The sequence below is a fragment of the Exiguobacterium sp. SH3S3 genome (genome assembly GCF_004337115.1).
Classification (GTDB): domain Bacteria; phylum Bacillota; class Bacilli; order Exiguobacteriales; family Exiguobacteriaceae; genus Exiguobacterium; species Exiguobacterium aurantiacum_A.
This window is the reverse complement of sequence record NZ_SJUU01000004.1, coordinates 1-55752: the sequence shown is the minus strand read 5'-3', so window position 1 is coordinate 55752 and position 55752 is coordinate 1. Positions and strand designations below refer to the sequence as shown.

Annotated in this window: 59 protein-coding genes and 2 tRNA genes (1 of these 61 only partly in view); 10 read left to right on the top strand and 51 right to left on the bottom strand. The window is 51.6% G+C overall.

The window, feature by feature from the left end:
* A protein-coding gene (locus EVJ28_RS05130) for a rhodanese-like domain-containing protein (protein WP_016510373.1) crosses the window boundary here: on the top strand, positions 1-351 show its 3' portion. The gene continues 30 nt to the left of window position 1, outside the view; the window shows 351 of its 381 coding nt (coding positions 31-381); its start codon lies beyond the left edge, outside the window; its stop codon occupies positions 349-351.
* 59 nt (positions 352-410) lie between these two features.
* On the opposite strand, the gene EVJ28_RS05125 is transcribed toward EVJ28_RS05130, so the two are convergent.
* The 16 genes from EVJ28_RS05125 to EVJ28_RS05050 all read right to left on the bottom strand — a co-directional run bounded on the left by EVJ28_RS05125 (position 411) and on the right by EVJ28_RS05050 (position 10826).
* Positions 411-638 carry a thioredoxin family protein gene (locus EVJ28_RS05125; RefSeq protein ID WP_131458867.1) on the bottom strand — a complete coding sequence of 76 codons (228 nt, stop codon included), beginning with the start codon at positions 636-638 and terminating at the stop codon, positions 411-413.
* 13 nt (positions 639-651) lie between these two features.
* On the bottom strand, positions 652-1596 hold the full coding sequence (locus tag EVJ28_RS05120; protein WP_131458868.1) for a permease: 945 nt from the start codon (positions 1594-1596) through the stop codon (positions 652-654).
* Complete coding sequence (locus tag EVJ28_RS05115) at positions 1589-1900, bottom strand: ArsR/SmtB family transcription factor (protein WP_236634048.1); 312 nt, start codon at positions 1898-1900, stop codon at positions 1589-1591. The genes EVJ28_RS05120 and EVJ28_RS05115 overlap by 8 nt, the downstream gene beginning before the upstream one ends.
* A 166-nt stretch (positions 1901-2066) precedes the next feature.
* The gene (gcvPB, locus tag EVJ28_RS05110; protein WP_131458761.1) at positions 2067-3542 is read right to left on the bottom strand and encodes an aminomethyl-transferring glycine dehydrogenase subunit GcvPB; all 1476 of its coding nucleotides are present in this window, start codon (positions 3540-3542) and stop codon (positions 2067-2069) included.
* Positions 3542-4879 (bottom strand): aminomethyl-transferring glycine dehydrogenase subunit GcvPA, encoded by a 1338-nt coding sequence (gene gcvPA, locus EVJ28_RS05105; RefSeq protein WP_070327904.1) that lies wholly within the window; start codon positions 4877-4879, stop codon positions 3542-3544. Before gcvPA ends, gcvPB begins: the two co-directional genes overlap by 1 nt.
* A gap of 25 nt (positions 4880-4904) precedes the next feature.
* A complete protein-coding gene (gene gcvT, locus EVJ28_RS05100) occupies positions 4905-5978 on the bottom strand; it encodes a glycine cleavage system aminomethyltransferase GcvT (protein ID WP_131458760.1) in 1074 nt (357 codons plus the stop codon).
* A gap of 147 nt (positions 5979-6125) precedes the next feature.
* Positions 6126-6464 carry a hypothetical protein gene (locus tag EVJ28_RS05095; protein WP_070327043.1) on the bottom strand — a complete coding sequence of 113 codons (339 nt, stop codon included), beginning with the start codon at positions 6462-6464 and terminating at the stop codon, positions 6126-6128.
* Positions 6461-6946, bottom strand: a complete 486-nt coding sequence (locus EVJ28_RS05090) for a shikimate kinase (RefSeq protein ID WP_236633366.1) — start codon at positions 6944-6946, stop codon at positions 6461-6463. Before EVJ28_RS05090 ends, EVJ28_RS05095 begins: the two co-directional genes overlap by 4 nt.
* Entirely contained in the window at positions 6939-7199 is a 261-nt protein-coding gene (locus EVJ28_RS05085; protein WP_145963149.1) for a hypothetical protein, read from the bottom strand. The genes EVJ28_RS05090 and EVJ28_RS05085 overlap by 8 nt, the downstream gene beginning before the upstream one ends.
* Before the next feature lie 5 nt (positions 7200-7204).
* Positions 7205-7699 (bottom strand): hypothetical protein, encoded by a 495-nt coding sequence (locus EVJ28_RS05080; RefSeq protein WP_131488199.1) that lies wholly within the window; start codon positions 7697-7699, stop codon positions 7205-7207.
* A complete protein-coding gene (locus EVJ28_RS05075; protein WP_070327040.1) occupies positions 7635-7871 on the bottom strand; it encodes a hypothetical protein in 237 nt (78 codons plus the stop codon). Before EVJ28_RS05075 ends, EVJ28_RS05080 begins: the two co-directional genes overlap by 65 nt.
* Entirely contained in the window at positions 7858-8295 is a 438-nt protein-coding gene (locus tag EVJ28_RS05070) for a prepilin-type N-terminal cleavage/methylation domain-containing protein (protein ID WP_131488197.1), read from the bottom strand. The genes EVJ28_RS05075 and EVJ28_RS05070 overlap by 14 nt, the downstream gene beginning before the upstream one ends.
* A complete protein-coding gene (locus EVJ28_RS05065; protein ID WP_131458756.1) occupies positions 8292-8615 on the bottom strand; it encodes a prepilin-type N-terminal cleavage/methylation domain-containing protein in 324 nt (107 codons plus the stop codon). Before EVJ28_RS05065 ends, EVJ28_RS05070 begins: the two co-directional genes overlap by 4 nt.
* A gap of 14 nt (positions 8616-8629) precedes the next feature.
* Positions 8630-9607, bottom strand: a complete 978-nt coding sequence (locus EVJ28_RS05060; protein WP_131458755.1) for a type II secretion system F family protein — start codon at positions 9605-9607, stop codon at positions 8630-8632.
* Positions 9577-10395, bottom strand: coding sequence for an ATPase, T2SS/T4P/T4SS family (locus tag EVJ28_RS05055; RefSeq protein WP_236634047.1), 819 nt, complete (start codon positions 10393-10395; stop codon positions 9577-9579). The genes EVJ28_RS05060 and EVJ28_RS05055 overlap by 31 nt, the downstream gene beginning before the upstream one ends.
* A gap of 59 nt (positions 10396-10454) precedes the next feature.
* Positions 10455-10826, bottom strand: a complete 372-nt coding sequence (locus tag EVJ28_RS05050) for a Spx/MgsR family RNA polymerase-binding regulatory protein (RefSeq protein ID WP_016510368.1) — start codon at positions 10824-10826, stop codon at positions 10455-10457.
* Between the two features lie 265 nt (positions 10827-11091).
* Between EVJ28_RS05050 and EVJ28_RS05045 the strand changes: the two genes are divergently transcribed.
* A complete protein-coding gene (locus EVJ28_RS05045; RefSeq protein WP_070327035.1) occupies positions 11092-11355 on the top strand; it encodes a DUF2626 domain-containing protein in 264 nt (87 codons plus the stop codon).
* Between the two features lie 38 nt (positions 11356-11393).
* On the opposite strand, the gene EVJ28_RS05040 is transcribed toward EVJ28_RS05045, so the two are convergent.
* Positions 11394-12014: an MBL fold metallo-hydrolase gene (locus tag EVJ28_RS05040; RefSeq protein WP_131458753.1), complete on the bottom strand. Its 621-nt coding sequence runs from the start codon at positions 12012-12014 to the stop codon at positions 11394-11396.
* Between the two features lie 157 nt (positions 12015-12171).
* Between EVJ28_RS05040 and EVJ28_RS05035 the strand changes: the two genes are divergently transcribed.
* On the top strand, positions 12172-12351 hold the full coding sequence (locus EVJ28_RS05035) for a DUF2759 domain-containing protein (protein WP_070327033.1): 180 nt from the start codon (positions 12172-12174) through the stop codon (positions 12349-12351).
* A 91-nt stretch (positions 12352-12442) separates the two neighbouring features.
* On the opposite strand, the gene EVJ28_RS05030 is transcribed toward EVJ28_RS05035, so the two are convergent.
* The 22 genes from EVJ28_RS05030 to EVJ28_RS04925 form a co-directional block, all read right to left on the bottom strand.
* Entirely contained in the window at positions 12443-14323 is a 1881-nt protein-coding gene (locus tag EVJ28_RS05030; protein WP_236634046.1) for an LTA synthase family protein, read from the bottom strand.
* 256 nt (positions 14324-14579) lie between these two features.
* A complete protein-coding gene (locus tag EVJ28_RS05025) occupies positions 14580-15542 on the bottom strand; it encodes an ROK family glucokinase (RefSeq protein ID WP_304984927.1) in 963 nt (320 codons plus the stop codon).
* Between the two features lie 93 nt (positions 15543-15635).
* On the bottom strand, positions 15636-15830 hold the full coding sequence (locus EVJ28_RS05020; RefSeq protein ID WP_070327032.1) for a YqgQ family protein: 195 nt from the start codon (positions 15828-15830) through the stop codon (positions 15636-15638).
* Positions 15831-15832: 2 nt separating this feature from the next.
* Positions 15833-16849 carry a M42 family metallopeptidase gene (locus tag EVJ28_RS05015; RefSeq protein WP_131458750.1) on the bottom strand — a complete coding sequence of 339 codons (1017 nt, stop codon included), beginning with the start codon at positions 16847-16849 and terminating at the stop codon, positions 15833-15835.
* Between the two features lie 15 nt (positions 16850-16864).
* Entirely contained in the window at positions 16865-17923 is a 1059-nt protein-coding gene (locus tag EVJ28_RS05010; RefSeq protein ID WP_131488193.1) for a rhomboid family intramembrane serine protease, read from the bottom strand.
* Positions 17924-18071: 148 nt separating this feature from the next.
* Positions 18072-19028, bottom strand: coding sequence for an L-lactate dehydrogenase (locus tag EVJ28_RS05005; RefSeq protein ID WP_131458748.1), 957 nt, complete (start codon positions 19026-19028; stop codon positions 18072-18074).
* A 169-nt stretch (positions 19029-19197) separates the two neighbouring features.
* Positions 19198-19968: a DUF92 domain-containing protein gene (locus EVJ28_RS05000; RefSeq protein ID WP_131488190.1), complete on the bottom strand. Its 771-nt coding sequence runs from the start codon at positions 19966-19968 to the stop codon at positions 19198-19200.
* On the bottom strand, positions 19947-20501 hold the full coding sequence (locus EVJ28_RS04995) for a 5-formyltetrahydrofolate cyclo-ligase (protein WP_131488188.1): 555 nt from the start codon (positions 20499-20501) through the stop codon (positions 19947-19949). Before EVJ28_RS04995 ends, EVJ28_RS05000 begins: the two co-directional genes overlap by 22 nt.
* A 56-nt stretch (positions 20502-20557) precedes the next feature.
* Entirely contained in the window at positions 20558-20722 is a 165-nt protein-coding gene (gene rpmG / locus EVJ28_RS04990) for a 50S ribosomal protein L33 (RefSeq protein WP_016510885.1), read from the bottom strand.
* 84 nt (positions 20723-20806) lie between these two features.
* Complete coding sequence (locus tag EVJ28_RS04985) at positions 20807-23008, bottom strand: 1,4-alpha-glucan branching protein domain-containing protein (protein ID WP_131488186.1); 2202 nt, start codon at positions 23006-23008, stop codon at positions 20807-20809.
* A 12-nt stretch (positions 23009-23020) separates the two neighbouring features.
* Complete coding sequence (locus EVJ28_RS04980) at positions 23021-23785, bottom strand: DUF4912 domain-containing protein (protein WP_131440104.1); 765 nt, start codon at positions 23783-23785, stop codon at positions 23021-23023.
* A 119-nt stretch (positions 23786-23904) separates the two neighbouring features.
* Complete coding sequence (gene phoU, locus EVJ28_RS04975) at positions 23905-24567, bottom strand: phosphate signaling complex protein PhoU (protein ID WP_131463758.1); 663 nt, start codon at positions 24565-24567, stop codon at positions 23905-23907.
* Between the two features lie 15 nt (positions 24568-24582).
* Positions 24583-25344, bottom strand: coding sequence for a phosphate ABC transporter ATP-binding protein PstB (gene pstB, locus EVJ28_RS04970; RefSeq protein ID WP_233589588.1), 762 nt, complete (start codon positions 25342-25344; stop codon positions 24583-24585).
* 103 nt (positions 25345-25447) lie between these two features.
* Positions 25448-26359, bottom strand: a complete 912-nt coding sequence (gene pstA / locus EVJ28_RS04965; RefSeq protein WP_131488184.1) for a phosphate ABC transporter permease PstA — start codon at positions 26357-26359, stop codon at positions 25448-25450.
* A 1-nt stretch (position 26360) separates the two neighbouring features.
* The gene (gene pstC / locus EVJ28_RS04960) at positions 26361-27305 is read right to left on the bottom strand and encodes a phosphate ABC transporter permease subunit PstC (protein WP_131463763.1); all 945 of its coding nucleotides are present in this window, start codon (positions 27303-27305) and stop codon (positions 26361-26363) included.
* 84 nt (positions 27306-27389) lie between these two features.
* The gene (locus tag EVJ28_RS04955; protein ID WP_131488182.1) at positions 27390-28328 is read right to left on the bottom strand and encodes a PstS family phosphate ABC transporter substrate-binding protein; all 939 of its coding nucleotides are present in this window, start codon (positions 28326-28328) and stop codon (positions 27390-27392) included.
* A gap of 152 nt (positions 28329-28480) precedes the next feature.
* Positions 28481-30538, bottom strand: a complete 2058-nt coding sequence (locus tag EVJ28_RS04950) for a peptidoglycan D,D-transpeptidase FtsI family protein (RefSeq protein ID WP_201738401.1) — start codon at positions 30536-30538, stop codon at positions 28481-28483.
* Between the two features lie 153 nt (positions 30539-30691).
* A complete protein-coding gene (locus tag EVJ28_RS04945; RefSeq protein ID WP_071397750.1) occupies positions 30692-31300 on the bottom strand; it encodes a superoxide dismutase in 609 nt (202 codons plus the stop codon).
* Positions 31301-31384: 84 nt separating this feature from the next.
* Positions 31385-32854 (bottom strand): alpha-amylase, encoded by a 1470-nt coding sequence (locus EVJ28_RS04940; protein WP_131458740.1) that lies wholly within the window; start codon positions 32852-32854, stop codon positions 31385-31387.
* A gap of 122 nt (positions 32855-32976) precedes the next feature.
* Positions 32977-33050, bottom strand: a tRNA-Ile gene (locus tag EVJ28_RS04935).
* Positions 33051-33054: 4 nt separating this feature from the next.
* Positions 33055-33131: transfer RNA gene (locus tag EVJ28_RS04930), tRNA-Met, on the bottom strand.
* 115 nt (positions 33132-33246) lie between these two features.
* The gene (locus tag EVJ28_RS04925) at positions 33247-34893 is read right to left on the bottom strand and encodes a Na/Pi cotransporter family protein (RefSeq protein WP_131459029.1); all 1647 of its coding nucleotides are present in this window, start codon (positions 34891-34893) and stop codon (positions 33247-33249) included.
* Positions 34894-35075: 182 nt separating this feature from the next.
* On the opposite strand from EVJ28_RS04925, the gene EVJ28_RS04920 reads away from it, so the two are divergent.
* Entirely contained in the window at positions 35076-35534 is a 459-nt protein-coding gene (locus EVJ28_RS04920; protein WP_236634045.1) for a hypothetical protein, read from the top strand.
* Positions 35535-35555: 21 nt separating this feature from the next.
* Here the strand turns inward: EVJ28_RS04920 and EVJ28_RS04915 are convergent, their stop codons facing one another.
* Positions 35556-37241, bottom strand: coding sequence for a methyl-accepting chemotaxis protein (locus tag EVJ28_RS04915; RefSeq protein ID WP_131488178.1), 1686 nt, complete (start codon positions 37239-37241; stop codon positions 35556-35558).
* A 218-nt stretch (positions 37242-37459) separates the two neighbouring features.
* Here EVJ28_RS04915 and ispG point away from each other — a divergent pair, with 218 nt between their 5' ends.
* Positions 37460-38581 (top strand): flavodoxin-dependent (E)-4-hydroxy-3-methylbut-2-enyl-diphosphate synthase, encoded by a 1122-nt coding sequence (ispG, locus tag EVJ28_RS04910; RefSeq protein ID WP_016508052.1) that lies wholly within the window; start codon positions 37460-37462, stop codon positions 38579-38581.
* A gap of 70 nt (positions 38582-38651) precedes the next feature.
* Entirely contained in the window at positions 38652-39236 is a 585-nt protein-coding gene (locus EVJ28_RS04905; protein WP_236634044.1) for a hypothetical protein, read from the top strand.
* A 32-nt stretch (positions 39237-39268) separates the two neighbouring features.
* Here the strand turns inward: EVJ28_RS04905 and EVJ28_RS04900 are convergent, their stop codons facing one another.
* The 4 genes from EVJ28_RS04900 to EVJ28_RS04885 are packed head-to-tail and all read right to left on the bottom strand — an operon-like array spanning position 39269 to position 42738.
* Positions 39269-40666, bottom strand: coding sequence for an NAD(P)H-hydrate dehydratase (locus tag EVJ28_RS04900; RefSeq protein ID WP_131488176.1), 1398 nt, complete (start codon positions 40664-40666; stop codon positions 39269-39271).
* 56 nt (positions 40667-40722) lie between these two features.
* Positions 40723-41133 carry a Fur family transcriptional regulator gene (locus EVJ28_RS04895; protein WP_131488174.1) on the bottom strand — a complete coding sequence of 137 codons (411 nt, stop codon included), beginning with the start codon at positions 41131-41133 and terminating at the stop codon, positions 40723-40725.
* Positions 41120-41983: a metal ABC transporter permease gene (locus EVJ28_RS04890; RefSeq protein ID WP_131488172.1), complete on the bottom strand. Its 864-nt coding sequence runs from the start codon at positions 41981-41983 to the stop codon at positions 41120-41122. Before EVJ28_RS04890 ends, EVJ28_RS04895 begins: the two co-directional genes overlap by 14 nt.
* Positions 41980-42738: a metal ABC transporter ATP-binding protein gene (locus tag EVJ28_RS04885; RefSeq protein ID WP_070327013.1), complete on the bottom strand. Its 759-nt coding sequence runs from the start codon at positions 42736-42738 to the stop codon at positions 41980-41982. The genes EVJ28_RS04890 and EVJ28_RS04885 overlap by 4 nt, the downstream gene beginning before the upstream one ends.
* Before the next feature lie 190 nt (positions 42739-42928).
* On the opposite strand from EVJ28_RS04885, the gene EVJ28_RS04880 reads away from it, so the two are divergent.
* The 3 genes from EVJ28_RS04880 (at position 42929) to EVJ28_RS04870 (ending at position 46888) form a co-directional block, all read left to right on the top strand.
* Positions 42929-44464: a Ppx/GppA family phosphatase gene (locus EVJ28_RS04880; protein ID WP_131488170.1), complete on the top strand. Its 1536-nt coding sequence runs from the start codon at positions 42929-42931 to the stop codon at positions 44462-44464.
* Positions 44461-46626, top strand: a complete 2166-nt coding sequence (locus tag EVJ28_RS04875) for an RNA degradosome polyphosphate kinase (protein WP_131488167.1) — start codon at positions 44461-44463, stop codon at positions 46624-46626. Before EVJ28_RS04880 ends, EVJ28_RS04875 begins: the two co-directional genes overlap by 4 nt.
* 91 nt (positions 46627-46717) lie before the next feature.
* Complete coding sequence (locus EVJ28_RS04870) at positions 46718-46888, top strand: DUF1427 family protein (protein WP_021065708.1); 171 nt, start codon at positions 46718-46720, stop codon at positions 46886-46888.
* A gap of 37 nt (positions 46889-46925) precedes the next feature.
* On the opposite strand, the gene EVJ28_RS04865 is transcribed toward EVJ28_RS04870, so the two are convergent.
* The 5 genes from EVJ28_RS04865 to EVJ28_RS04845 form a co-directional block, all read right to left on the bottom strand.
* A complete protein-coding gene (locus tag EVJ28_RS04865; protein ID WP_131488165.1) occupies positions 46926-47495 on the bottom strand; it encodes a hypothetical protein in 570 nt (189 codons plus the stop codon).
* A gap of 3 nt (positions 47496-47498) precedes the next feature.
* On the bottom strand, positions 47499-48401 hold the full coding sequence (locus EVJ28_RS04860) for a deoxyribonuclease IV (protein ID WP_131442975.1): 903 nt from the start codon (positions 48399-48401) through the stop codon (positions 47499-47501).
* Positions 48402-48486: 85 nt separating this feature from the next.
* Positions 48487-49830, bottom strand: a complete 1344-nt coding sequence (locus EVJ28_RS04855) for a DEAD/DEAH box helicase (RefSeq protein WP_071397764.1) — start codon at positions 49828-49830, stop codon at positions 48487-48489.
* A gap of 61 nt (positions 49831-49891) precedes the next feature.
* On the bottom strand, positions 49892-50827 hold the full coding sequence (locus EVJ28_RS04850) for a sugar ABC transporter substrate-binding protein (protein WP_131488163.1): 936 nt from the start codon (positions 50825-50827) through the stop codon (positions 49892-49894).
* Positions 50824-52587: a sensor histidine kinase gene (locus tag EVJ28_RS04845; protein ID WP_131488161.1), complete on the bottom strand. Its 1764-nt coding sequence runs from the start codon at positions 52585-52587 to the stop codon at positions 50824-50826. The genes EVJ28_RS04850 and EVJ28_RS04845 overlap by 4 nt, the downstream gene beginning before the upstream one ends.
* 120 nt (positions 52588-52707) lie before the next feature.
* Here EVJ28_RS04845 and EVJ28_RS04840 point away from each other — a divergent pair, with 120 nt between their 5' ends.
* A complete protein-coding gene (locus EVJ28_RS04840; protein WP_131488159.1) occupies positions 52708-53661 on the top strand; it encodes a 4-hydroxy-3-methylbut-2-enyl diphosphate reductase in 954 nt (317 codons plus the stop codon).
* A 47-nt stretch (positions 53662-53708) separates the two neighbouring features.
* On the opposite strand, the gene EVJ28_RS04835 is transcribed toward EVJ28_RS04840, so the two are convergent.
* Positions 53709-54821 (bottom strand): Nif3-like dinuclear metal center hexameric protein, encoded by a 1113-nt coding sequence (locus EVJ28_RS04835; RefSeq protein WP_131467827.1) that lies wholly within the window; start codon positions 54819-54821, stop codon positions 53709-53711.
* Positions 54821-55537, bottom strand: coding sequence for a tRNA (adenine(22)-N(1))-methyltransferase (locus EVJ28_RS04830; protein ID WP_131488157.1), 717 nt, complete (start codon positions 55535-55537; stop codon positions 54821-54823). The genes EVJ28_RS04835 and EVJ28_RS04830 overlap by 1 nt, the downstream gene beginning before the upstream one ends.
* Positions 55538-55752 lie beyond the last annotated feature (215 nt).

Sequence of the window (55752 nt, the reverse complement as noted above, 5' to 3'; positions counted from 1 at the left end):
CTCTGGGCTGCGCTCATCGCATATATCGTCTGGCGCTTCATGCCGGCTCGTGGTTTGAAAAAAATGAAACAAGAAGAATTTCGTGCTTCGCTCCGCAAAGGACAACTGATTGACGTCCGTGAACCGAATGAGTACAAGGGAGGCCATATCATCGGGGCCCGTAATATCCCGGTCGGCCAGATGAAACTTCGGATGAAAGAGCTACGGAAAGATCAACCGATCCTCATGTACTGCCAAGGCAAGTCACGTACGAACCAGGCAGCCAAACTGCTCATGAAAAATGGCTACACCGACATCTATATGCTTGAAGGCGGATTTAAAAACTGGAAAGGGAAAGTCAAAAAAGACTGACCCTCACAAACAAGCGTTGCTCCAACATTCGTTGGGGCAACGCTTGTTTGATTGAACGTTCAAAAGAATTTAGCGATTGACTTTGGTGTTAAAACTGTCCCTACCGATTTAATTTCCTCATTGACGACAAGGCCAGGCGTGCTCATAATTCCATATGACATGATTTGTTCGATATCCGTCACTTTTTCAACCGTCGCTGTCTTTCCAGTTAGCCGTAACGCTTCTACGACGTTTTGCTCCAGCGTCTTACAATTGCGACACCCGGTTCCTAAAATCTTTATGTTCATGTTCGACTCCTCCTCATAGTATAAAATTGAATAAGTAACCAATTATCATGATCCCTAACGTCACAATGACGAAGAAAATGATGACGAGCTCTTTCTTCAACACCCGGCTCAACAATAGACCTTCAGGTACAGACAAAGCGACGGTCGACATCATGAACGCAAGAGCCGTTCCGATCGCCATTCCTTTCCCAACGAGCACTTCGATGACCGGCAACGTCCCGATCGCATTGGAATAGAGCGGAACCCCGATCAACGTTCCAATGATTGGGCCATACCAGTTATCTCCCCCTGCGACACGCATAATGAACTCAGCCGGTATGAACCCGTGAAACCCTGCCGCAATCGCAATCCCTATCAGTAAATAAGGCCCCACTTTTTTTACGGTCTCATAGACGCCATTGAGCGCTGTCACTAAACGATCTGCTTGTGATAATTCAACCGTGACCGCGACTTGTTGACTTTTGATGCGATATACGTAGTCTTGCACATACTTTTCAAGATGTAACTTTTCAATTAGCAGGCCAGCGAACAATGCGACCATCACCCCTGCAAATACATATAAGAACGCGATCTTCCAACCGAACATCGAGATGAGAAGGACGATGGAAATTTCATTCACAATCGGTGACGTGATGAGAAACGTGAACGTCATCCCGAGCGGAATACCCGCTTCCACGAACCCGATGAAAAAGGGGATCGTCGAGCAGGAACAGTATGGTGACAAGACGCCTAGACCAGCGGCACCAATATATCCGCCAATTTTCCGCTTGCCACTCAAATAGTCGCGAACTTTTTCTACAGGGAAATAACTGCGAATATATCCGATCACAAAAATCATAATGCTCATCAGCACGGTTATTTTCACGACGTCCATCACGAAAAATTGTACAGCTTCACCGAAACGGCCACTTAGATCAAGGACGTCGTATGCGATAAAGTCTCCAATCCGATCAAACATGTTCACCCACTTCTTTCTCTATCAATTGAAAAACGGTGTTCCGTCCCAAACGTGTCGAGCGAATGACTTCACCACGCTCTAGCAAACGGAGGTGATGTGTCAACGTAGAGTTCGGCATCTCGAGCGCGCTCGACAGTTCACATAAGCACATCGGGACTATGCCTAACAGGCGGACGATCTTTAACCGAGTTGGATCTGCCAGCCCTTTATGGAAGGCGGCTTGTCGCTCGAGCTCTTCCTCATCAAATTGACAGATACGTAAGGATTCACGAAGTTCTTCGTCTGTTTTCAAAGCCCATTCCATCTTCATCACCTCCTTTATATAACTAGTTTGCTAGTTATATAGTTTCAAGTCCACACACTTATTCAACTATTCACATTTAAGACATTTTTTAGTTCATACAATCGTCACAACCACTCATCTTGGCACAAATCAAAAACCCGCTCGCGAATTGCGAGCGGGTTGTGGCTTAGTTGATTGACGATGGTTGACGTCGCTCATACTTCAATACCGGCTTACGGGCAGCGAGCGTCTCGTCGAGTCGTTTGATGACCGTCGTGTGCGGCGCCGTCTGAACGATCTCCGGATTCTCTTCTGCCTCTTTGACGATTTGGAGCATCGCGTCACAGAACGCGTCGAGCGTCTCTTTCGATTCCGTCTCGGTCGGCTCGATCATGATGCACTCCTCGACGTTGAGCGGGAAGTAGATCGTCGGCGGATGGTATCCGAAGTCGAGCAATCGTTTGGCGATGTCGAGCGTACGGACACCGAGTGCTTTTTGACGTTTACCTGACAAGACGAATTCGTGCTTGCAGTACGTGTCGTACGGCACATCGAACGCGTCCTTCAAACGGGCGAACATGTAGTTGGCGTTCAACACTGCTTCGCGTGAGACGCGCGTCAGCCCTTCGGCGCCCATCGTCTTAATGTAGCTGTAGGCGCGTACGTTGATGCCGAAGTTTCCATAGAACGGTTTGATGCGTCCGATCGACTGCGGGCGATCGTAATCGAGCGTAAAGCCTGAATCCGCTCTGTTTACGATCGGTGTCGGCAAGTACGGGATCAAGTCGCGCTTGACGCCGACCGGTCCCGAGCCCGGGCCGCCGCCGCCGTGCGGTCCTGTGAACGTCTTGTGCAAGTTCAAGTGGACGACGTCAAAGCCCATATCACCAGGACGGGCGATCCCTAGAATCGCGTTCGAGTTGGCCCCGTCGTAGTACAGTTTACCGCCTGCCTCATGGACGACTTTGGAAATTTCAAGAATGTCCGCCTCGAACAACCCGAGCGTGTTCGGATTCGTGAGCATGAGCGCTGCCGTGTCGGCTCCGACTTTCGCTTTTAAGTCAGCGAGGTCGACAAGTCCCCGCTCATCCGATTTGACCGTGACCGTCTCGAATCCGGCGACGACGGCCGAAGCTGGGTTTGTCCCGTGCGCCGAGTCTGGGACGAGTACTTTCGTCCGATTCATATCGCCGTTATGCTGGTGGAACGCTTTGATCAACATGAGTCCGGTCCATTCCCCGTGGGCACCGGCTGCCGGTTGGAGCGTCACTTCGTCCATCCCCGTGATTTCAGCGAGCTGGTCTTGAAGGTCGACCATCATCTCGAGCGCCCCTTGCACCGATTCGATCGGTTGGAGCGGGTGGATGTGGGCGAACCCAGGCAGACGTGCCATATCTTCGTTCACTTTCGGGTTGTATTTCATCGTACATGATCCGAGCGGATAGAAGCCGGAATCGACACCGTGGTTCCGCGTCGACAGCGACGTATAGTGACGAACGACATCTAGTTCCGACACTTCCGGCAGTTCGGCCACCTCATGACGAATCATCGACGCCGGTAACAGCGCCTCGATATCAACTTCTGGTACGGTCGGTGTCGGCAAGTTGTAACCGGTACGTCCGGCACGTGACACTTCAAAAATGAGCGTTTGTTCGTGTTGCATCAGTTCGTCCCCCCAACCACTTCAATAAATCCGTCAATCTCTTCTTTCGTGCGCAGTTCGGTCGCACATAGCAACATCTGTGTTTGACGATCAGCATCATACGTTCCGAGCGGCAATCCACCGATGATCCCATTGTCAAGCAAGCGGCGTGACACGGTTTCGGCATCGATACCGAAATCGACGACAAACTCGTTGAACATCGGTCCTTCGTCGATGATTGGGTAACCGGCCGACTTCAGTGCCTCTTTCATATAGTGGGCCGTTTGAATGTTGCGGACGGCCATGTCACGAATCCCATATTTCCCGAGCGCGGACATCGTGATCGAGGCGGCGAGCGCGTTGAGCGCCTGGTTCGAGCAGATGTTTGATGTCGCTTTATCGCGGCGGATATGCTGTTCCCGTGCCTGTAGCGTCAAGACGAAGCCGCGTTTCCCGTCCTCGTCGACCGTCTGACCGACGAGACGACCCGGCAGTTTACGCATGAGCGCCTTTTTGACGGCGAAGTAGCCACACGATGGACCACCGAAACTTTGTGGGATCCCGAACGGTTGGGCATCGCCGACCGTGATGTCGGCACCGAGCGCACCAGGAGACTCTAAAATACCGAGTGCGAGCGGGTTACTCGATACGACAAAGAGCGCACCGGCATCATGGGCCGCTTTCGCGAGCGTCGCCAAGTCCTCGACGCGACCGTAGAAGTTCGGGTACTGAACGACGAGACACGAGGCGTCCGTCAAATCGACGTCCGTCAAATCCGTCACGCCGGCCGCAACATGCGTATATTCAACTGAAAGTCCCGGTCCATCCGCGTATGTGCGGATGACGTCTTTCGCTTCCGGGTGAACAGCACCGGAGACGATGACACGTTTCTTCTTCGTATGAGCGCTCGCGAGGTACGTCGCTTCCGCGAGTGCGGTAATGCCGTCATACATCGACGAGTTGGCGACGTCCATCCCCGTCAGTTCACAAATCATCGTCTGGAACTCGAACATCGCTTGCAGTTCACCTTGTGAAATTTCAGGTTGATACGGCGTATACGCCGTGTAAAACTCAGAACGGAGCAACATATGGTTCATGACGCTTGGCGACAAGTGGTCGTACATGCCGGCTCCTAGAAAACTCGGATGTGATTTCGTGTGAAGGTTCTTCTCGGCAAGCTTCGTCATGTGGCGGACGAGATCGACTTCTGGGAGCGGAGCGCCGATGGCAGATAACGATGCCGTCTCCCGGAGCGTGGCCGGGATATCTTCAAGCAAATCTTCGATCGATTCGACACCGATCGTCTGGAGCATATCGCGTTCGTCTTGCTCGGTCATCGGTAAATAACGAAATTCCATTCTGTTCATTCTGAATCCCCCTGTATCATTTACGTTTATAGAACGGTGTCGGCACACGTTCGGCTTCTATTTGTTTGCCCCGAACTTCGACGATGAAGTTTGATTGTTCGACAAACCGGCGATCGATCCGGGCCCAAGCGATCGATTCGTTAACGGTTGGCGGCATCGTTCCCGTCGTGACGACGCCGATCGTCTCGCCGTCAAACAAGACGGGCGCACCTTGTCGGGCAATCCCGCGGCCGAGTAGCTTCAAGCCGATCAGACGGCGCGGAATATCTTCTTTTTGTTTGACGAGGGCATCTTTCCCGACGAAGTCGGTATCGAGCTTGACCGCAAAGTTCAAGTTGGCCTCGAACGGCGTCACCGTCTCGTCTAACTCATGCCCGTACAGCGGCAGACAAGCTTCAAAACGGAGCGTGTCACGTGAACCGAGCCCGCACGGCGTCACTTGTTCTGCTTCGAGCGCAGTCCAAATCTTCGCGACGTCTTCGGCCCGGGCGTATACTTCGAACCCATCCTCACCTGTATAGCCGCTCCGCGAGATGATTGCTGGCACACCGGCAACGTCGCCGCTCAAAAACCGGAAGAACTTGATCTCATGTAGTGGTAAGTCCGTGATTCGTCCGAGTACTGTTTCTGCAATCGGACCTTGGATCGCGATTTGACCGTACGCATCCGATTCATCGGTCACAGTGACGTCCCCTGATACGTATCGACGGACGTGGGCCGCGTCTTTTTCAATATTCGAGGCGTTGACGACGAGCCAATACGCGTCTTCATCGAGCCGATAGACGAGCAGGTCGTCGACGACCCCGCCGTCAGGTAAACAGAACAAGTTGTATTGCGCTTGCCCGATATTCAGCTTCGAGACGTCATTCGTCACAAGACGTTGGACGTTTTCGAACGCGTCCGGACCTTCAATCCGAATTTCCCCCATGTGCGATACATCGAACATACCAACCCGCTCCCGAACCGCTTGATGCTCTTCTTTGATTGACGAGAACATGATGGGCATCTCAAACCCCGCAAAATCCACCATCTTCGCCTTCGTAGAAATCAGGTCGTACAAAGGCGTACGTTTCAACGTTAACTTCTCCATAATATCCCCCAATCCCGAACGTAAGTAATGCATTTGATGAAATATTTCGTTTTCTATTCCACTCTATCAATTTTTTGACGCGCTGCCTAGCAAAAATGGGCAAAAATAAAGAGGATTGAAAACGAAAACGTTTTCATCCTCATTATTTCATATTTCAGTCTCAGTGGAAACGCCTGAACGATCGATTCCAGCGGTCCGCTTAATTTCCTTCGTAAGGCCGACCGTTGCCTGTTTCAGTTCGAGCGACTCGTCTTTCACTTTAACCGAATAAGCCTTCATTTGCTTCACCGATGCGTTGACCGTGTCGATGTGCTGTTTGATCTCACCGACCAAGCCTTGAATCACGTTCATTCGAATCGTAAACCGTTCCGTCAACCGTTTCACACGGCGCAGATCGGTCTTCATTTTGTTCCGATACAATAAAAATCCGTATCCACCTAGCCCGACGAGTGCGAGCACGATAATACCAAGATTAATCCAAATCATCTGTCTTCCTCCTTCAACCGATCTAGTTCACAAGCAATCGCTTCCGAGCTCAATGAGGCGTCGATTGTCACATCGGCGTAAGCGTAAAGCGGACGCCTGCGCTCGTATAGCGCCTCGACGCTCCTTTTACCAAGTTGCACGAGCGGACGGTCCGAGTCTTTAATGCGCCCCCAACACAGTTCGAACGGCAACTCAAGGGCAACGATGCGCCCATGCCGCCGCATCCATTCGATATTTTCTGAGCGCTCGACGATTCCGCCACCTGTCACGATATAGTCCGCATGAACGTTTCGAAGCATCGCCGTCTCTTCGGCTCGAAACGCGCTCTCACCGTGTCGGGCGAAATAAGCAGGTAAACCCATTCCAAGATGCCGTTCGAGCGCTTCATCCAAATCGATGACATGATTCGATTTTTCAAGATATCGTTTTAAGCTTGATTTACCTGTACCCATAAACCCGATGATGTAAAACGGTCTAGTCATCGAAATAAATCACCTCTTTATGCTTCTCTCCCGTCTTCAACCGGATCTCGACCTCCGTCGTACCTGGCCCGAGCGGTCGGCAGAAAATCGTACCCGTCGGTTTGACGATGATCTCTGCTTCTGTCTGGCACGAATGTTTGGCGACCATGAGATGGGATTCGAAGCGAATCGCCAAAATTTCGAGCGTCAGACGTTCCGTGCTTCGTTCGATATCAGTATACCAAAACAAAGCTGCAGCTAATAGCCACGTCAAGAGGACTAGCGTAGAGATGACGAAGAACCCGAGCGCATGCACATCACGGACTTCTCCCGCGGACCGATCGAGTCGGTCCACTGAATCCGGTAGCCGTTTCCTAACGGTTCGACGCGATAACCATCGATTCCTCTTATAAATAACAAGTTCCCTCCCTCTTCGCCTACCATGACTAAGTTCCGATTGATCTGCTTGAGCGTCCACATCCACGTCGTCTCATCGGGTCGAACGTACGTACCGACGAGTCTACCTTCTCGCACCTGACAGTCACGACTGTCGAACAGTTTGCGAACGATGAGTTGTGGTGTCGTGTTCACTTGACCGCGCGGTTGTTCGTAAAACGCCTCCCCGAGCGCTAAAAAGTGGACGAGTAGCCCGATGAACAAGGGGAGCAACAATAATGTGAACGTCATCTCGAGCAACGTGAAGCCACCCTCAGAGCGTCGGCAGACATATGTCTTGTTCACAAATTTCAACTTCACCGCTTGGATCGGCCGCATCGAGCAACACCTCCCCTTGAAGCCGTTCATAAGTCCGAACCGTCGCCTCGAGACGCTCCACCCGCTCCGTACCCGCCGTAACGAACGGCGCAATCACACCGACCCATCCGAGCAGGAGGGCTAGACTTAAACAAACTTCCCAAAACGTGACGCCTTGCTCATCCTCCCCCACTATGGATCACCTCCGGCTCATACGTGCCCATCCTGAACTTCAACGTGACCGCGACTTGGCCCGTGTAAAATTTCCACTGTCCGGCATACGTCGCCGCCGACTTTGAAAAGACGATTTCGTTCGTTGTCGGCAGACTCATCTCGACACCGTCGGGAACGATGCCTGAAGTGATCGACGTCGTCCCGCACGTGATGTGATACCGCCGTTCTTTCATATACCATCTCAAGCGCGGGACACATTTTTCATCGGCGGCCACGTACGGATACTGACCGACCTCGGCGATGTCTTGGACGAGCGCCTCCGTGAAGTCGATGAGCGCGAGTCGGTCCATCGAACGGACGGTAGGTGTCGCCACTAAAAGGAGTAACGACAGGACGACGAGTACCCAAGCCATCTCGACGAGCGTATAGCCGCCTTGTCTCATTTCAGCGCCAACGCACCTGTGCTCGGCGTGTACGTGTACGTCATCGACTGACAGCTATATTCGAGCGGGTTCTCGGTCGAAGCACGTTTGATGACGGCGAGCGATTCCGGATACGCCTTATGTTCCGCATAATATAAATTGATTTCAGATTCGACAATCCGTACGCTCCCTTCACAACTGACGCTATCCGCCCGTGACTTCCCGTCCGACATAGACGGGACGAGTAGCAGCAACAAGACCGAGATGATTAGTAAGACTGCCGCCATTTCAACGAGTGTGAATCCTTGCTCTGCCTGACAGTCTGATTTGAATTTTGCCACGATAATTCTCCTCCTCATAGTTGGGCCATAATTAGTTTGACCGGCAAATAAATCGTATAGAACATCATCGTCACCATGACGGTCAAGAAGCCGTACAAAAGCGGCTCCGTCTTGGCGATCAGTTGCTTCCAATACAGTTCCATCTCTTCAAAGATCAAGTCTCGATGTAACGCCATAATCAATCCGAGATCTCCACTCACCGTCCCGACCCCGAACAAGCTGACGACTTCATGGTCGAGCAGACGTTCCTCTCGGGCCGCCGCCTCCAACTCGATTCCACCAGACATCCGGTCATGGATGCGCCGGGCGATTTGCGCCACTTCCCCTTCTCCATAAGAGAGACGCTCGATGACGTGACGCACCGAAATTTGCCCTTCACTCAGTAAGGACAGTTCGCTGACAAACAAATACGTGACATACAGTCGTCTTCCCCGCTCGACGAATTGGATCGGGACGGACCGGCCTCGCTTCACGACCCAATAGCTCCCGCCGCCCGTCAAGATGAGCGCGACGAACAAGCCCGGGAAAAAACCTCGTGACAAGAGGATGCCGCTGATTCCGTCTAAATCGTCGACCTGCACCATCGAGAGCAATTTCGGAAAGATGTACAGCGCATAAATGGCACCAAGCCCTAAAAGCATCGTCAAGATGACGAGCGGATACCTCGCCAGTTGTTTTAACTCTTGCTGCAGGCCTCGACGCATCATCGATAAGGCAAGCACTTGTTCTAGACCTTCAATGAAATGATGTCCCCGTTCCGCCGTGACAAGCATGTCTCGCATGCGGGCATCCGTGACGAGTTCAGAGAACACGTCGGCGAGTGCCAGACCACTCTCGAGCTTTTGCCGCATCACACGAATCAGTTGTTTTTGCTTCCCCCGCTCATGCAACTCGAGCGTCTCGAACGTCTTTTTCAACCCGACCCCTCGTGCTTGCAGTCGCAGGAAGCGCCGGATCGTGTTCAGCTCCCTACTGGAACGGACATCGACCATGAGCAAGTCACCTCCTCTCTCCGCTGCAACACACACCAATGGCGCGGCACCTCTACTTTGCCGATCAACTGTTCGAGACGGCGTTCACCGTCTTCGATACTCGCCGTATGAAACGTCGCGATCGTCAAATGTCCGCTCAGTGCCGCATCATGCGCGACACGCAGTTCTTCACTCGTCCGCACCTCCCCGACAACGATGATATCCGGGTCGGCTCGCAACGTTTCTTTCAACAAACGTTTATGATCCAGTCCTGCCAATACATTCACCTCGAGCTGGATCACACCTGTCAATTGCTGTTCGGGAGGGTTTTCGATCGTCACGATCCGGTGGTTCTTCAAACTTTCAAGAAAAGCATAGAGGACTGTCGTTTTTCCGGCCCCGGTCGCGCCACCGATTAAAAACAAGCCGTGCCGCAGCTCAGCCATGCCTTGAAAACGCAACACATCCACTTCAGATAACAACTCTTGAAGTTGGAACGAGACGTTCGGCAGACGCCATGACATGAGCACATCAGTAAATGACGGCAAAAACGTGACCCGGATCATTTCTTCGTTCCGATCATATATCCCGGATTGCGGAACCCGATGATCCGTTTCAGCCAATGAACACCAATATTTCATATGTAATGTGAGCCGTTCGTAGTCTGGACGTGGTATCGTCTCAAGCTTTGTGATCGACGTCCCGTGACGCGCCTGTACGATAACGGCGTCTTTGCCTGGCATGAAATGGACATCGCTCGCCTCGAGCCGTCGCGCCGCTTTAATCAATCGATCAATCACCAGTTTCATTGTCCCCACCTCATAAATGAGCATAAAAAAAAGCCCACTCTTAGGAAAGTGGACTTGTCTTATGAAACGTTTACCGAAGTCAAATCATGGCGGCGGGCATACGTCTCGATTGACGCCTTGTCGTAGCCGACAATAACTTCTTTACCGTCTGTCAAAATCGGGCGTTTCAACAGCTTCGGATTTTCGCTCATCAACTTCAGCAATTCGCTCAGTTTCAATTCATCGACGTCAACGTTGAGCTGTTTGAACGCTTGACTTCTCGTTGCTAGGAGTGAATCGACTCCGTCTTCGCTAAGTGCAAGTAGCGTCAAGAGTTCGTCTACCGTCGGAGCGTCTCGGAAAATATGGCGTTCGTTCACATCAAGTTGTTGCTCTTGTAAAAACGCTTTCGTTTTTCGACACGACGTACAGCTTGGATACGTATAAAACATAAGTTCACTTGCCACTTTCAGCGCCTCCTTTTATTTGACAACCTGTTCCGTTCAATGCTTGTAAGTTGATTATACAACCTATCCTGTACTTTGTACATAGTTTGTACAACTTTTTTTGGTTTTTTGTACAACTTTGTACAACATCTTGATTTCACATATTTTTCACGATTATTTTGCTCAATTCACACGTTTTCATAGCATTTTTCTGAATGTGTTGGTAAAATAGTGAATGAGAATGGAATAATGTACGTATGGGGGGATTAACATGGCGAGAATGTTCCGTGTCCTAGGCTTTTGGACTGGGTTGATCGCGGCGCTGGCTTTCGTGGGCGCACTCGGTGGAGATCAAAGCAGTAGCGAACATACTGGTGACTTCGTCGTAATGGGTCTTGTCTTTTTAGCTCAAACAATTTTCTTTGTCGCACTAGGCTACTTGAAACTGACTGAAAAAACGTATGTATACGTGTTCGGCGCTTATTTGACTGTTTTCTTCGTCGTCTTCACGTATTGGAGTAACTTCCAAATGTAAAAAAGATTGTCTCTCGTCGAGACAATCTTTTTTTATGTTCACCGCTCAAAAAATGGATTTGAACGAATTTCAGCTTCGAGTGTCGTCTTCGGTCCGTGACCTGAATAGAGCACCGTCTCGGCCGGCAATAATTGACGCATCCGATCGATCGACCCGAGGAGCGTCGATTGGTCGCCGCCGAAAAGATCGGTCCGGCCGACCGATTGTTTGAAGATCAAGTCCCCGCAAAAGGCGACACGTTCGCTCGGGATGTGCAAGGTGACACTCCCTGGTGAGTGGCCCGGCGTGTGGTGCAACTCGATTGTAAACGCACCAATCTCCAGCTTCTTACCTTGATAAATCCGTTCGGCCGGTCGCATCGACGAGTGCGGAAGATGGAATTTCGCCGCCCCGTTCTTTTCGCCGTCGGCGAGCCATGACCGCTCGGCTTCATGAACATAGACCGGCACCGGATAGCGATCGCGCAGCGCGTCGATTCCGCCGATATGGTCAAAGTGGGCATGCGTCAACAAAATGGCGTTCAATCCGCCGAAACGTTCCACCACCTCAAAGAATTTCGGGTCGTCCGTGCCCGGGTCGACGATAACGACCGTTCCGTCTTGTTCGAGCACGTATCCGTTCTCTTGGGCAAGGCCCGATGTGATTTTTACAATATTCATCTAAAACACCTCCACAACCATTCTAAACGATATTGTGGCAAAATTGTAGCGGTGGCAACCTTTGCTCGACAGCGTGTGTTATTTCGGATAAAATAATAGTGATATTTCAGTGAAATTTTTATGAATTTCATGACGTATAATAAAGGGGGAACTCGTCATGCATTTGTATGAGCCATTTGGATGGATTTCACTCATCGTAGCACTTGTTGCACTTTGGGGGATGGCCCGTTCATTCAAAAAACGCCAATTCTTTCCACTTGCGTTTGCCGGAATCACCGCGCTCGTCTTTGGATTCTTCGGCGTCGCAACATTGATTTTCGGTGGAATCCCAGGTTAATGTTGACTTACTACGAAGACGACTGCGGTCGTCTTTTTTTATTCCGCAAAAAAAGCGCTGACGTTTAACGGTCAGCGCTAGCTCTTGATTATTAATCGGTTTGTTCTTTGAAGCGAAGCAAATCCGAATAGATCAAGTCATCGTTCATTTGCAGGATTTTTTCGGCTTCTTCCGTGACCGGTCCGCAAAGTGTCGTATCTTCAACCGCTTCTCCAGTCGTCGCATCGTAACACATCGATTGCGTCCACACGTAATCTTCCGTGACGACCGTGCCGTCTCGGAAGATGGCACGACTGTTGCGGTCTTCAGCGAACAAGTCGTTCCCGAACCCGACCAAGTCCGACGTATCGATGCCGAGCAAGTGCAGGAGCGTTGACTTCATGTCGATATGACTTCCGATCGTCTCATGGACTTCGCCTGTTTCTTGGCCCGGCAAATGGATGGCGAACGGCACTTGTTGAAGTTTCGCCACATCATACGGCGTCAACTCTTCTTTACCGAGCAAGTCGGCCAACGCGTCGTTATGGTTTGTCGAAATGCCGTAGTGGTCACCGTACACGACGAAAATCGTATCTTCCCACATCCCGTTCTGTTTCAGTTGGTCGATGAACAGGCCAAGCGCATAGTCTTGGTAAGCGAGTGCCTGCGGGAAGTTGTTAAGCGTCGTCGAGTTCGTCTCGAATTTCGGCACGAGTTCGTAATCCTCGCTCGGCATCGTATACGGGAAATGGTTCGTGAGCGTGATGAACTTCGCATAGAACGGTTGCGGGAGTTCCTCGAGCATCGGAATCGATTGTTCAAAGAAACTATCGTCCAACAAGCCCCACTCCGTCATGTCCTCAGGATTCCCAAGGTCGTAACTCTTCTCATCATAGAACATGTCGACACCGGTATTCTTGTACATCAAATCGCGGTTCCAAAATGATTTGTTGTTCGCATGGAACACGGCCGAATAATAGTTCTCTTCTTTGATCAGTTCAGGAAGAGCTTGGTACTCATTATCAGCGTTCGTGAAGTAAACGGCTCCACGTGGCAGGCCATACAGCGAATTATCGAGGGCGAACTCGGCGTCTGACGTTTTCCCTTGCCCGACCGTATGGTAATAGTTTGGCCAGTAATGGGACTCTTCGATCAGCTTGTTCAAGTTCGGCGTGATATACTCGCCGTTCGCGGCTTTCATATTGTGCGTGAAGTTTTGTGTCGACTCGAGCGAGACGACGACCACGTTTTTGCCTTTATATTTTCCGAACAAATCCGGATTCGGCGCCGCATAGTTTTGGCGGGTATACTTTTCAATCTTGGCTAACTCCGACCCATCGGCCATCGCTTTCTGCGCGGACGTCTTCGTTTGAAGCATCGCGTCATAGACGTGGAAGTTGAACGTCCCGATGTTTTTGACGAGCAGCTCACGGTCGAACGAACGCGTCAACAGTTCAGGGCGTTCCGTCTCAGCAAGCGACAAGTTGAACAAGAACACGGCGACAGCTGCCACGAACGTGATGAGCGCCCGGCGGTGAGACGCGGCGGTTTGCAACGTATTGATCTTCCGTAGTACGAACGGCAAAACGAGCACGTCCAAAAGAATGATCAAGTCTTTCCATTCAAGCAGTGACATGAATGAAGTCGACAGCGTCTCCATGTTCGACGGTTGCAAAATGACAGGCATCGTCAAATAGTCCGTAAACTCGCGGTAGTAGACAGCGTCCGCGAACAACAGGAACGAGGCGACCGCATAAAGGGTATACAGCACCCACTTTTGCTTATTTCCTTTAAAGAAGAAACTAAAAGCGAACAAGAACAAGGTCGAGCTGATCGGACTGATCAACAAGATGAACGCTTGAGCTGTGTTTTCAATCGGGATGTCAAAGAAAAATTGGTAAACTACGTACGTCTTCGTCCAAAGTAATAAACTAAATATCCAAAATAACCGATATTCTTGAAACGAAGCGCGGACCGTTTCATTCAGTCGCATAGTCAGCTTCGATAAGCTTTGAGATGACTTCATCTGACGGCCTCCTCCTCTTTTCAGTTTTAAGACGTCCTCAAGCAGGATGCGCCATGAATAAGTTCAATAACATGTAGTTGGCTTGTTATCTATTTCACTAACGGTAACAGTCCAGTATCAAGTCCAAATCTTACCCCTTTTTTAACAAAAAATCAACCATACCTTTACAATTCCCTTTGTACGTCAAAAGCACACATGCGAAATCGCATGTGTGCTTTACAGGTTAGACTCTAGTCGGCAAAAAATGTTTTCGTGCCAGCCAAGCGCAGCCGATGACCCCGGCGTCATTCTCGAGTTCGGCAATTTTGAACGTCGTCGACGTATATACCCGTTCAAGGGCAAACCGCTTAAATTGTTCATCAAGCGGCTCGAGCAAAGCTTGTCTCGCTTTTGAAACGCCGCCGCCGATCACGATCATTTTAGGGTTCAACGTGTTGGCGATGTTTGAAATCGTCAACCCGAGATATTCCGTCATCTCTTCGACGACTTCTGTCGCGACCTCGTCTTTCGCTTTATAGGCTTCAAACACATCGCGAGCCGTCACTTCACCTAACTCGTTCAATGACGTCGTTCTCCCTTTACGCTTTTGTAAAGCGAGACGGGCGATGCCGGTTGCTGAGGCGATCGTCTCGATGCAGCCTTTGCGCCCACATCCACACATGACCGCTTTCGCCTCGTCGCGCTCGACCGTGATATGTCCGATCTCACCAGCCATGCCGGCCGCCCCATGGACGATGTTCCCGTTCGTGATGACACCGCCTCCGACACCCGTACCGAGTGTGATTGCGAGCAGTTCAGACGCTCCTTCACCGGCGCCTTTCCACATCTCCCCTAGCGCGGCCGCGTTCGCGTCATTCTCGAGCACGGCCGGCAATCCGACCGCTTTCTCGAATTCGCTAACGAGCTCAAAGTTCTTCCATCCGATGTTCGGCGAGTATTCGACGACACCTTCTGAGAAGTTGATGAATCCCGGAGCTCCGATTCCCGCACCCGCAAAATCATGCTTCACTTTTCCCGATTGCTGAAGGTACGCTTCAAACGAGGCGGCGATATCTGTCGGGATATGTACCCCATTATCACGGATGTCCGTCTTGATCTCCCACTTGTCTGAAATGATCCCGTTCATGTCTAGGACGGCCATTTTCACCGTCGTCCCGCCGATGTCGATTCCTAATAACCACTTCATGCATTCCACTCCTCGTCTCAAATAAATCGCTTTCATTCAATAGTCTACACTATTAAACCCCTTGTGCAAACATTTGCACAAGAGGTTTTTCTGTCAATCTATTGAATTTTTTAGTTCATGCGTCAAAATAATCTTTGCCGTGTCATACTCGCGCTGTTCGATCATCCCACCGGCGTTCAATTCGTCTAACTCCATCATCATGAGACCGATCTCGGCGTCACGCTCTCCGATGTAAATAATTGTGCCAAACGATTTTAAAAACTGTTGCACGTCATAAAAGTTTCTCATCATTATTCCCCCATCGCGGTCAATGCGTAGCGATACAGCAACGCTCGTGTCGCCTCGAGCGATGTTTGGTGCGTCCGTTCATAGCTGTGGCTCGACTCGATCCCAGGACCGACGAGCGCATGTCGTACGTCATAGCCGGCCCGGATCGCAGCTGATGCGTCCGAACCGTAGAACGGATAAATGTCGACTTTGAACGGAATGTCGTGGTCGCGGCAAAGCTTCGTGAACTGACGACGCAACTCGAGGTCGTACGGACCTGAGGAATCTTTGGCACAGATCGATACCGTGTACTCGTCCGAGTGTTGCCCGTCCCCGAGCGCGCCCATATCGACTGCGATATACTCATCGACTTCGTCCGGGATCCCGGCGTTCCCGCCAAAACCGACCTCTTCATAGTTGGAAATCAAATAGTAGACCGTATGTGGCAAGTCCGCTTTGACCAAGTCACGCGCCAAATCGAGCAGGATGGCGACCGACGCCTTATCATCGAGATGGCGTGACTTAACATAACCCGTCTCCGTCTGCTTGAAACGGGGATCGAACGAGATGAAGTCCCCGACTTCGATGCCTAATGCCCGGACGTCGTCCGCCGTATGAACGTCGGCATCGAGACGCACTTCAATGTTAGTCGCCGTCCGCTCGGCACTGTTCGTGTCTTTATAGACGTGCACACTCGATTGATGAACGAGGATCGTCCCGTCCACCGCCTCGCCCGCCTCGCGATGGACGAGACAGTTCTCTCCCTCGATCGCGGTCCAGGCGTAACCGCCGACTTGCGTCAGCCGCAAGCGTCCGCTCGGCAACACTTCCTTCACCATCGCACCGAGCGTATCGACGTGGGCGGTCAAGAGACGGGCCGGGCCACTTTGTCCAGGAAACGTGGCTAAAAGTGCCCCTTTCGTCAATCGGCTCGTCTCGACCCCGAGGTCCGTGAGCTCTCGTTCGACGTAACTGACTGCTTCGTGCGTCATTCCAGAAGGACTTGGAATCTCTACTAATCGTTTTAACGTATCAATCATGTTGTTACTCCTTTGTCATCGATTATATCCGAGCCAGTATAATGTCCCGGTCAATCCAATAGCGAGCACCGTGAACAACAGGCGCCATTTTTTTGTCGTTTCATCAGGTAATCCGACCACGCCCGCCATCAAAAATCCACCGATGAGGCCCCCGGCATGGGCCGAGTGGTCCAAGCTGGCACCGAGGACGAAGGCGAGCCCTACGTTTAATCCTAACATAATAAACAGCGGTGGGCCGAGCGTCTTCATGAACAGCGAACGGTCACGCAGTCCGAAATAGAGCAGTGCGCCGACGAGACCGAACAATGCACCGGACGCGCCTGCCGAAATCGCCTCACTGAACGCGTAGGAGGCAGTCGACGCGATGACGCCCGCCAACAGATAGATCGTCAAGAACCTCGGTGACCCATACATGCGTTCGACGAGCGGGCCGAGCGACCAGAGCGCGAACATGTTGATCGCAAAATGAAACCAGCCGATATGAAGGAACATCGGTGTGACAAGGCGCCACCATTCGCCATCGTCGATGAGCGGATTGACTTTGGCGCCGAATCGGATGAGCGTGTTCGGATCGAGCGTCGAGCCGAGCGATTCGGCGAGCCACATGACGACAAATGTCAACATCATGAGCGCATAGACGAGTTGCGGTTCACCGAATGAGAATCGCTTCTTCAGTTCGGCTTTTCGCTGTTTATCGAGTACGAGCGCGAGCGACCGAAACCGGGTCTCATCTTGTTCATCGCCACACGTGTGCCTGTCGAGTCTCACCTTGGCCGCGACTTGGAACGACAACGTCTCAAGTCGCTCCTCATCGACGAGCGCGTCGCCGTATATATGGACATGAAGCTTCGCACGCCCGAGTCGTGCGAGTCGGAACGAGCTCATGACCGCCTCGATCTCGATCGCGACATGGTTTGCCCACGCCTTATCCGTCTTTATGTACAGGTGATAGAGGTCTCCAGCTTTCGTGTCGAACAATAGCAGCGCGCGCGAAGGCTCGAGTATCCCTTCGACCCGACCGCCTGCCTCGACCGCATGGTAAATGTCTTCCCAAAAACATCCCGGTTGCGTCAACTGAATCCCCTCCTTTCCTTCTGTCTTAATTGTAATCCAATTCGATCATGACGACAAAAGTTGGCGCTTTCTGAATCTGTCCGCCGTCCGTGCCAACACATAAAAAACGTAGCCGGCATACGCCGACTACGTCTATATCGCGAATATATTATAAAACAGGTTTCATCGTTTTCAACAACACGTCTGCCGAATGGAGCATTTTCTGCTTCTCTTCTTCTGATAACTCGATTTCGACGACTTGACGCACGCCTTGGCGGTTGATGATTGCCGGCACACCGATATGAATATCGTTCAAGCCGTACTCTCCATCCAAGTAGGCACCGACCGTGAGCAACGTGTTCTCGTTACGGAGCACCGCTTTGACGAGACGAAGCAAGCCGAGACCGATCGCATAGTACGTCGCGCCTTTACGTTCGATGATGTGATACGCAGCGTCACGAACGTTGACGTAGATGTCTTCAAGGTCTTCCCACGTATACTCGTCGTTCTCTTCAAGCAACTGTTCGACCGATTTTCCGTAAATCCGGGCGTTGCTCCACGCCGCGAACTCGGTATCGCCATGCTCACCCATGATGTAAGCGTGGCAGTTGCGCGGATCGACGTTGAAGTAATCACCTAGCATGTAGCGGAGGCGTGACGTATCGAGTACAGTCCCTGATCCGAAGACGCGATGTTTCGGAAGACCCGAGTATTTCCAAGCCAAGTGTGTCATGATATCGACCGGGTTTGACGCGAGGATGATGATACCGTCGAAGCCAGAAGCCATGATTTCAGTGATCATCGATTTCATGATTTTCGCATTTTTCTCAACGAGGTCGAGACGTGTCTCACCTGGTTTTTGAGGAGCTCCGGCCGTGATGACGACGATATCTGCAGCACCGCAGTCCGTGTAATCTCCAGCCCATACGCGCATCGGTGACGAAGCGAACGAGACGCCGTGGTTCAAGTCCATCGCTTCGCCTTCTGCCTTCGCCTTGTTGATGTCGATGATAACGAGTTCTTCACATAGGCTCGCTGTCGTCAATTGATACGCGAAGCTTGCACCGACCGCTCCGGCCCCGACGAGAGCGACCCGTGTTACTTTTGCATGATTTAATGTTTCCATGTTGTTTTTCCACCCTTCAAACAATCTGTTTCATGTTTTTGTTTTGTCTGTTACACCTAGATTGTAACATCATTCACAAACAGTCAATACAAGAGAAACCGTTTTCAGTTTGGCAATATTGTGACAAAATTCACATTCGTTTGAAACATCCTCATTCTCTGTACTACCCTTATGCGAAAACAAGAAAACCAATCGCCGCCGCGGAGGCGATCGCCAAGAAATTAACGGCGTCGTTGCCGAGAAAGCGCCATCCAGATACATAGTCGGTCGCTTCGCCGTGATGCAGCTTTTTCTCCGTCAGTTTTCGGCACGTCCGACAGCGATACTTTCGTTGCACGGTCGCACCGAGTAACGTATCGACGACGCTGCCGCTCAGACCGAGCGCAATCAATAGAAATAGCGTGCCCATCGTTATGTTCAAGAACGGGAGCGATGCCAAGACGATGATCGTCGCGCCGGCGATGGACATGAGCGTACCGAACGGTGACACCCCACCGCTCGTCCCCGGTTCAACTTCACGCAATGTCAAAACGGAGCGCGGTCGGCGCGATGCGAGGACGCCGAACTCGGACCCCCACGTGTCACTCGTCGCCGCCGCGATTGAAACGACGTAAGCGAATAGCCACGCCTCGTTCGAAGTCATCGCCATTCCGATTGCGGTGAGCATGGCGATTCCTCCGTTCGCAAGCACTTGCACGAAATCACGCGGCCCGGATTTTTCAACGATGTCATCGACCGACGCCTTGTCGCGGGCGCGATATTTTGAAGCGAGCGAGGACGTCGAAAAGAACACACCGAGCAAGTACAGCCCGAACCAGCCAAAACCAAACCCGATGACCGTCCCTGTCACGATCGTCAAGATCGCCCCAGAGAACGTCAACGACCGGAGACGATATCCGGCCAGTGCAACTAGACAAGTTACGAGGACGATTGAGAGCATCGAATCATTTCCCTTTCTGTCACGATCAGTTCGACAGGTATGTCGTGTGGTTCGATCGGTATTTCGTCGAGCACTTGTACGTCGTAGGCGAGCGCGATCGTCGCACCGCGATATGTCGCTAAGAAACGGTCGTAATAACCCCCGCCCCAACCGATCCGATATCCAGAACGGTCAAAGACACGGCCTGGGACGATACAGGCATCGATGTCGAGGTCGGTTTCCGCGGTCGTCGGCTCGAGAATACCCATTACCCCCGGCTCGAGGTCGCTGAACGTCCTGATTTCGTGGAACGTGAGCCCCTGTTCCGTTACTTTCGGCACCAACACCGATTTTCCTGCTTTTAAAGCTGTATCGATGAGCGGACGCGTATTCACTTCAAGGTCGAGTGACAATGTGAGTGCGACCGTATGCGCTTGTTGCCACTCAGGGAGCGACGCCACGGTATGTAGGATCGCTTCATCACGCCCGTCACGATCGGTGAGCACGCGAATATTCACATGAACCGCTTTTCGGAGCTCTTGTTTAGCTGTCATTTGTTATTCCTCCTATCGAAAAAAAAGGCCGCCACATGAGTGACGGCCGGTCTCAATTATTTCACTTCGCGGTAAAGCGTGTGACGACGGAGACGTGGGTTGTATTTGCGCAATTCAAGGCGCTCTGGGTTGTTACGTTTGTTTTTCTTCGTGATGTACGTGCGATCGCCTGTTTCTGTGCAAGCTAGTGTGATTTTAACGCGCATATCTTTCACTCCCATCTTACTAATGTTGTATCAAGTGCTTTTGCTTTACAGTCTAAGCATACTCAATTATCCTACCAAGTTTTTTTTGAAAAAGCAAGGTTATTTCACGTTCTTTTTCAAACGTTTCTGCCCGTACGGTGACGCGTCGAGCGGTAGGCACGTTTTTACGTTATCGCCGATCACATACCGCGTCGCGAGCTCCTCGATTGAGAGCTGTTCACCGACATAAACCGTATCAGCTTCCGAGAGGACGCCGTTCTCAATGCGATGGATCGCATCGAACAGGCCACCGTGCCCGTGCGGGTTGCGGGTCGTTTCAAATGACAACATAGTTGAGTATAACGGAACATCTAGTGACTTCGCAAGTGAACGTGCCGCTGGAATCGTCATCCAATCAAAATGATGGACCGCTTTGAAGTTGACCATCGTCTGTAACTGTTGGACGAGTTTCACGTAGGCGACGTTCTGAGCAGCGATTTGGTTCATGACATGCTCTAGAAACGGACTCGTGAGCGGGACCCGGTACACGTGAACGCGATTGTGGCGCTCGTATTCAGGTAATCCTTCACTGTGCGGCGTGAGGACGTAAACGGTCTCCCCGTCAGCCGCTCGTGCCTCGACTTCAGCGACGACGCGGTGACCGAGGTCGCCCACGATATTGCCTGTATATTCTGGCGTGAGGACGAGAATGACCTCACCTTCTTCGCCACGCTCCTGCGTCACATAATAGTCGTGTGGAGATAGGAACGTATCGATATCAATGTCCACGTCGTCTAAGAACGGATAGACCGTGTAGTGCTCGTCTAGCAAGCGATCCGATAGCTTGCCTTCGTAGAGCGCCGTCTCGAGTTCGGCAAACAGACGGGTATGTTCCCGGAAACGTTCGGCGGCGTATTGCGCCGTCGTCTGGCCGTCCAAGATAAACGCCCAATCGCTCGAGACCGCAAGCACGTAATGACGAATGAGCTGTCTTAACGCCCGGTCGGCGAGTGGCGAGGTGTTCCGATAGTCGGCCACGTCTTTGACGAGTTGCGTCTCCATCGTGTGCAAATGTCTGAGCATCCATTCGTTGCGTTCGTTGATCCAAACATCGCCGTAACCTTTCCGGCCCCACGTGTTCATCGAAACTTGTACTGTTTGCAGGTCTTGGAAATGACGCTCGAGGAAGAGTGCCGGCGTGATCGTCTCAATCCCGTATGCCTCTAGCCGCTCCGCGACTTGCCCTAAAAATTCAGGGCCCTCAAACCACCAATGGCCGAACAGTTCGGCGTCGAACGGTGCCGTGACGAGGAACGGCGGGAACGTTTGTCCACCGTGCGCTTCTAAATGCGCCGCGAGCGTCTCGGCGAAATCGGTCGCGTGATTATCGATTTGATGTTCGGCCCATCCGCGGACGTAATAGTCTTTTTCGTCGCTGTCGCCCGTGATACGATGCATTTTCAAACCTGTGTCGAAACGGATGCCTTCCGGATGCATGAACGCTTGAATGTATTCCCAGTCCCGATCGTAGGCGAGATCGCGATAAAACTCGCGATAGTCCGGATGCCCCGGATAACCGATCATCGAACTCCAAATCTTCCCGGAGATAATTTGATCACGTGGGAACAAAGCGACTCCGTGCGGCGAATAGACAGGCGCACCGATGCCTTTGTCCGGCGTCGGGTCGGCCTCGAGCAACGCGTGCTCATCGACGAACGTGTAGCGAATCCCTTCCTCATAGAGGATGCGGTCGACTCCTGGCGTATACGCACATTCCGGTAACCAAATGCCGGTCGGACGGAAGCCGTAATGCCGCTCGAAGCAGTTCAATCCGGTCCGAATCTCGGCCCGCGCCGCCTGATCGGTGAACAGATGCGGGTTGAAACCGTGTGTCGCCGTACATGTGACCATATCGATGAAGCCTCGCTCACGATATGTACGGAACGCTTGGTTCAAATTTTTCTCCCAATGGAGGAACGTGTTCTTCAAGTCTTGATAACGGCGCTCGTAAAAATGAAGCGTCTCGACTTCTTGTTCGCTCCGACCCTCAGCCAGTTCGATTGAAATCAGTTCAAGCATCTCATCTAAATGCCCGAGGTAGCGATCTTGGACGAGCGGGTCGGCGAGCATTTCGATGACGGGCGGAGAAATACTGACCGTCCAATGTAGCGGCCGTTGAAGTCGATCGACTTGCCACAGAATCGGGATGTATGTCTCGGAGATGGCTTCATATACCCAGCGTTCTTCTAGCCGGTGTTTCTCTTCATGCCTCACGTACGGAAGATGGGCATGTAGGACGAGTGAAAAATAACCTGGTTTCATAGTGTGTCCTCCTCAGCGTACGCAGCGGTATGCAGAATATTTTGGTAACGTATCGAGTAGTTCTGGTGACTCGACTTCACCGAATTGCCAACGTCTGACCGGCTCGGCAAAACGTCCGACTCCTGCCGGTTCGTTCCGCGGCGTATCAATCGGCATCGAGGCGACGAGCGGAAGAAATTCGCCTTCCATCGTCCGAATCCCGAATTCGAAGACGTACGTCGTGTTCGGGTCGAGCGGACGGACGAACCAGCTGTTCGTCATTTCCGGCAACTCGAACGTATAAGACCGGTTCGCATGACCAGATGTGTAATCGAGCAGGGTGATGTCTAAGATGCGGAACGCCTTCGGCAAATCTTCCCACGGCCGCATGAACTGCATCGTCAGCGTCTCTTTCACAGCGTCTGACACTTCCCAAAAAACATAGACCGCGTTCGGGGATTGAACGACCGCGTGCATGAGGTCGACATCGTAGCGGTCTGGAAGCTTCCAAAAACCGTCTGGACCTGTTTCAAGGAGCGGTGACTGCTTCGGCTCTTCGTGATGGAGTGTCGAGGCGACCTGCCCCACTGTTGGAGCTTCTTTCTCGTTTCGTTTCATTCTATCCTTCCCTTCATTAGAAGATTTTTTAGGAGCGGTTGTCGGCTTGGTGACCTCACCGTTCTGGGAACGCCATTTACGCCATGCGTACTGGACTTTTCCGACTGGCATGTCTAATTGTTCTGCAATCTGTTTTAACGTAAGCCCTTGTTGTTTCAAGGATACGATTTTTTCTTCCATTTATGTCTGGCTCCCTTCCAAAAAAAAATCCATATGCTCTACGTATTCGTTCTTTTTCAGTGAATTCCTGCACAAAAAAAAGTAAAGAACAACAGACCTGTTGTTCTTTACCACTTTTATCACTGATTTAAATCATAATGCTTCCCTTTTTCGAGAAAAATCAAATGTTCCCCGAAATTGGTCACATGGTCGCCCATCCGCTCGAGATAGCGGGCGATGTTTGCAAACTCATAAACATCGTTCGTTCCGACCGTCATCGTCGGTAGACTTCCGATATATTGCTTGATCACCTGTAAGTTGAGATCATCGATGACTTTGTCCATCTCATTCAACTCACGGACCCGGCTGGCTTCACCTTTACGATAGGCCCGGGTTGCGAGTTCAAGCATATCGATCAACTGTTCGGCCATCTGCTTGAGCGGCTTAATGTCAAGCAAGTACGGGACGTGCTCGATTCGCGTCACGGCTTTAGCGATGTTCGTCGCGTAATCCGCGATCCGTTCAAGATCGGTCGCGGACTTCATCGTCACGATCAAGCGGCGAAGATCAGTCGCGACCGGTTGTTGTTTGGCAATCAAGAGAATCGCCTGGTCGTTGATTTCAAGTTCGAGGTCATCTAGTTCGTTATCATTGTCGATCACCGTCTGGGCGAGCGTGAGGTCTCGTTTCTCGAGTACCTCGATCGCCGTCGCCGTTTGGCGCATCGTCAAGTTCGCCAGGCGAACGACTTTCTCTTCTAGTTCGTTTAATTTAACATCAAAAAATGCGCGATTTTGTGCCATAGTAATCTCCCCCTCTTAACCGAACCGGCCAGAAATGTAATCTTCAGTCCGCTTGTCAGTTGGATTCGAGAAGATTTTATCGGTTGCGTCGAACTCGACGACTTCCCCGTTCAAGAAGAACGCCGTCTTGTCAGACACACGTGCTGCCTGTTGCATGTTGTGCGTGACGATGATGATCGAATATTGCTCTTTCAACTCTTGGACGAGCTCTTCGACTTTAAGTGTCGAGATCGGGTCAAGCGCTGACGTCGGCTCGTCCATAAGAATGACGTCTGGTTCAATGGCAAGTGTCCGGGCGATACAAAGGCGCTGTTGCTGACCACCCGAGAGACCGTAGGCGTTCTCGTTCAAGCGATCTTTCACTTCTTCCCAAATCGCGGCGCCGCGCAGTGAGCGTTCGACGATCTCGTCGAGCACTTTTTTATTTTTGATCCCGTGCGTGCGCGGTCCGTACGCGACGTTATCGTACACGGATTTCGGGAACGGGTTTGGCTGCTGGAACACCATCCCGACCGACGTGCGGAGATCTTCGACTCTATAGTCACGATCAAAGATGTTACGGCCGTGGTAAAGAATCTCCCCGTTCGTCCGCACCGTCGGGACGAGTTCGACCATCCGGTTCAACGTCTTGATGAACGTCGACTTCCCACAACCAGACGGACCGATGATGGCCGTCACTTCGTTTTTCTTAATGTCGAGATTGACGTCGATCAATGCTTGATCGTCGCCGTACCATAAGTTCAAATTGTTCACGACATAAGCACTGTCTTTTTGCATCACGGTCTCGTTCGGTTGGGTCGTCGTTGTATTCACGTTGTGATCTCCTTTAAGCTCTGTTTGTTTCATCATCTCGAGAGTCCTCCTCGTTTACTGCTGCGACTTAATGTCGATTTGTATACTTGTTGCGGATATAGATCGCGACCGAGTTCATCGTGATGAGCACTGTCATCAAGACGATGATGCCGGCAGCGGCAAGATTTTGGAATTCAGCTTGCGGACGGCTCGTCCAGTTGTAAATTTGGATCGGGAGCGCCGTAAAATCTGAAAATACATTGTTCGGTGTCGTCGAGATGAACGTCGCCGCTCCGATCATGATGAGCGGTGCCGTCTCGCCGATGGCCCGGGATACGGCCAAGATGATCCCGGTGATGATCCCTGGAATGGCTGACGGTAACACGACGTTGAACGTCGTTTGCCATTTCGAGGCACCCATTGCGAGCGACGCGTGACGCAGCTCCATCTTAACGGACCGTAGCGCTTCTTGTGACGCGACGATGACGATCGGCAAACTCATCAGACCGAGCGTCAGCGCCCCCGTCATGACCGAGCTGCCAAGACCGGCCGTCCGGACAAAGAACGTCAATCCGAGCAAACCGAACACGATCGACGGGACACCCGCCAAGTTCGAGATGTTCACTTCGATAAACGATGTGAGCCGGTTTTTCGGTGCGTACTCTTCCAAGTAAATCGCGGCACCGACACCGACGATAAACACCATCGGCACGATTAGCATCATGAGCCAAAGCGTCCCGATCAAAGCCGGATAAAGACCGGCCTGTTCGGCGCGGCGTGACGGGAAGTTGCGGAGGAAGTCGAGATTGACCCAGCCGCCACCTTTTGAGATCACGTCATAAATAAGCGTCGATAGGACGAGCAAGGCGAAGATGAGCCCCGCTAAAAAGATGTATTTAAAGACTTCGTTCAATCGTAGGCGACTTTTAATCCGTCGCGATACGGTCTCATGGTCAATATAGTTCTTCGTATTCTTGAACTCACTGTTCGGCAAAGCCATATTAGTACTCCTCTCTGAAGCGGCGCGTCACCCAGTTCGCGAACAAGTTCATCACGAGCGTAAAGATGAATAGAAGCGCACCGACCGCATAGATACTGTAGTATTCGATTGTCCCGTAACCAGCATCACCTTTGGCGATTTGGACGATATACGCCGTCATCGTTTGGATCGCGTTGAGCGGGTTGAACTCGAAGTTCGGTTGCGACCCACCCGCGATCGTCACGATCATCGTCTCACCGATCGCTCGACTCATCCCGAGGACGATCGAAGCGATGATCCCTGAGAGCGCGGCCGGCATGACGACTTTGAGGGCGACCTCTAGACGTGTCGCACCGAGGCCGAGTGCCCCGTCACGAATCTTTTTCGGAACGGCACTCATCGCGTCTTCCGAAATCGACGCGATCATCGGGATGATCATGATGCCGACGACGATCCCTGGACTGAGGGCGTTATAAATCTTCAACCCCGGAATGAGCGACTGCAAGATCGGTGTGACGAATGACAAGGCGAAGAACCCGAAGACGATTGTCGGAACACCGGCGAGGACTTCAAGGATCGGCTTGAGAATCGTACGGGCCCGTTCAGACGCGTACTCGCTCAAATAAATGGCTGACGCGAGTCCGAGCGGCACCGCCACGATCATCGCGATGAGCGTGATTTGGAGTGTGCCCATGACGAGTGCCCAAACACCGAAACTCGGATCCGCACTGAGCGGGTACCATTCGGTCGAGCCGAGGAAGTCGCGTACCGGGACTTTTTCAAAGAACTTGAACAGTTCGAAACCGAGCGTCAAAGCAATCCCGATCGTCGTGACGACCGAGACAAATGCGCTCAAGAATAATAAGAACGGCATGACCTTATCAAACACGTTCGTCGTACTATATTTTTTTTGCTTATTCGCGTTAATCATCTCTCGAATCGAGAACTCATTTTTTGATTCGTTCATCTCGTTTATCGCTCCCTACCTCTTCATACTAGAAAGCATGGCGAGAAGGCGAGAGAGCCTCTCACCTTCTGCCATTTGCTCTATTTATTCACCAGCTAGTTCATCAATCAGTTTAGCGTTCTCATCGTAACTTGCTTGCTCCATCGCGACGTAGCCGACTTCTTCAGCAAGTGCTGCGGCATTTTCGTTCATAAAGCGTGCGAAGTTTACAACTTGCGGCTTTTCTTGCATCGATGCGTTGTTCACGTACGTGTAGATTGGACGTGAGAGTGGATATTCGAACGATGTCACGTTCTCAGCTGTCGGCTCGACACCGTCTACTTTCAACGCTTTCAACGTGCCTTCGTTTTCAATGTAGTACGCGTATCCGAAGAAGCCGATCGCGCCTTTCGTTCCGGCAACACCCGTCACGAGGACGTTGTCGTCTTCTGACAACTGTGCATCTTGGCGAACGTCTGTATCTTCGAGAACTGCTTCGTTGAAGTAATCGAACGTACCTGAGTCTTTACCAGGTGAGAAGAATGAGATCTCTTCATCCGGCCAGTCCGAGCGGACGTCTTTCCATGTCTTCACGTTGCTGTCTGTCCACATCTTGTTAAGCTCATCCATCGTGATATCATCGGCCCAATCGTTCTCTGGGTTGACGACAACCGCCAATCCGTCAAGCGCGACCGCGATTTCTGTGTATTCGACGCCGTTCGCTTCAGCTTCGGCTGCTTCTTCTTCTTTGATTTCACGTGATGCGTTCGAGAAGTCTGTCTCCCCGGTCACGAAACGTTTGAAGCCGCCGCCCGTTCCAGATACACCGACCGTTACTTCAACGTCTGGCTGTTCAGCTGAATACTCTTCAGCGACCGCTTCCATGATCGGGAATACGGTAGACGAACCGTCCATGACGACTTTACCTGAAAGTGCGTCCCCTTCGGCTCCGCCGTTTCCTTCTTCATTGTTTCCACACGCGGCACCGACGATGGCCACCGAAGTGATTGAAGCGAATAGAGCTGATTTTTTCATCCAAGACATTTCTGACGTCCTCCTTGAGTTTGCTTTGATTTGTGTTGCGGGTCTGTTGTTTCGTCCTACAATTAACATCCTAATAAACTACTATTAACGATAAATAAACGGAACGTAAAAGAATTGTAAAGATAAAAAAAGAAGCCACCGAAGTGACTTCTTTACTGGAGCTGTGCTTGGACGTCTTCTAAATCAAAATACGCTTTCATGATGTCATGAGCGACGCGCGTGTTGACGCCTTCCGCCTCAAGACCTGGCATGATGATCGCCCACGCGATCTCTGGATCGTCATACGGAGCCCAGCCGACGTGGTTCGAGTTGAGCGTCTTGATCGGCTCACCTTTATCGTTTCGCTTCGCTTGACCGTCCGGCCCTTCCGCGATCGCTTGCGCGGTCCCGGTCTTACCGGCCGCCGTCACTCCCGTCTGTTGGAGAATCCGTGACGTCCCGCTCTCGACCCCTTGACGGAAGCCTTGACGCGAACGCTGGATGAACTCGTCGCGGATGTCGACTTTGTTCAGCGCTTTCGGCTGGAACGTGCTGACGACTTGTTTGTTCATCTCATCGAGCGATCCCGGTTCAATGATCTCTTTTAACAGATGCGGCTGCACCCGATATCCGCCGTTGGCAAGCGTCGACGTATATTGCGCGAGTTGGATCGGCGTGTACGAGATGAACTGACCGATCGACATATCCATCAACAGTGTGACGCGGTCGGGTACGCTCCGGAAACCGATTGATTCGTAAGGAAGATCGATGCCCGTCTCGATCCCGAGTCCGAACTGTTTATAGTAGTGCTCCATCGTATTGAACGCCTCAGTGACGTTGTCACCGACGATTTGGCCGGTCGAGTAATAATCGGCGAGCCTGAGCGCGATCTGGAACATGTAAATGTTCGACGACATGGCAAGCGCATCGAGGTCGTTGATGTTCCCCATGTTCCGGTAAGACGATTTGAGCGAAGACCCGATGCGGATCGGCGCGTCGTAAATGTATTCGCCCGGCTTGATGACTTCTTCTTCAAGTCCGAACGCGACGGTCGCCCCTTTGATCGTCGAGCCGATTTGGCTCGCCCGGAGCACGGTTCCTGTCGAGACGTCTTTAAACTCGTTCGTCTCAAGATCTAACTCTTGGCCAGACAAAGCGAGCAGCTCGCCCGTCTTCGGATTCATGACGACAACGAAAGCCCGGTCGAAGTGCGGACTCCCCGAACGCCCGGCACGGATCGCCTTCTTCAAGATCTCATCGACTTCTTTTTGGAATTCGATATCCGTCGACAAGATGATGTCTTTTCCGGGATTACCGCTCACGCGCGTAGGCTCACCGACCGGTTGACCTTTATACGTCGTGAAAACGTCATAGGCCGGGGTCCCGCGTAAAATATCTTCATATTGCTGCTCGAGATAAGACGTCCCGACCCGATCGTTCAACCCGTAGCCTTTCGCTTGATACGAGGCCCGTTGCTCGGCCGGGATTTGACGATAGCTTCCGAGGAAACTTTGGAACGTTTCACCGAACGGATAAGCCCGCTGGTAATACGGTTCGACGCTGACGCCTGGCAACAGCTCCAAGTTTTCTTCGATCAAAGCCATCTCTTTCGGCGACGCGCCGATCTTGATGACTTGTGGGTCTAACGCGTACCCGCTCTCCATATTATGTTTGATGGCGATGATCTCTTCGGTCGCATCATCGAACGTGATCTCTGCTTGTGTGATTGAATCAAGCAGCAACTGATCGACTGCTTGGTTCGACAAGGCGGCCCGCTCTTCTTCCGGCAGCTCGGCGAGAAGCGATTGAACTCGTTCTTGCGAGCGCTCGGGATCGATGGCGATCCAATAGTCCTTGCGGTCCCGTTCGGTCACTTTGCGGTCTTTCTCCGGAATGTCGACGATCTTAGCAAGTTTGACCGCAACATCGAGACGCTCCTCCGTTTTCGTCACTTGGGAGCGACGGTACATGACCGAATAGTTCGAGATCGTGTCGGCCAAAACTTGCCCGTTCCGATCGTAGATTTTGCCGCGAGGCACCTCGTACTTGATCTTGCTCGACTCGGTCTTTTGAACTTCTCGGGCGATCAACTCTCCGTTGACGATTTGGACGACGCCTAACCGAAAAATCAACGTCGCAAACAAGATGAAGACGATAAAGAACAATAAATTTAACCGTAACGGAAGGTGGTTACGCCGTTTTTTCGGCACTTTCACACGGTGTCTAGCCAATTCAGTTATCTCCTTCCACATTCAGTTGCTTCTATATTATACTTTTCTGTATTTCTATTTTCAGACTCGATTTTCACTATATCATAATTTGTTTACAAATTAATGAAATGTAGAAAAAATCCCGAGATTCAACCGAATCTCGGGATCGTGTCATTATTTGGCGTCAGCGTAAAGCTTCGCGACGTAATCCCAGTCGATGACGTGGAAGAACGCTTGGATGTAGTCCGGGCGACGGTTTTGATAGTTCAAGTAGTACGCGTGCTCCCAAACATCGAGTCCGAGGATCGGCGTGATGCCTTCCATGATCGGTGAATCTTGGTTCGGTGTCGACGTGACTTCGAGCTTGCCGCCTTTGACGACGAGCCAAGCCCAACCTGAACCGAAACGAGTTGTAGCGGCTTTCGTGAACTCATCTTTAAACGCGTCAAAGCTGCCGAACGCTTCGTCGATCGCCGTTGCGAGTTCGCCCGTTGGTGTCCCGTTCTCGTTTTTCTTCAACAACTTCCAGAAGAACGAGTGGTTCCAATGGCCGCCGCCGTTGTTACGAACAGCTGTCTGAATGTCAGCAGGAAGCGAATCGAGTTTTTGGAGCAAGTCTTCAAGTGAAGAGTACTCTACATCTTTTCCTTCGAGTGCATTGTTCACGTTCGTGACGTAAGCGTTGTGGTGTTTCGAATGGTGGATTTCCATCGTGCGTGCGTCAATGTGTGGTTCGAGTGCATCGTATGCGTAATCAAGTTGTGGTAATTCAAATTTAGCCATAACTAAAATCCCCCTTTAAATTGGTTTGAACAACGTTCGCTTTAAATGTAACAGATTTGTGACGGCTTACTCAATTGTAAAGGCTTATTCCACCTCTTCGTCCGGCAACGCCCAGACCGAGATCGATCCTGCCGCTACTTTAAATACCCCTTTTCCATCTTCGTCAATCTCGATGATTTCATCGATCGTCTGCGTCAAGTCGACCCATTTCTCCCCGGCACGATATTCCCCGACGTACATCCGTTTCTCCGCCTCCTCGTTATTCGAGATGATGACGGCACAACCTGAGCGCTCGATGTCCTCGCTACCGTGTCGGACCCAGCCGATCACGTTCTCGTTATCGAAGTAATCATCTTGCTGCCCGTATGCTTTTTCGCGACGTGCGTACAGAAGCGGATCGATGGCCTGTTTCTTCCCTTCAGTCGGGTGGGGCCCGTTGATACCGTAGTAATCCCCATAGAAGACGCACGGATAACCGTCTCGGCGAAGCAAGATCAGACCGTAAGCACTTTGTTTAAACCAATCTTTGACCCATGATTCGAGCGCCTCGGCCGGCTGTGAGTCATGGTTGTCGACGAACGTGACCGAGTGAAACGGGTGGGACTGGACGAGCGTGTCGTCAAAAATCGTCCGCAAATCAAACGATGCACCTTCGATCGAGGCACGTTGCAAATTGTAGTGGAGCGGCACGTCGAACAGATCGACGTGATAGTCGATATTGTCTAAAAAGGCGCGGCAATCTTCGAGCTCTGACTTCCAAAACTCACCGACCAAGTAAAAGTTCTCGCCTTTTTCATCTTTCATCGTTTGGCTGAACTCTTTGACGAAATCATAGTTAATATGTTTGATCGCATCGAGACGGAAGCCGTCACATTTCGTCTCTTCGATGAACCACTTGCCCCAACTTAACACTTCTTCCCGGACTTCCGGATGATGATAGTCAATGTTCGCGAACATCAGATAATCGTATACGCCGAACTCACTATCGACGTTGTCATTCCATTTTTTGTTATCGCCTAAGATGAAGAAGATACCCCTATGCTCGCTCGCCGCGTCATAGTCCGTACCGTTGAAATGATGGAAGTTCCATTTGAACGACGAGTACTTATCGTTTCGTTCTTTATAATCAAACTTCGTCCACCCTTCGATCTCAAACGGTTCTTCCGACAACACTTTCGTCCGGTCTTCCGAGTCGACTTCTAACACGTCGAACTTCTCGGTTGCGTCGGCTCCAGCTTTATGGTTCAACACGACGTCCATATATACTTGCATCCCGAGCTCTTGGGCGTGTTTCGTCGCCTCAAGCAGCTCTTGCTTCGTCCCATATTTTGTAGCGATGGTCCCTTTTTGATCAAACTCGCCTAAATCATACAAATCATAGACACCATATCCCGTATCCTCATCATTTTGACCTTTTGTGACAGGTGGCAACCAAAGTGCGGTGATTCCTGCTTTTTTCAACTTAGAAGCACGTTCTTTCAATCGCTTCCAATGCTTTTGGTCAGCCGGGACGTGCCATTCAAAAAATTGCATCATCGTATGATTTCGTTCCATCTTACTTCGCCTCGTTTCATAATTTTCAAAAATAAAATGCTAACGAATATTTACCCACGTCTTCACTTTTGAAAACAAAAATGTAAATAAAAAGACAGCTTTCATCAGAAAGCTGTCTTTGATGGACCCTGTAGGACTTGAACCTACGACCGGACGGTTATGAGCCGTCTGCTCTAACCAGCTGAGCTAAGGGTCCTTATTGGTAGCGGCGGAGGGAGTCGAACCCACGACCTCACGGGTATGAACCGTACGCTCTAGCCAGCTGAGCTACACCGCCACGTTGTTATACAGTAATAATATACTGAATGAAGCCGCCACTGTCAATGAAAAGTCATATGTACGAAAAAAAGTCCTACTACTTACAACTTAAGTAGCAGAACTTTTTCGAAACGTTAGACCGATACTTCGTTCGTTGCGTCTTCGAGTGTGATTTCCGTGATGTTCATCGCATGGTCACCGATCCGCTCAAGGTTCGAGAGCATATCGACGAAGAACATACCAGCTTGGCCGTCACATTCACCTGTGTTCAAACGAACGACATGATTTTTGCGGAACTGGCGCTCGAGCATGTCGAGTTTCGCTTCCATCTCGATGACTTGACGCGCCTCGACCATATCACCGCTCGCGAGCGTTTGGAGTGACTTCTCGAGTGTGGCCCGTGTCAGATCATACATTTCCGTCAACTCTTTTTGGGCTCCCGGCGAGAGCGTGATGCGCGTCGCCGTCTTATAGTCGATCAACTCGATGATGTTCTCAACGTGGTCACCGATTCGCTCGATGTCGTTGATGGCATGCATGAGTGTCTTATGCTGTTGTGATTCGTGCTCCGTCAAATCGACTGCCGCGAGTTGAACAAGATAATCCGTAATTTTAGAGTTAAGCGAGTTTAACGCATCTTCAATGTGCGCTGATTTTTCCGCGTGCTTCTTGTCACCAGTCTCCATATAAGAACGTGCCTCATCAAGACCGAGTTTCGCGAAATCACCCATGCGGATGACTTCATATTTAGCTTGCTCGACCGCGATTGAAGGCGACTGTTGAATGAAGATTGGGTCCAAGTGCTGTGCTTTCGTATCGACAATTGAATCTTCGCCTGGTACGAGTTTCGTCACGACCCAAGCAATCGTTCCGATGAACCAGAACTGGATCAATGTGTTGGCGACGTTGAACGTACCGTGGGCGAAGGCGATTTGCATCTTCGCCTCAATGTTAAGGAAATTTGTAATCCAGAAAATGTATTGCGTAAAGAGCGGTAAGATAATCAAGAACATGGCCGTCCCGACCAAGTTAAAGATGACGTGGGCCGCAGCTGCGCGACGAGCCGCGACTGACGCACCGAGTGCAGCGAGAACCGCTGTGATTGTCGTCCCAATGTTATCACCGAACAAGACCGGTAGAGCGGCCTTCAAGTCGATCGAACCACCAGCGTATAGTTCCTGGAGGACACCGATCGTCGCTGATGACGATTGAACGATCAACGTGAACACCGTACCGACGACAACTCCGAGGATCGGGTTTTGACTCATCGATTGTGTGAGTTCGAAGAAGTACTCGCTCGTACGGAGCGGACGCATGCCATCTCCCATAAGTTCAAGACCGTAGAAGAGAGCTCCGGCGCCAAAGATGATTTGACCCATATGTTGAAACTTCTCTTTTTTAAAGAAGAACAACAGTGCAGAACCGACGGCAATCATCGGGAGCGCATACTCACCGATATCAATTCCGATGATGAACGCTGTCACCGTTGTCCCGATGTTCGCACCCATGATGACCCCGATCGCTTGACGGAGCGTCATGAAGCCGGCACTGACAAGACCGACCGTGATAACTGTCGTACCTGTAGACGTCTGAAGAAGAATCGTAACGATGATCCCGGCTAGTACTCCGAGGAATGGATTCGTTGTATACTTATCAAGGATGTCGCGGAGTCGATCTCCTGCAGACTTTTGAAGGCCGTCTCCCATCGATTTGATACCGAATAGGAAGATCCCTAATCCTCCAAAAAACATGAATAACATTTCTTGCAAATTGTATTCCACGATTTTTGTACTCCTTTTGATTGTGAATTGGTTGTGTTTAATTGGTTCTTGTTGCCTTACTCATTATGCCTTCTTCCCTGAGTCGATGTAAACACGTTTAATGTTAAGGTTTTATTAAATAGCTGTCTTATTTTTATGCGTTTTAGATAATTTGTACTATAACAGAATGGGGTTTTGTCTGTATGCTTAAAACGACATCAATGTTTATCCGCCATAGCCTGCTACCTACGAAGCAAACGCTACGGCTCCGTCTAGCTCCGCTACACGCTTATATGTTGGCGAGCCTCGTCTTTACAATCGTCGCGACTGTCTTAGATTACCTCGTCTTGCGGCCCGATTTTTTCGCACCGATGTGGTTGTTTTTACACGGGTTCGCCATCTTCTTCTTCTATATGACTTGGGTCGCCGTCGCCGCCTTGTTCGTTCAACTCGTGACGAGACTTCGAATGAAGAAACCGTGGCCGTATCGGCAAGCTTGGCCTTACGCGGTCGCGATGACACTCGTACCGACGCTCGTGCTCGTCGCCTTATATCACTTCATGCCCGCATTTCTTTGGCTCGGCTTTGTCGTCACGATCGTCTTCTTGACCGTCCCGCTATTCCAAATTCCGCTTAAACAAAAAAACTCGGGACGGCGCTAATACGCGCTGTCCCGATTTTTATCACGTCTTCGGTGCAAGTTCAGTAAGTACTTCCTGCAGCCGTCGACTTTGATGACCGAGGTCTGTCCCGGCTGCTTGTAACGTTGCTTGAACGTCCGTCCATACTTCGACCCCTTCGTACAATTCGTTCAACTTCCGCTCGAGCGTCAAGCCGATTTCTTTCAGTTGTTCGTTCGCTTCCGCCATGTGGAGCAACTGACTTCCCGTTGCGGCCGTCTGATCCGTGATCGATTGGAACTCAGCCATCTGGTCGCGCACTTCGTGATTGATTCTCGCAATCCCTGCCTCAACTCGGTCCAACGTCTCACCTAGATGAAGGATATCGTCGCCGAAGCGAATCATATCGCTAAAAATCTCTTCCCGTTCGGATTTAATTTGTCCGATTGCCGCAACGGCAAGTATCGAAGATTCATTCGTCACTTTCGCTAGCTGACCGACTTCATGAGCGACGACAGCAAACCCTTTTCCGTGTTCCCCGGCGCGAGCCGCTTCGATTGAGGCGTTCAATGCCAACATCTTCGTGGCTGCCGCGACCGATAAAATCGTCTGTAGCGCTTCGTCGGCTCGTTCTGACGTTTCCGCGCTGTCGCGTAAACGCTCTTGGATACCGCCCGCCTTCTCTTTGAACTGCTCGCTCACGCCTCTGACCGAAGCAAACGAGGCGATTTCGCTCGAAATCGTTTGTTGCAGCGCTACCGCTCTCAAGTCGACAGCCGAAATATCTTGTTTGAGTGCCGCGACATGGGCCGCAATGTCCGTGAAGCGATGCGTCGATTCACTCGTAAACGCCTGATACGATCGACTCGTCTGTTCGACCGTACTTGCGACTTCTTTAAAAGCGACAACTTGTTGTTCATTTGATGCAAGTTGCCGCATGAACGTCGGCAAGCTCGTCTCAAACGCCAAAGACGTCTCGTCCATCGTCAGCAACGACTTTTTCCACAGACCGATGAACGTATTGTACTCACGCTCTAAACTACGGATCTCGAACGACTTGGCTCCTAAGTCTACTTCTTTAAAAGCACGCGTCTCTACCGCCTCACGCAGTCGCGTCGCAAACTGCGATAACGGTCTGACTTCGCGACGAATCATCCGAGAAAATAAATAGATAATGATTCCCATCGCTATGATGATCACAGCGAAAAGCGCCTGTCGAAGTTCCCACATCGAGCCAAGTACCGATTGTCTCGTGACAGCCAATACGTAATGAGCTTGTAGTTCTGGGATCGGAACCGCTGCTAAAAAGAAATCGTCTCGTTCAATGACTGCGAGTTCGTTCACTGTCACTTCATTAAATTTGTCTTCAAGCTGCTTGCTCGCTTTTTTTCCTGTCAATTGCTCGACTTGCTCGTCTCGAATCAAGTACTGACCGGCCTCGAGTCCGTCCGCTGATAAAATTGACGCCTGTTGCATGTACGTCGACTTCAATGAGCGTACCAACCCTTTTTCATTTGATAGGTATGCCCCGTACGTCGTTTTGACCGTCTCGCGCATGACTGTCGCTTCTCGGAGTAAGCGCTTCTCGACTTCAGCTGTCAACAAGTGTTCCGCTCTCAGGGCGAACCAACCGAACGTCGTCAAAAACAGGATGACGACAAGCGGCATCAGCGTCCATTGGAGACGTCGCTCAATTTTGACGCCGTCGGGACGTCGCTGCTTCCACAGCTGTTGCAATCGCGTTAACACATCTAATCCTCACCTTTCTCAAGTTACTATTCGTCCGATATATCGGTCTTGAGACGGTGGAAAATTATGAAGCATCTGTTAAGATAACGTTAGACTTTGTAAAGAGCACATCTCAGGAGCGCTTGCCGGGTGCTTTTTCACAAGCATTTCGTTATGATAAGAAAGAAACCAACCATCTAAATCGATTGGAACCTTTCCAAAAGAAGGAGATTACGTATATGTCAGAAATTTTACACCGTTCATTAACTCGTCCGATTCGTGTCGGCAACGTCATCATCGGAGGATCTGATGAAGTCGTCATTCAGTCGATGACGACGACGAAAACGCACGACGTCGAAGCGACTGTCGCCGAAATTTTACGTCTTGAAGAAGCAGGTTGCCAAATCGTCCGCGTCGCTTGTCCAGATGAGCGAGCGGCCGACGCGCTCGCTGAAATCAAGAGTCGCATCAACATCCCGCTCGTCGTCGATATTCACTTCGACTACAAATTGGCGTTGAAAGCCATCGAAAGCGGTGTCGATAAGATTCGGATCAACCCCGGCAACATCGGTCGCCGCGAAAAAGTCGAAGCGGTCGTTAACGCCGCTAAAGCGAAAGGCATCCCGATCCGCATCGGTGTCAACGCCGGATCGCTCGAGAAGCAGTTCCTCGAAAAATACGGATATCCGACAGCTCAAGGCATGGTCGAAAGTGCGATGCATCACGTCAAGATTTTAGAGGACCTCGGTTTTTACAACACGATCATCTCGCTCAAAGCGTCTGACGTGAACCTTGCCCTCGAGGCGTACACGCTCGCCGCGAAGACGTTCGACTACCCGCTCCACGTCGGGATCACTGAATCAGGACCGCTGTTCTCAGGATCACTCAAATCAGCGGCCGGACTCGGTGCGATCCTCTCACTCGGAATCGGCTCGACGGTTCGTGTGTCGCTGTCTGACGACCCTGTCGAAGAGATCAAAGTCGCCAAAGAAGTGCTCAAGTCGTTCGGCCTAGCCGCTAACGCCGCGACGCTCATCTCTTGCCCGACATGCGGCCGCATCGAAATCGATTTGATCTCGATTGCGAAAGAAGTTGAAGAGTACATCCAAAACATTAACGTCAACATCAAAGTCGCCGTCCTCGGCTGCGCGGTCAACGGACCGGGTGAAGCACGTGAGGCGGACATCGGCATCGCCGGTGCCCGTAACGAAGGCCTGCTCTTCCGGCACGGGAAAATCATCCGTAAAGTACCGGAAGCAACGATGGTCGAAGAGTTGAAGAAAGAAATCGACGCCATAGTCGCCGAGAAACTTGCCGCGCGTGAGCTTGAAGAACAACAACTTGCCAACCAATCTAACTAATCTCTCGCCCGCTCGGTTGCAACCGAGCGGGCTTTTGATACAATGAGTGTTATGGCAAGGAGGAATCAAGATGCACATTGGGATAGATTTAGACGGAACCGTCACGGATCCGCAAAGTTGCTTTCACTATATGAACGACATGCTCGGTTACGCCATCGATTATCATCAGGCGACCGAATACGAGCTCCATACGTACACGAATATGACGCAACATGATTTTTGGACGTTCATGATCGAACACGGTCATGAAGAAGCCATCTATCGGCGTTCACTCCCGCACTCTGAAGTGAACGAAGTGCTCTGGCACATTCGGAAAACGCACCAACTTCACTACGTGACGGCGCGCAGCGAGGCCGTTCGCTCTGTCACCGAGGACTGGATCAAACAGTACGAACTGCCGCTCGACTCATTGATTATGACAGGCAGTCACGACAAAGTCGGCGTCGTCAAAGATCTCGCGCTCGACTTGTTCATGGAGGACCGCTATGAGAATGCCATCTCGATCCATGAACAGACATTGATTCCAGTGCTCTTGTTCGATGCCCCGTATAATCGTCGACCGTTACCGGACGGGGTGAAACGCATCACGTCTTGGAACGAGGCACTCCATCTCGTCGACCGCTTCGAGACTACAAAATCCATCATTACCCTATAAAAAAGAGGAATCCGCCGCTGGATTCCTCTTTTCTATACCCGTCCGATCGCCTCGATGACATCGCTCGCGAGAACGCTTGCCGGATGAATCCGTTCACTCGCCGACCTAGCGGCTAACGCGTGCCATAGGACGGCTTGTTCGTTCGGGGGCTGCTCCGGCTCGATCCGCGCACTCCGGGCCCAGAGCGCGAGCAGCATGCCGGTCAGGACGTCACCACTCCCGCCTTTCGAGAGTGCCGGTGCTGCGACCGTGTTGACGGCACCAGTCCCGTCTGGCGAAACGATCAACGTGTACGTCCCTTTTAGAATGAGATGAACCCCATGTTGCCTCGCAAAGTCTGATGCGGCCTTGAACCGGTCTGCCTCGATCATCTCGACCGTCTGTCCCGTCAACCGGGCAAGTTCACCGGGATGCGGGGTGAGCGTCAATGGGCCCGACGCCTGTAAGTGTTCCTTCGTCAGCGCACCGGCATCGACGATGATCGGCGTCGTCCGTTTCTTGACCGCTTGCCAAGCGTTCGTCAACCGTTCATCCTCGACCATGCCCGGACCGATCGCCGTCGCCGCATACCGCGCGTCCGGTATGGCGTCAATCTCGTAAAACATCGCCTCCGGTAACGTTGCAGCCAGTGCCATCGCCTCAGCCGGCACCGCCAAGTCGAGCAGCCCGAGTCCGCTCCGAAGGGCAGCCTGAGCCGCTAAAAACGGTGCCCCGATCAAGTGGCGGCTCCCGCCGACGAGCTGGCCGTGACCGTAAGTCGATTTATGGCCATATGGATCACGGGATAGCAGACCGCGGTCAAAATCGGCCTCCGTCAATACGCGCCAGTTCGACGTCTCAGGCAATCCGATGTCGATTCGTTCGACTTTCCCGTAAAACGGTGCGGTTTGATTCAAGAACGCACTACGCTTATAACCATGTAACGTCAACGTCTGATCGGCTTTGATCGCGTGACCGTCGAACCGGCTCGTCTCGTCGCTCGGCACACCGGACGGGACATCGACCGCGATCACCGTCGCCGCTTGGTCGCACATCCAGGTGATCACGTCTCTCGCTTTCCCGGTGACCGGTCCGTCAAGGCCGACTCCGAACAAGGCATCGATGATATAGTCCGCCTGTCTCGGATTATCTACGACCGGGACCACTTGCTTCGCTAACGCTGCGTGCGTCAAGGCTTCTGGCGATTTCGGCTCGCCGAGTGGTGCCCAGACGCTGACGTCATACCCACGCCGGTGCAGTTCACGGGCGATGACCCAACCGTCGCCCCCGTTATTCCCTCGTCCACAGACGACGAGGACGGACGCCTCTGCTCGAATCGCCAAACGATTCGTCAAGGCCAGCGCCGCTCGCTCCATCAAAACTTCAGGCGTCGTCCCGTGCGCAAAAGCCTGTTCATCCGCTCGCTTGATATCACTTGCCGTATAAATCATCGACTCACTCCTTCCTTATATGTACACAAAAAAGGAAGTTGCAGTAATCAACCTCCTTACTTACATTGTTTACAATACCCGTAAATCTCAAATTTATGATCGATGACCTCAAAATCGGGGTCAAGCGTCTCTATATAACGCATCGGGCAAAGTTCGAGCAGTTTCGTCTTGCCGCACCCGCGGCAGATCAAATGATGGTGGTGGTGCGATGAGCCACACGTGACCCGGAACGCTTTCTCACCGTTCAACTCGGTCGCTTCGAGCAACCCTTCCTCCGCAAACGACTTCAAGTTCCGGTAGACCGTATCAAAGCTCATCGTCGGATGTTTCGAACGCATATAGTCGAGGACGTCTTTCGCACTGATATAGCGCTCTTCGGCCGCCAAATAAGCGTACATCTCAATCCGTTTCGGCGTCACTTTCAATGACGACGACTGCAACCGTTCGATTTGTTCAGTCTGTTTCATGGAGTACTCCCTTCTTCCGTAACGAGCCGATCTTCTCAAACAACATGACGGCAGCCAAAATCAAGACGGCGAGCAAGACGATGACACCGCCCGGGGCGACGTCTAGTTCGTAGGCGAGTACAAGTCCCCCAATCGTCGCAAGCTCACCGAACACGATTGCCCAAACAATCGTCTGTTTGAAACTGTTCGTGAACCGGAGTGCGGCCGCGACCGGTAACGTGATCAAGCTTGAGACGAGCAACGTGCCGACGATCCGCATACTGACGGCGATGACGAGCGCGACGACGAACATGAACAACATGTGTAACAACGTGCTCGGCAATCCGGACACTTTCGCTTGTTCTTCATCGAACGACAAGAACAAGAGCTGTTTATAAAACACGACGATGACGATGACCGTGATGAGCGCGACAGCTAGAATCAAACCGATATCAGACGGACTGACCGCTGAAATCGAACCGAACAACAGCGTCGACAAATCGACCGAGAAGCCGCGCGACAACGAAATGAAGATCGCGCTCAGACCCATCCCCGCCGACATCATGATCGGGATCGACAGCTCTTGGAAATGGACGTACTTATTGCGGAGCCAATCGAGACCGAGCGCCGCGAGCACCGAGACGAGCGTCCCGAGGTAGAGCGGATTCAAGTCAGAGAAGAACAAGACATACTGTCCGAGAAACAAACTGAAGGAGATACCGGCGAGCGTCACGTGTGACAAAGCGTCGGCAATCAGACTCATCCGTCTGACGACGACGAAGGAACCGATCAACGGGGCCGTAAACCCGATGACGACGGCCGCTATGAACGCATAACGTAAAAAACTATAGGTTAACAAGTCGGCAATCATGACATACCTTCATGAACGAGGACTTTGACGGGATACGGCTTGATGGCGGCAAGTTCTCCTAGTTCGCTATACTCTTTCAACCCACAGTTACAGGCCATACGTCCCCGGTCAAGATGGACGACTTTCGTGACGAGGTCGGTGACGACGTTTAAATCGTGCGTGACGAGGATGAACGTGCACGACGTCTGCTCGCGCAACAAGTGGAGCACTTCATAAAAGTCCCGCAGATGCTTTTGGTCGACCCCGACCGTCGGCTCATCCAAGATGAGCAAATCGGGTTGGTTGACGATGGCCCGGGCGATGAACACACGCTGCTGTTGCCCACCGGACAGGCTTCCGATTTTGCGGTTCCGATACTGCCACATGTTGACCGTCTCGAGCGCATTTTGAATCGCGGCCTTATCTTCCATGTTCAATCGCTTGAACAGACCTAGCCGTCCGTACCGGCCCATGGCGACGACTTCTTCGACCGTCACCGGAAACCCAGAGTTAAATGACGCCGCTTTTTGGGAAACGTAACTGATACGGGACTTGTCCTTGAATTGGCCTTGCGGGCGACCGAACAGTTCGACCGTTCCCGCCTGCGGACTCAATAGACCAAGGATCGTCCGAATCAACGTCGACTTGCCTGACCCGTTCTCGCCGACGATGGCGACGAAATCACCTTGCTTGATGTCGATGGACACGTCCCGAAGTGCGGCCGTGCCATCGTAATAATACGAAACATGATCTAATTTTACGACAGATGTCGTCATGAGCTACCCTTCTCTCGTTTGATAAATCGTAATCATTTCTACTTGCTTGGCGTCTGTATTATACAGAATATTATTAAATGCTTCAAGTTTGAGAAGATCGCGGCGCTCGTCGTCACGCCTTCACACAAAATCAAGATGAGTTTGTCTAGTGTTCGTTGTACACTAGAGGTATCGCAGAGGGGGATTTACCGTGGAAAAAAAATTAGCAGTCATTGATATCGGGTCAAACTCGATTCGCAACGTCATTTTTGAAGTGAATCGACACGGCCAATATTTCGAACGGTTGAACGTGAAAGAAGTCGCTCGGCTCTCGAGTCACATCACCGATGCGAACGAACTGTCCGAACTGGGCATCCAATCGTTAATCGAGACACTCGACCATTTCATCAGCCTGAACAAGCATCATGGCGTCAAAGAGATGTTGCCGGTCGCGACCGCAGCCATCCGCAACGCCAGCAATTCTGAAGCGATTTTAAACGAGGTCCTTGACGCGACCGGGATGGAGATCCGCTTGTTGAGTGACTATGAAGAGGCGTATTACGGATACTCGGCCATCGTCAACTCGACTTATATCGAAGACGGCTATTCGGTCGACATCGGCGGCGGCTCAATGGAAGTGACTTACTTCAAAGACCGCGAGCTCGTCTTTTATCATAGTTTCCCGTTCGGTGCCGTCACGTTGACGAACGATTTTATGTCAGGCGACACGCTCTCGAAAGATGAGCGGAAACAACTGACTTCTTTCTTGAAGAAGGCGTTCAAAGACATCGATTGGCTCGTCCCTCACGGTGTTCCGCTTGTCGGCGTCGGCGGGACCGCCCGTAACCTCGTCCGCGTCGAACAGTCGTTGTCCCACTTCCCGCTTGAAGGCATCCATCAATATACGCTCGGTGCCGACCGGCTTCACGAAGTCGTCGATGAACTGATCGACATGTCGACGAAACAACTCGGACGACTCGATGGCCTGTCAAAAGACCGGATGGACATCATCGCTCCGGCAGTGACCGCAATCGATGAACTGGCCCGCTATTTAAAAGTGCCTGAGTTTACGATGAGCAATAACGGTCTGCGGGAAGGGCTATTTTATGAGTACTATTTAAAAGAGAACAACGAGATCCGTTTCGCTGATGTCAAAGAAGAAAGTTTCCGCCACTTCGAGAAACAATACGACGTCGACCCGGTCCGGCATCGTCATCTCGTCCATCTGGCCCGTCAAATTTATATGGGCTTGATCGAGGCGAAGACGATCAAACCAAAACCGTTCGAACCGGGACTGTTAGAAGCAGCTTGCCGTCTCGCTTACGTCGGTGAATACATCGACCATAACAACAAGAGCGACCATACGTTCCATTTGATCACGACCAATGACTTTAAAGGCATGAACAACGAAGACCGGCTCGCCCTGGCACTCGTCACGTCTTACAAGTCCCGGCGCCTGCTCGAACAGCATATCGAGGGCTTTCCTGAATGGTTCGACTCGAAAATGTTAAAAAGTCTAGAGCTGATCGGGTCAATCGTCAAACTTGTCGACGCGCTCGATTTGACCGAGCGTCAAGTCGTCGAGGACATCGACGTCGAGACAACAGACGACGGGCTTGCCTTCACCCTTCAAACAACGACGTCCCCGCGCTTTGAACTGCAGCGCGGCATCCGTCACAAAAAGCATTTAGAACGCGCGATCGAAACGACGATCGAGCTACGCGTAGAGGAGAGGATTACTTTATGACAACTTACTTACCCGAACATTTTAACAACCGCGAATTGAGCTGGCTCAGCTTTAACGAGCGCGTGCTCCAAGAAGCGATCGATGACCGCAATCCGCTCATGGAACGCCTCAAATTCCTCGGCATCTTCAGTGCAAACCTCGATGAGTTCTACATGGTCCGTTTCGGAGGACTGAAAGACGAGGTGCTCGCCGGATTCAACCAACCGGAGGACAAGGCCGGGCTGACACCGAAGCAGCAAATTAAAGCGATCTCGATCAAGGCTCAAGAACTCGTCGAAGTCCAATATGCGACGTATAAAAAAATCGTCAAACAGCTCGGAAACGAAAACGTCCGCTTTTTACGTCCGAAGCACTTGAACAAAGAGCAGCTTAATTTCGTCAAACTGTATTTCCGGACCCACGTCTTCCCGGTCTTGACACCGATTGCGGTCGATGCGTATCGTCCATTCCCGATGCTGTTGTCAAAATCGCTCAATATCGCCGTCGAAATCTCGTCGACCGCCGAAGGCAAAAAGCGACTCGCCCTCGTTCAAGTACCGGCCGTCCTACCACGTTTTCTCGAACTGCCGACAGAAGACGAAGAACATGCCGACTTGATGTTGCTCGAAGACGTCATCATCCAATTCATCGATTCGCTCTTCAAAGGCTTTGAAGTCGAGTCGACGATGCCGTTCCGGATCACCCGCAACGCTGATATGCCGTTCCATGAAGAAGGCAGTCACGATGTGTTGAAACAAATCGAGAAAGAACTGAAGAAACGCCGTTACGGCGTCGGTATCCGCCTCGAGGTCCAACAGCGTTCACTCAGTAAAGAACTGTTGTTTATGCTACAAGACGTCCTCGATCTGCACGAGCGCGATATTTTCGTCGTCGACGGACCAATCGATTTGACGTTCTTGTTTGGCATCTACAACAAGATCGGGATCGAATATGACGAGATGATCAATGAGACGCTCATCCCGTTCGTCCCGGAAGGACTCGAGCCCGGCAAGGACTTGTTCAAGGCCGTCTTGAAAAAGGATTACTTGCTCCATCACCCATACCATTCGTTCGACCCGGTCGTCCGCTTTATCGCCCAGGCCGCGAAAGACCCGAACGTCTTGGCCATCAAGCAGACGCTTTACCGTGTGTCTGGCGATTCACCGATCATTAAAGCGCTCACTGACGCTGCCGAGAGTGGCAAACAAGTCACCGTCCTCGTCGAACTGAAGGCCCGGTTCGATGAAGAGAAGAACATTCAATGGGCGAAACAGCTCGAGAAAGCCGGGGCCCACGTCATCTACGGCTATAAAGAGTTAAAAACGCACTCGAAGATCACGCTTGTCGTGCGGATTTTAGAAGGAGGTGTCCTCCAACGCTTCGTCCACCTCGGTACCGGTAACTACAACGACTCGACGGCGAAGCTTTATACGGACATCGGCTTGTTGACAACAAATGAGGACTTGGCCGAAGATGCGACCAACTTCTTCAACTGGCTCTCCGGTTACGGTGAACGACCGTCTTGGCACGAGTTCGAGACGTCGCCTGACGACATGCTCGACTTCTTCCTTCATAAGATTGAAGACGAAATCAAACTGCATGAGAAGTATGGGAATGGTCGCATCGTCGCCAAGATGAACTCGCTCACCGACAAGTCGATCATCACGAAGCTGTATGACGCGTCTCAAGCCGGGGTCAAGATCGATTTGATCATTCGCGGCATCTGCTGCCTGCGGCCGGGCATTAAAGGCGTCTCGGAAAATATTCGTGTCGTCTCGATCATCGACCGCTATCTAGAACATTCTCGCATCTTCTATTTCTATCAAAACGGGAAAGAAGACTTGTATTGCTCGTCCGCGGACTGGATGACCCGAAACATGAAAAAGCGCATCGAGATCTTGTTCCCAATCCTAGATGCGGGTCATAAGTCATACATTAAAGACATGCTCGCGCTACAGCTCGTCGATAACGTCAAAGCGCGGATCCAACGCGCCGATGGCAGTTACGTCTACATCAAACAAGAGCCCGGCCAAGAGAAAATTCAATCGCAGATCATTATCCATCAATATACAGGCGGCCGTTGGAACAACATCCCGAGCGTCTTCGAACGGGAGCCGTCGAACTGGGCCGAGCGTGAAGTGCTTCGCCTCCGGGCCGAAAACGAGAAAATGACTGATGACTGATGTTAGACTTCTCAAACGAGAAAGAACATTGTATAATTAGTTCGATTAGTCAGTTGAAACGCTTTCATTTTCGAATATGGAGGAATCATTCATGCAAGAAATCTTACTCTCGTTGCTCGCTGGCCTCATCTGTGGCATGATTTTCACTGCCTTGAAGTTGCCGTTGCCTGCCCCCCCGGTCTTGCCTGGCGTCATCGGAATCTTTGGCGTCTTTCTCGGGATGAAAGTTTACCAATTCGCACTCGCGAACTGGCCATTTTAAACAAAAAGAACGATGCCCGTGGGCATCGTTCTTTTTGTTACTCTGCATGATGGATCGCCTTATGACAAGTCGGACAGACCCACATCCCGCTGTCTCCTTCAAGATGGTACTCTAGCAGACGATGGGCCATCGCCCCATACCTGTCTGTCAAGTCGACTCCACAGCTCGTACAAGCCGTGACGGAAGCGATACGGTGCATCATCATTCGTTCCCGGGCTAGATGCGTCTCGTACGTTTGCCGTGTCCAGCGTTTGGATGGGACTTGATAACCGCGGTCCCACATATCTTTTAACGTCGCATATGACGTCGACACGTCGTACATACCACTCTTGAGCAGCGGATGATGAAAATCAAGGCCGACTAAATCGACGAGACAATAGTCTCGAACTTCATCGTCGGGACGCGTTCGCCAATACCGGTCGTCGGGGCGCGTCGTCGTCTCGACGAGCATGATCTCGACTTCCGCGACGATCCCATATCCAACGACTTCGATCAAGGCTGGTCCCTCAACGCTTCCTTCAATGTAAAACGGGCTCTGCTCGCGAAAGTATGTCGGGAGCGCCGCCCATACGTCATACGTCTCTGGATCGATCTTTAGCACGCTCATCGCTTATTGATGCGCGAGCGCGAATCGTTCGCGCCATTCGGCGTCGAACGCGCCTAACCGGAACATGTCGATCTCTTGCTTATACGGCGCGACTTTCGTCTTCTCGCTGATTGGAATGTAAGGTGTTTCAAGAATTTTTGGCAAATGCGCGAACGCCTCATGATGGATGATTCGGTTCAACGCGTCAAAACCGATCTCCCCGTAGCCGATGTTTTCGTGGCGGTCTTTTCTCGCCCCGCGCACGTTTTTCGAATCGTTGACGTGGATGACGCCGAGTCGGTCGATTCCGACGATGCGGTCAAACTCGGCAATCACGCCGTCTAAATCCCCCACGAGATCATACCCGGCGTCATGGACGTGGCACGTGTCGAAACAGACCGACAGCCGGTCGTTATGCGTCACTCCGTCGATGATCGTCGCGAGTTCTTCGAACGTCTTCCCGAGTTCGCTTCCTTTTCCTGCCATCGTCTCGAGGGCGATCTTCACCGTCTCGTCTCCGGTCAGCACTTCATTCAAGCCTTCGATGATGCGAGCGAGACCGACGTCTTCGCCGGCACCGACATGGGCACCTGGGTGAAGGACGACGTGACGGGCGACTTGTAGCGCCTCGGCCCGCTTGATTTCAGCCGCCAAAAACGAGACCGCGAGTTCGAACGTCTCGGGTTTCGTCGTATTGCCCAGGTTGATGATGTATGGGGCGTGGACGACGATCTCCTCGATGTCATGCGCCGCCATGTGGACGAGCGCCGCTTCGATATTTAACTCCTCGATCGGTTTACGGCGCGTGTTTTGAGGCGCGCCCGTATAGACCATCATCGTCGTCGCACCGTACGAGACGGCTTCCTCACTGCCAGCGAGCAGCATCTTCTTACCTGAAACCGAAACGTGTGAACCAATTTTTAACATAGTCAACTCTCCTTCGCAATCGTCTGCCTTTAGTGTACACAAAAAGAAGAACCGACTCCATGAAGTCGATTCTTCTGTTTAGTGATTACCGTCTGTTCTTCTTACGGGTCTCACGACGTTCCGTGCGCTGTTGTTGCATATGCTCACGCGAAGCCGTCTCTTTCAATTTATACTTGAACTTCTTCTTGTAGCCTGGTTTGACTTTCTTCTTCGCCTTCTTGATCTCACCGGCCATACGGCTGTGCGCCGTGTGCGATACTTTCATCTTACGGTCGGTCACGCGGCGTTTACGAGTCTTGATCTCTTGGAGCGTCCCGCCTTTGACATCGACATGTGTGAACGCGAAACCACGCTCTTCAAGTCGATTGATCGGGCCGTTCTCGTGATCTTCATACAGCGTATACGCTTCTCCGGTAGCACCGGCACGACCGGTCCGGCCGACACGGTGTGTGTAGAAGTCGAGATCTTTCGGGATACCGAAGTTGATGATGTGCGACACACCTTTAATATCAATCCCGCGGGCAGCCAAGTCGGTTGCGATCACGTATTGATATTTTGCATCGTTGATGTCTTTGATCGCTTGCTTACGACGACGGGCTTGCATGTCGCCATGAAGCGTCCCGACGTTGAGGCCTGCCTCACGGAACGACTTCTCGAGCTCGTCCGCGTCTTGTTTCGTGTTCGTGAACACGAGGCAGACGAACGGATTGATCGCTTTGGCCACTTCGACAGTCAATTCTTTGCGGTCGCGGTGACGGACCGGGATGACGTGGTGCTTGATCTTCGGTGCGACGCGGTGCTCGGCACTCGCTTCCGCGTAGCGCGGGTCGTGAAGATATTTCTTCAAGAACGGCTCGAGCTTCTCTGGGATTGTCGCTGAGAAGACCATCGTTTGCAGTCTTTCCGGAAGCGACTGCGCGATGCGGTCCACTTCTGGCAAGAAGCCCATATCAAGCATTTGATCGGCTTCATCGACGACGAAATGTTTGACTTTATGCGGGAACAACGCCTGAACTTTCATCAAGTCGAGTAGACGGCCTGGCGTCCCGATGATCAACTGTGGTGGGTTTTTCATCTTGTCGATTTGACGTTCGCGGTCAGTTCCACCGACGATCAAACTCGTCTTAATATAGTCAGGCTGCTTCACGAGGAGTGTTTTCAACTCTTCGTGGATCTGCCAGGCGAGTTCGCGTGTCGGTGCGACAACGATCGCCTGGACTTCGTGTTCGCTCGGGTCGATCGATTCTAAAATAGGTAAGAGGAACGCGAGTGTCTTCCCGGTCCCGGTTTGTGATTTTCCAATAATGTCACGGCCATTCATCGCGGCTGGAATAATCCGTGCCTGAATGTCCGTTGGGTTAGTGATGCGCTTTTCTGTCAAGGCATCGACGATAAACGGTAACAATTTGAACTGTTGGAAGCTGTTCAATCGATACACCTCCTGTTTCTTTCCACTTTTCCTAGCATAGCGGAATCTAGTTATTTGTCAATTAATCTTTACCGAGTCCTTCATACAAGTAACTCGATGAATAGTAGTGTGCCGAGATTTTTTTACCGCTCAAATGCTGTTCGAGCGCTTTGAACCCGACTTCAATCATTTCGTTCGGGGATTGCACGACCGTCGCATCGACTTTCCCGCTATGAATCAACGGGTAAATCTCTGTCACACCGTCTACCGACACGATTGTCTTGTCATTTAGTCTCTTGCTCTCGAGCGCCCTCACGACCCCGAACGTGTTGTCGTCGTTATGGGAAAACACGGCGTCGAACGGGATGTCTTCCTCGAGCCAGCGCGACATCTCGATCTCGGCTTGGAACGTATCGTAGTTACCCGTGAGCGAGGCCACGACCTCGAGGTCGTCATGGGCTTTATCGTACTCGGTCAACCCGAGGCTACGGTCGATGGTCGAGCGGACTTTTGCCGTTCCCCTCACTTCGACGACACGGATCGGCCGATCGAGTGCGGTATGTTGGGCGGCAATATGGTTGGCGGCCATCCGCCCGATTTCAACGTTATCGGACACGACGGACGTGAGCACGCTATCGTGGTCGATCATCCGGTCGATCGCGATAATCGGGATCCCTTTGTCTCTCGCCTTTTCGAGCGATGATTGAATGAATGTCTCGTCAAGCGTCGTCACGAAGATGGCTTTGACACCGCGCTCGATCAAAGAATCCAATTTCTCTTTTTCTAAGACACGTGAATCTTCACTTGTCGTCGGAATCGGAATGAACCCTTTTTGATTGGCCGTTCGTACAAAGGCGGCTAACAACTTATTGGCGTGTTCGTGTTTTTCACTGACGAACACGAAGCCGACCTCATTGTTCGTCGTCACGCGTTCCGGCAACTGGATCGACGTGATCAATAAAATCGTCATGGCCCAGACGACGGGAATCCAAAGCCAGTAATAGTGGAAGCCTTTCATACGTTTGTCCGCCTTGGGATTTTAATCATCATCGCCGTACCTTCTCCTTCAACGCTCTCGATTTCCATTTGACCGTTTACGGCTTTTAATGATTCTCGAATCATGTACAGCCCTAGCCCGTTGCCGTTCTCTTTCGTCGTATAGAACGCCGACCCGACCGTGTTCACTTGATCTTTCGTCATCCCGATTCCGTTATCCTCAATCAAGAACCGATAATCCTGCTCCGTGAAGAGGACCGTGACCGTGACGCTACCGTCCGCCCCTTTTGAATCGACGGCTTCGACGGCGTTTTTAAACAAGTTGTAGATGGTTTGGATGAGCATGTCGCTCGAACAGTAGAACGGCGGCATCTCGTTCGGAACAATCAGTTCCCACTTCGTCGCCCGTTTATAACATTCGGCGTCGAGTAAGAACTCGAGCCGACTCGCAAATTCGGTCATGTCGAGCCACTCTTCTTGAAGCTTGGATTGATCTGGTTTGGCGAGCGTGAGCATCGTCGTAATCAAATGGTTAGCCCGATTGAGCTCGGACAGTGCAAGGTCGAGCATTTCTTCACTACCATGACCTTCTTTCGCCATCTGCAAGGTGATTTGGACAGGTGTGAGCGGGTTACGGATCTCGTGAGCGATCCCGGCCGCGAGTTGACCGAGCGAGGCGAGCTTCTCTTGTTGGAGCAAGAGCTGTTGTTGGCTCAACTGCTCACGTCGAGCCGTCTCCATCCGGTTCGAGTAGTCGTTATACGTATCGAGGAGCGTCTGGACTTCTTTTGAACCGGTCCGTTCGAGTAAAATCGGTTCGAGTGACTGTTGTTTCTTGATGTTTTGAACGAGTTCGAGCAGCGGGCTCGTCAATGTCTTCGAGAGAAGGAGACCGACTAAAATACTTAAGAAGAAAGTGACGAGCGTAATCATCAAATATTGCCAACGTGTATCATAGACCGCCTCATAAACCGAATCCGTGCTATGCTTGGCCAATACGCTCCATCCGTTCACTCGAGCGTCCGGTTCGAACATGATGACGTCGTCTTCGGTACTTAAAATCGTCCGAACGTCATACTCATCCGTCGTTTCGACGATTGAGCGTGACAACCTTCGCTCCGCATCCGTGACGAGGTTAAACGATGTCGATAACACTTCTCCCCGCTCATTTAAGAGGTAGAGAATCATATCATCGTTCGTGGATTCGAGCATGCGCCGATAGAGGTCCGAGTTAAGCACACTGATGCTTCCACCAAACATGCCAATCGGTCGGTTGTCCTCGATGACGGGTACGTAAAGATACGTGCCGGCATCACCAGAAATCGATACCGGGTCACTCATGAATAAATCGTCGCCGTTCGAAGTGATGACTTCTTTAAATTTCGGATCAGCCTTTAACGTCATCGCGGGGACTTGCCGTTGCGAATACCAAGTGAATTCATCTTCTCGTAAATCATAGTAAAAGATCGAAGTGAAACTCGTTCGTTGGTTCAAGTAACCCGTCCGAATCCGCTCTTCAATCAAAGGTTCGTTTCCAACATAAGCACCAAGGTAGACGAGGTCTTCATACAATTTCCCAAGCCTTGTCTCGAGGTTCTCGATACTCCCATCAATCGCATAGTCAAATTGTTCTTTCGCCAATTCTTCCGCGCGGGACACCGTCACGCGATCGGCAGAGAAAGCTAGTGATGAGATGACGAGTCCAAGAATGATAAAGATAATAAATGTGATTTGAAAGAAGTACGATTTTCGAACTTCAAGCAATGTTCTCAAGCGTTCCACGGTGTCCCTCCTTTCTAACCTTAAGATTATAGCATGAATACACGCAATTCTTTTCGTATTTTCGAAACAATGTTAGACTAATACGTAGGAAAGCATCGCGAAAGGAGCGTTCATCACGAAATGAAAGTTAAAAAAATTAGCCCACGCGGATACTGCTATGGCGTCGTCGATGCCATGAAATTAGCGAATGAAGCCGTGGCCAACCCAGATTTACCACGGCCTATCCATATACTCGGTATGATCGTCCATAACCGTCACGTCACCCAAGCGTTTGAAGACTTAGGCGTCAAGACCGTAGACGGTGAGGATCGGATGCAAGCAGTTGAAACAATCGACAAAGGGACCGTCGTGTTTACGGCCCACGGTATCTCCCCGCTCGTTCGGAAGCGTGCCATCGAAAAAGGACTGACGATTGTCGATGCGTCTTGTCCTGACGTTCTCGTCACGCACGATTTAATTCGTGAGAAGACAGCGGCCGACTACGAAGTCATCTATATCGGCAAGCACGGTCACCCCGAACCTGAAGGCGCGATGGGTGTCGCCCCTGGAAAAGTCCATCTCGTCCAGTACGAGAGCGATTTTGAGGCGTTGCCAGATCGTTTGTTAGACGCAAACATTCTCGTCACGAACCAGACGACAATGAGCCAATGGGACGTTTCGGCATTGATCGACCTCATTCAAGAACGCTATCCTCACGTCGAGGTGCATAACGAGATTTGTAACGCGACACAAGTTCGTCAGGAAGCAGTCGCCGAACAGGCCGGCGACTGCGACTTGCTCATCGTCGTCGGTGATCCGAAATCGAACAACTCGAACCGCCTCGCCCAAGTCTCTAAAGAGATTGCCGGGACGAATGCCTATCGCATCGGTGATTTGAGTGAGCTCGATCTCAATTGGCTTCAAGACGTCGAAACGGTCGCGGTCACATCGGGCGCGTCGACACCGACGCCGATCACGAAAAAAGTCATCGACTTTTTGACGCAGTACGACCGTGATGACTTGAGCACACACGACAAGACACCTTATCTCGAACTGCGAAACATTTTGCCTAGAGTGAAGGCGCTTCGCAAATGACAAGCAACCCCCGTCCTCATGCATGAGGGCGGGGGTTGTGTTCGGTTTCAGCGGAACTTAAAAGGGTTCGTGTTCGTAGCGGAAACGAGGAGCTCGACCTCGAGTTTTGCTGCCGTGAACTTCTGTTGCAAGACGTCGACGACGCCTTGTTTCATCACGCTCTCGACGTGATGACCCGGGTCGACCACGGCGAGCCCGAGCGCCATCGCGTCGTGGGCGACATGGAAATATAAGTCACCGGTCACGTAGGCGTCGGCTCCCTTGAAGTGCGCGGCCGAGACGTACTTGTTGCCGTCACCACCGAGCACGGCCACTTTTTTGATCGTTCGGTCCAAGTCGCCGACGACCCGCACCGCTTCGACACCAAAGCTTGCTTTGACATGTTCCGAAAATTCAGCGAGCGTCAGCGGCTTGTCGAGTCGACCGATGCGGCCGAGACCTAGGACAGGCCCTGCAATCTCATCCCGAATCAAGTCATGAGCGACCTCTTCGTAAGGGTGGGCGTCAAACATCGCTTTTAACACCCGCTTCTTCTTACTTTCGGTAACGATTGTCTCGATCTTCACTTCATCGACTTGCTCCGTTTTCCCGATTTGCCCGAGGTACGGGTCGGCCAAGTCGAGAGGGGTGAACTGCCCTTTCCCTGTGACCGTGAATTGGCAATCGCCGTAATTCCCGATCCGACCGGCTCCGGCCTTGCCTAACGCTTTAGACACGGCGGACTGATGTGTCTCCGGGACGAAGACCGACAATTTATACACCGGCTCTTCATACGTCGGGACGAGCACTTCGGTCTCATGTAATCCGAGTGCCTCGCTCATCCAGTCGTTGACCCCACCCTCACAGACGTCTAAATTCGTATGGGCGACGTAGACGGCGATGTCGTTTTGAAGACATTTCATGACGATTCGACCGGCGGCGTTGCGATCGGTCACTTGGGTGAGCGCACTAAAGATCGGCGGATGATGCGCGATAATCAAGTCCACCTCTTGTTCGATGGCTTCGTCGACGACCGACTCGAGCACGTCGAGCGTGACCATGACCCGATTCACTTGTTTATTCAGCGTACCGATCTGCAGGCCGATCTTGTCGCCTTCGACCGCGAGGTGTTTCGGCGCGAACTCTTCAAACAGTTGGATGATATGATTTCCGTTTGCCATCACTGACTCACCTCTCTCATTTTGTCGCGTAACGTTTTGAACTCCTCCTGCTTCCGGACGAGCGCCTCGGTCTGGGCGCCTGCGGCCATTTGACCGAGCACGTAATCCAATTTGTCCGCTTCCCGGCCCCACTTCAACTTGAACGGTTCAGGACGAGTCTTCAGCAACTCCGGCCCGAACATAAGCTGCCACGTCCGCTCCGCCTCGTCCGCACTGTAACGCGTTTCTGTGCCCCGCTCTCCGACAAGAATCTCATATATTTTATCGTTCTCCTCGACGATCGTTTCCGTGACGAGCGTAAAACCTGATACAAGCAACCATTCCCGAACTTGCTGTCCATCGACGTTCGGTTGCAACACGAGTCGTTTGACCGCGCCTAACTTATCCCGTCCGTTCTCTAAGATCGAGCGGATCAAGCTTCCGCCCATCCCACAGATCGAGATACATGTTGCCTCGTCTTCCTTCAGGACCGCCAATCCGTCACCGAGCCGGACGTCAATCTTGTCCGATGCGCCGATCAAATCGACTTGGGCTTTGGCCGCTTCCATCGGTCCTTGATTCACTTCTCCGGCGATGGCCCGGTCGATGATTCCTTGCTGTACGAGATAACACGGGACGTAAGCGTGGTCGGAACCGATATCGGCTAAAATGCTTCCAGCTGGTATAAAATCGACGACTCGTTTCAGTCGCCGGTCTAACGTGACTTGTTCTTGCATGGGGACAACTCCTTTTGTCTACTACTTCTTCTTTAGGGTAACGAAATATTCTTGTCCGGACAACAAAAAACGTACCCCAGAAGGAGTATGAACTGAGCCCTGTTTTTCGGACAGTTTAATAAAAAGTGCGTCGTCTTTTATGCGGCGATCAGATGGCTCCGGTATTGCTCCGGAGTCATTTTTTTTAGGTTCCATTGCTTGCGTTCACTATTGTA

What these genes read in the sequence shown, in the direction of transcription:
- EVJ28_RS05125 (WP_131458867.1), bottom strand. Translation starts at nt 638, where the DNA reads ATGAACATAAAGATTTTAGGAACCGGGTGTCGCAATTGTAAGACGCTG.
- EVJ28_RS05120 (WP_131458868.1), bottom strand. Translation starts at nt 1,596, where the DNA reads ATGTTTGATCGGATTGGAGACTTTATCGCATACGACGTCCTTGATCTA.
- EVJ28_RS05115 (WP_236634048.1), bottom strand. Translation starts at nt 1,900, where the DNA reads ATGGAATGGGCTTTGAAAACAGACGAAGAACTTCGTGAATCCTTACGT.
- gcvPB (WP_131458761.1), bottom strand. Translation starts at nt 3,542, where the DNA reads ATGCAACACGAACAAACGCTCATTTTTGAAGTGTCACGTGCCGGACGT.
- gcvPA (WP_070327904.1), bottom strand. Translation starts at nt 4,879, where the DNA reads ATGGAATTTCGTTATTTACCGATGACCGAGCAAGACGAACGCGATATG.
- gcvT (WP_131458760.1), bottom strand. Translation starts at nt 5,978, where the DNA reads ATGGAGAAGTTAACGTTGAAACGTACGCCTTTGTACGACCTGATTTCT.
- EVJ28_RS05095 (WP_070327043.1), bottom strand. Translation starts at nt 6,464, where the DNA reads ATGATTTGGATTAATCTTGGTATTATCGTGCTCGCACTCGTCGGGCTA.
- EVJ28_RS05090 (WP_236633366.1), bottom strand. Translation starts at nt 6,946, where the DNA reads ATGACTAGACCGTTTTACATCATCGGGTTTATGGGTACAGGTAAATCA.
- EVJ28_RS05080 (WP_131488199.1), bottom strand. Translation starts at nt 7,699, where the DNA reads ATGCGGCCGATCCAAGCGGTGAAGTTGAAATTTGTGAACAAGACATAT.
- EVJ28_RS05070 (WP_131488197.1), bottom strand. Translation starts at nt 8,295, where the DNA reads ATGAGACAAGGCGGCTATACGCTCGTCGAGATGGCTTGGGTACTCGTC.
- EVJ28_RS05060 (WP_131458755.1), bottom strand. Translation starts at nt 9,607, where the DNA reads ATGGTCGATGTCCGTTCCAGTAGGGAGCTGAACACGATCCGGCGCTTC.
- EVJ28_RS05055 (WP_236634047.1), bottom strand. Translation starts at nt 10,395, where the DNA reads ATGAAACTGGTGATTGATCGATTGATTAAAGCGGCGCGACGGCTCGAG.
- EVJ28_RS05050 (WP_016510368.1), bottom strand. Translation starts at nt 10,826, where the DNA reads ATGTTTTATACGTATCCAAGCTGTACGTCGTGTCGAAAAACGAAAGCG.
- EVJ28_RS05045 (WP_070327035.1), top strand. Translation starts at nt 11,092, where the DNA reads ATGGCGAGAATGTTCCGTGTCCTAGGCTTTTGGACTGGGTTGATCGCG.
- EVJ28_RS05040 (WP_131458753.1), bottom strand. Translation starts at nt 12,014, where the DNA reads ATGAATATTGTAAAAATCACATCGGGCCTTGCCCAAGAGAACGGATAC.
- EVJ28_RS05035 (WP_070327033.1), top strand. Translation starts at nt 12,172, where the DNA reads ATGCATTTGTATGAGCCATTTGGATGGATTTCACTCATCGTAGCACTT.
- EVJ28_RS05030 (WP_236634046.1), bottom strand. Translation starts at nt 14,323, where the DNA reads ATGCGACTGAATGAAACGGTCCGCGCTTCGTTTCAAGAATATCGGTTA.
- EVJ28_RS05025 (WP_304984927.1), bottom strand. Translation starts at nt 15,542, where the DNA reads ATGAAGTGGTTATTAGGAATCGACATCGGCGGGACGACGGTGAAAATG.
- EVJ28_RS05020 (WP_070327032.1), bottom strand. Translation starts at nt 15,830, where the DNA reads ATGAGAAACTTTTATGACGTGCAACAGTTTTTAAAATCGTTTGGCACA.
- EVJ28_RS05015 (WP_131458750.1), bottom strand. Translation starts at nt 16,849, where the DNA reads ATGATTGATACGTTAAAACGATTAGTAGAGATTCCAAGTCCTTCTGGA.
- EVJ28_RS05005 (WP_131458748.1), bottom strand. Translation starts at nt 19,028, where the DNA reads ATGGAAACATTAAATCATGCAAAAGTAACACGGGTCGCTCTCGTCGGG.
- EVJ28_RS05000 (WP_131488190.1), bottom strand. Translation starts at nt 19,968, where the DNA reads ATGCTCTCAATCGTCCTCGTAACTTGTCTAGTTGCACTGGCCGGATAT.
- EVJ28_RS04995 (WP_131488188.1), bottom strand. Translation starts at nt 20,501, where the DNA reads ATGACAGCTAAACAAGAGCTCCGAAAAGCGGTTCATGTGAATATTCGC.
- rpmG (WP_016510885.1), bottom strand. Translation starts at nt 20,722, where the DNA reads ATGGGAGTGAAAGATATGCGCGTTAAAATCACACTAGCTTGCACAGAA.
- EVJ28_RS04985 (WP_131488186.1), bottom strand. Translation starts at nt 23,008, where the DNA reads ATGAAACCAGGTTATTTTTCACTCGTCCTACATGCCCATCTTCCGTAC.
- EVJ28_RS04980 (WP_131440104.1), bottom strand. Translation starts at nt 23,785, where the DNA reads ATGGAAGAAAAAATCGTATCCTTGAAACAACAAGGGCTTACGTTAAAA.
- phoU (WP_131463758.1), bottom strand. Translation starts at nt 24,567, where the DNA reads ATGGCACAAAATCGCGCATTTTTTGATGTTAAATTAAACGAACTAGAA.
- pstB (WP_233589588.1), bottom strand. Translation starts at nt 25,344, where the DNA reads ATGCAAAAAGACAGTGCTTATGTCGTGAACAATTTGAACTTATGGTAC.
- pstA (WP_131488184.1), bottom strand. Translation starts at nt 26,359, where the DNA reads ATGGCTTTGCCGAACAGTGAGTTCAAGAATACGAAGAACTATATTGAC.
- pstC (WP_131463763.1), bottom strand. Translation starts at nt 27,305, where the DNA reads ATGAACGAATCAAAAAATGAGTTCTCGATTCGAGAGATGATTAACGCG.
- EVJ28_RS04955 (WP_131488182.1), bottom strand. Translation starts at nt 28,328, where the DNA reads ATGTCTTGGATGAAAAAATCAGCTCTATTCGCTTCAATCACTTCGGTG.
- EVJ28_RS04945 (WP_071397750.1), bottom strand. Translation starts at nt 31,300, where the DNA reads ATGGCTAAATTTGAATTACCACAACTTGATTACGCATACGATGCACTC.
- EVJ28_RS04940 (WP_131458740.1), bottom strand. Translation starts at nt 32,854, where the DNA reads ATGGAACGAAATCATACGATGATGCAATTTTTTGAATGGCACGTCCCG.
- EVJ28_RS04920 (WP_236634045.1), top strand. Translation starts at nt 35,076, where the DNA reads ATGCTTAAAACGACATCAATGTTTATCCGCCATAGCCTGCTACCTACG.
- ispG (WP_016508052.1), top strand. Translation starts at nt 37,460, where the DNA reads ATGTCAGAAATTTTACACCGTTCATTAACTCGTCCGATTCGTGTCGGC.
- EVJ28_RS04905 (WP_236634044.1), top strand. Translation starts at nt 38,652, where the DNA reads ATGCACATTGGGATAGATTTAGACGGAACCGTCACGGATCCGCAAAGT.
- EVJ28_RS04900 (WP_131488176.1), bottom strand. Translation starts at nt 40,666, where the DNA reads ATGATTTATACGGCAAGTGATATCAAGCGAGCGGATGAACAGGCTTTT.
- EVJ28_RS04895 (WP_131488174.1), bottom strand. Translation starts at nt 41,133, where the DNA reads ATGAAACAGACTGAACAAATCGAACGGTTGCAGTCGTCGTCATTGAAA.
- EVJ28_RS04890 (WP_131488172.1), bottom strand. Translation starts at nt 41,983, where the DNA reads ATGATTGCCGACTTGTTAACCTATAGTTTTTTACGTTATGCGTTCATA.
- EVJ28_RS04885 (WP_070327013.1), bottom strand. Translation starts at nt 42,738, where the DNA reads ATGACGACATCTGTCGTAAAATTAGATCATGTTTCGTATTATTACGAT.
- EVJ28_RS04875 (WP_131488167.1), top strand. Translation starts at nt 44,461, where the DNA reads ATGACAACTTACTTACCCGAACATTTTAACAACCGCGAATTGAGCTGG.
- EVJ28_RS04870 (WP_021065708.1), top strand. Translation starts at nt 46,718, where the DNA reads ATGCAAGAAATCTTACTCTCGTTGCTCGCTGGCCTCATCTGTGGCATG.
- EVJ28_RS04865 (WP_131488165.1), bottom strand. Translation starts at nt 47,495, where the DNA reads ATGAGCGTGCTAAAGATCGATCCAGAGACGTATGACGTATGGGCGGCG.
- EVJ28_RS04860 (WP_131442975.1), bottom strand. Translation starts at nt 48,401, where the DNA reads ATGTTAAAAATTGGTTCACACGTTTCGGTTTCAGGTAAGAAGATGCTG.
- EVJ28_RS04850 (WP_131488163.1), bottom strand. Translation starts at nt 50,827, where the DNA reads ATGAAAGGCTTCCACTATTACTGGCTTTGGATTCCCGTCGTCTGGGCC.
- EVJ28_RS04840 (WP_131488159.1), top strand. Translation starts at nt 52,708, where the DNA reads ATGAAAGTTAAAAAAATTAGCCCACGCGGATACTGCTATGGCGTCGTC.
- EVJ28_RS04835 (WP_131467827.1), bottom strand. Translation starts at nt 54,821, where the DNA reads ATGGCAAACGGAAATCATATCATCCAACTGTTTGAAGAGTTCGCGCCG.
- EVJ28_RS04830 (WP_131488157.1), bottom strand. Translation starts at nt 55,537, where the DNA reads ATGCAAGAACAAGTCACGTTAGACCGGCGACTGAAACGAGTCGTCGAT.